Source organism: Pseudomonas sp. 37 R 15, assembly GCF_900004865.1.
Lineage (GTDB): Bacteria > Pseudomonadota > Gammaproteobacteria > Pseudomonadales > Pseudomonadaceae > Aquipseudomonas > Aquipseudomonas fluorescens_AM.
The window spans coordinates 129,106-186,776 of sequence record NZ_CVTV01000062.1 but is presented as its reverse complement, the minus strand read 5'-3'; the positions used below and the strand labels follow the sequence as shown (position 1 = coordinate 186,776).

General features: G+C 58.7%; 48 protein-coding genes and 2 pseudogenes (1 of these 50 running past the window's edge). 21 read left to right on the top strand and 29 right to left on the bottom strand.

Features of this window, described 5'->3' with window-relative positions; translation table 11 throughout:
- Together BFQ04_RS28085 and BFQ04_RS28080 are read right to left on the bottom strand one after the other, a co-directional pair.
- Positions 1-348: the 5' portion of a DUF1254 domain-containing protein gene (locus BFQ04_RS28085; RefSeq protein ID WP_065953578.1), read on the bottom strand. The gene continues 1,053 nt to the left of window position 1, outside the view; only the first 348 of its 1,401 coding nucleotides appear in the window; the start codon lies at positions 346-348; its stop codon lies beyond the left edge, outside the window.
- 110 nt (positions 349-458) lie between these two features.
- Entirely contained in the window at positions 459-818 is a 360-nt protein-coding gene (locus BFQ04_RS28080) for a response regulator (protein WP_065953577.1), read from the bottom strand.
- Positions 819-1,055: 237 nt separating this feature from the next.
- Here BFQ04_RS28080 and BFQ04_RS28075 point away from each other — a divergent pair, with 237 nt between their 5' ends.
- The 5 genes from BFQ04_RS28075 (at position 1,056) to BFQ04_RS28055 (ending at position 7,629) form a co-directional block, all read left to right on the top strand.
- Positions 1,056-4,559, top strand: a complete 3,504-nt coding sequence (locus tag BFQ04_RS28075) for a response regulator (protein ID WP_065953593.1) — start codon at positions 1,056-1,058, stop codon at positions 4,557-4,559.
- A complete protein-coding gene (locus BFQ04_RS28070; protein ID WP_175413325.1) occupies positions 4,560-5,390 on the top strand; it encodes a CheR family methyltransferase in 831 nt (276 codons plus the stop codon).
- On the top strand, positions 5,387-5,986 hold the full coding sequence (locus BFQ04_RS28065; RefSeq protein ID WP_065953576.1) for a chemotaxis protein CheB: 600 nt from the start codon (positions 5,387-5,389) through the stop codon (positions 5,984-5,986). Before BFQ04_RS28070 ends, BFQ04_RS28065 begins: the two co-directional genes overlap by 4 nt.
- Positions 5,980-7,173, top strand: a complete 1,194-nt coding sequence (locus tag BFQ04_RS28060) for a hybrid sensor histidine kinase/response regulator (RefSeq protein WP_065953575.1) — start codon at positions 5,980-5,982, stop codon at positions 7,171-7,173. The genes BFQ04_RS28065 and BFQ04_RS28060 overlap by 7 nt, the downstream gene beginning before the upstream one ends.
- A 78-nt stretch (positions 7,174-7,251) precedes the next feature.
- Positions 7,252-7,629 (top strand): response regulator, encoded by a 378-nt coding sequence (locus tag BFQ04_RS28055; protein ID WP_017528049.1) that lies wholly within the window; start codon positions 7,252-7,254, stop codon positions 7,627-7,629.
- Between the two features lie 28 nt (positions 7,630-7,657).
- On the opposite strand, the gene BFQ04_RS28050 is transcribed toward BFQ04_RS28055, so the two are convergent.
- The 3 genes from BFQ04_RS28050 to BFQ04_RS28040 all read right to left on the bottom strand — a co-directional run bounded on the left by BFQ04_RS28050 (position 7,658) and on the right by BFQ04_RS28040 (position 12,026).
- The gene (locus BFQ04_RS28050) at positions 7,658-9,328 is read right to left on the bottom strand and encodes a response regulator (RefSeq protein WP_065953574.1); all 1,671 of its coding nucleotides are present in this window, start codon (positions 9,326-9,328) and stop codon (positions 7,658-7,660) included.
- The gene (locus BFQ04_RS28045; protein WP_065953573.1) at positions 9,325-10,827 is read right to left on the bottom strand and encodes an ATPase domain-containing protein; all 1,503 of its coding nucleotides are present in this window, start codon (positions 10,825-10,827) and stop codon (positions 9,325-9,327) included. Before BFQ04_RS28045 ends, BFQ04_RS28050 begins: the two co-directional genes overlap by 4 nt.
- A 140-nt stretch (positions 10,828-10,967) precedes the next feature.
- Positions 10,968-12,026 carry a tetratricopeptide repeat protein gene (locus BFQ04_RS28040; RefSeq protein ID WP_065953572.1) on the bottom strand — a complete coding sequence of 353 codons (1,059 nt, stop codon included), beginning with the start codon at positions 12,024-12,026 and terminating at the stop codon, positions 10,968-10,970.
- A gap of 204 nt (positions 12,027-12,230) precedes the next feature.
- Between BFQ04_RS28040 and BFQ04_RS28035 the strand changes: the two genes are divergently transcribed.
- Genes BFQ04_RS28035 through BFQ04_RS28015 form a run of 5 tightly spaced genes read left to right on the top strand, consistent with a single transcriptional unit; the run spans position 12,231 to position 17,788 of the window.
- The gene (locus BFQ04_RS28035; protein WP_065953571.1) at positions 12,231-13,880 is read left to right on the top strand and encodes an AMP-binding protein; all 1,650 of its coding nucleotides are present in this window, start codon (positions 12,231-12,233) and stop codon (positions 13,878-13,880) included.
- A gap of 21 nt (positions 13,881-13,901) precedes the next feature.
- Positions 13,902-14,669, top strand: coding sequence for an SDR family NAD(P)-dependent oxidoreductase (locus tag BFQ04_RS28030; protein WP_065953570.1), 768 nt, complete (start codon positions 13,902-13,904; stop codon positions 14,667-14,669).
- Between the two features lie 12 nt (positions 14,670-14,681).
- Entirely contained in the window at positions 14,682-15,866 is a 1,185-nt protein-coding gene (locus BFQ04_RS28025) for an acetyl-CoA C-acyltransferase (RefSeq protein WP_065953569.1), read from the top strand.
- 9 nt (positions 15,867-15,875) lie between these two features.
- Complete coding sequence (locus BFQ04_RS28020) at positions 15,876-17,003, top strand: acyl-CoA dehydrogenase (protein ID WP_065953568.1); 1,128 nt, start codon at positions 15,876-15,878, stop codon at positions 17,001-17,003.
- 11 nt (positions 17,004-17,014) lie between these two features.
- Entirely contained in the window at positions 17,015-17,788 is a 774-nt protein-coding gene (locus BFQ04_RS28015) for an enoyl-CoA hydratase (RefSeq protein WP_065953567.1), read from the top strand.
- A gap of 333 nt (positions 17,789-18,121) precedes the next feature.
- Here the strand turns inward: BFQ04_RS28015 and BFQ04_RS28010 are convergent, their stop codons facing one another.
- The 15 genes from BFQ04_RS28010 to arnC form a co-directional block, all read right to left on the bottom strand.
- A complete protein-coding gene (locus BFQ04_RS28010; RefSeq protein WP_065953566.1) occupies positions 18,122-19,273 on the bottom strand; it encodes an acyl-CoA dehydrogenase family protein in 1,152 nt (383 codons plus the stop codon).
- A 3-nt stretch (positions 19,274-19,276) separates the two neighbouring features.
- Positions 19,277-20,380, bottom strand: a complete 1,104-nt coding sequence (locus BFQ04_RS28005; RefSeq protein ID WP_065953565.1) for an enoyl-CoA hydratase/isomerase family protein — start codon at positions 20,378-20,380, stop codon at positions 19,277-19,279.
- Positions 20,381-20,497: 117 nt separating this feature from the next.
- A complete protein-coding gene (locus BFQ04_RS28000; protein ID WP_256544626.1) occupies positions 20,498-21,313 on the bottom strand; it encodes an alpha/beta hydrolase in 816 nt (271 codons plus the stop codon).
- 46 nt (positions 21,314-21,359) lie between these two features.
- Positions 21,360-22,979, bottom strand: coding sequence for a cytochrome P450 (locus tag BFQ04_RS27995; RefSeq protein WP_065953564.1), 1,620 nt, complete (start codon positions 22,977-22,979; stop codon positions 21,360-21,362).
- Between the two features lies 1 nt (position 22,980).
- Positions 22,981-24,600, bottom strand: a complete 1,620-nt coding sequence (locus BFQ04_RS27990; protein ID WP_232790575.1) for an acyl-CoA dehydrogenase family protein — start codon at positions 24,598-24,600, stop codon at positions 22,981-22,983.
- Between the two features lie 267 nt (positions 24,601-24,867).
- Positions 24,868-25,575: an HPP family protein gene (locus BFQ04_RS27985; RefSeq protein WP_065953563.1), complete on the bottom strand. Its 708-nt coding sequence runs from the start codon at positions 25,573-25,575 to the stop codon at positions 24,868-24,870.
- A gap of 164 nt (positions 25,576-25,739) precedes the next feature.
- Positions 25,740-25,964, bottom strand: coding sequence for a hypothetical protein (locus tag BFQ04_RS29580; RefSeq protein ID WP_332871803.1), 225 nt, complete (start codon positions 25,962-25,964; stop codon positions 25,740-25,742).
- Between the two features lie 242 nt (positions 25,965-26,206).
- Positions 26,207-27,829 (bottom strand): ArnT family glycosyltransferase, encoded by a 1,623-nt coding sequence (locus tag BFQ04_RS27980; protein WP_065953562.1) that lies wholly within the window; start codon positions 27,827-27,829, stop codon positions 26,207-26,209.
- Positions 27,830-27,832: 3 nt separating this feature from the next.
- Positions 27,833-29,212, bottom strand: a complete 1,380-nt coding sequence (locus BFQ04_RS27975; RefSeq protein WP_065953561.1) for a UDP-glucose dehydrogenase family protein — start codon at positions 29,210-29,212, stop codon at positions 27,833-27,835.
- Positions 29,209-29,622, bottom strand: coding sequence for a 4-amino-4-deoxy-L-arabinose-phosphoundecaprenol flippase subunit ArnF (arnF, locus tag BFQ04_RS27970; protein ID WP_065953560.1), 414 nt, complete (start codon positions 29,620-29,622; stop codon positions 29,209-29,211). Before arnF ends, BFQ04_RS27975 begins: the two co-directional genes overlap by 4 nt.
- Positions 29,619-29,966 carry a 4-amino-4-deoxy-L-arabinose-phosphoundecaprenol flippase subunit ArnE gene (arnE, locus tag BFQ04_RS27965; RefSeq protein ID WP_065953559.1) on the bottom strand — a complete coding sequence of 116 codons (348 nt, stop codon included), beginning with the start codon at positions 29,964-29,966 and terminating at the stop codon, positions 29,619-29,621. The genes arnF and arnE overlap by 4 nt, the downstream gene beginning before the upstream one ends.
- Positions 29,963-31,618 (bottom strand): lipid IV(A) 4-amino-4-deoxy-L-arabinosyltransferase, encoded by a 1,656-nt coding sequence (arnT, locus tag BFQ04_RS27960; protein ID WP_065953558.1) that lies wholly within the window; start codon positions 31,616-31,618, stop codon positions 29,963-29,965. Before arnT ends, arnE begins: the two co-directional genes overlap by 4 nt.
- Positions 31,615-32,499 carry a 4-deoxy-4-formamido-L-arabinose-phosphoundecaprenol deformylase gene (gene arnD / locus BFQ04_RS27955; protein WP_065953557.1) on the bottom strand — a complete coding sequence of 295 codons (885 nt, stop codon included), beginning with the start codon at positions 32,497-32,499 and terminating at the stop codon, positions 31,615-31,617. The genes arnT and arnD overlap by 4 nt, the downstream gene beginning before the upstream one ends.
- Positions 32,499-34,490 (bottom strand): bifunctional UDP-4-amino-4-deoxy-L-arabinose formyltransferase/UDP-glucuronic acid oxidase ArnA, encoded by a 1,992-nt coding sequence (arnA, locus tag BFQ04_RS27950; RefSeq protein WP_065953556.1) that lies wholly within the window; start codon positions 34,488-34,490, stop codon positions 32,499-32,501. The genes arnD and arnA overlap by 1 nt, the downstream gene beginning before the upstream one ends.
- Positions 34,487-35,521: an undecaprenyl-phosphate 4-deoxy-4-formamido-L-arabinose transferase gene (gene arnC, locus BFQ04_RS27945; protein WP_065953555.1), complete on the bottom strand. Its 1,035-nt coding sequence runs from the start codon at positions 35,519-35,521 to the stop codon at positions 34,487-34,489. Before arnC ends, arnA begins: the two co-directional genes overlap by 4 nt.
- A 411-nt stretch (positions 35,522-35,932) precedes the next feature.
- Between arnC and BFQ04_RS27940 the strand changes: the two genes are divergently transcribed.
- The gene (locus tag BFQ04_RS27940) at positions 35,933-36,745 is read left to right on the top strand and encodes a M949_RS01915 family surface polysaccharide biosynthesis protein (RefSeq protein ID WP_065953554.1); all 813 of its coding nucleotides are present in this window, start codon (positions 35,933-35,935) and stop codon (positions 36,743-36,745) included.
- A 108-nt stretch (positions 36,746-36,853) separates the two neighbouring features.
- A complete protein-coding gene (xerC, locus tag BFQ04_RS27935; protein ID WP_065953553.1) occupies positions 36,854-37,768 on the top strand; it encodes a site-specific integrase in 915 nt (304 codons plus the stop codon).
- A 14-nt stretch (positions 37,769-37,782) separates the two neighbouring features.
- On the opposite strand, the gene BFQ04_RS27930 is transcribed toward xerC, so the two are convergent.
- Complete coding sequence (locus BFQ04_RS27930; protein WP_065953590.1) at positions 37,783-38,979, bottom strand: multidrug effflux MFS transporter; 1,197 nt, start codon at positions 38,977-38,979, stop codon at positions 37,783-37,785.
- Between the two features lie 137 nt (positions 38,980-39,116).
- Between BFQ04_RS27930 and BFQ04_RS30615 the strand changes: the two are divergent.
- The 3 genes and pseudogenes from BFQ04_RS30615 to BFQ04_RS27920 all read left to right on the top strand — a co-directional run.
- A pseudogene (locus BFQ04_RS30615) lies at positions 39,117-39,884 on the top strand (MCP four helix bundle domain-containing protein); the annotation flags it as partial.
- Positions 39,879-40,742, top strand: a complete 864-nt coding sequence (locus BFQ04_RS30610) for a methyl-accepting chemotaxis protein (protein ID WP_371914551.1) — start codon at positions 39,879-39,881, stop codon at positions 40,740-40,742. The pseudogene BFQ04_RS30615 and the gene BFQ04_RS30610, both read left to right, overlap by 6 nt.
- 78 nt (positions 40,743-40,820) lie before the next feature.
- Positions 40,821-41,435 (top strand): hypothetical protein, encoded by a 615-nt coding sequence (locus tag BFQ04_RS27920; RefSeq protein ID WP_139111977.1) that lies wholly within the window; start codon positions 40,821-40,823, stop codon positions 41,433-41,435.
- Between the two features lie 551 nt (positions 41,436-41,986).
- On the opposite strand, the gene BFQ04_RS27915 is transcribed toward BFQ04_RS27920, so the two are convergent.
- From BFQ04_RS27915 to BFQ04_RS27905, 3 genes are all read right to left on the bottom strand, one after another.
- On the bottom strand, positions 41,987-42,178 hold the full coding sequence (locus BFQ04_RS27915) for a hypothetical protein (protein ID WP_065953550.1): 192 nt from the start codon (positions 42,176-42,178) through the stop codon (positions 41,987-41,989).
- Positions 42,179-42,280: 102 nt separating this feature from the next.
- A complete protein-coding gene (locus BFQ04_RS27910) occupies positions 42,281-42,715 on the bottom strand; it encodes a hypothetical protein (protein ID WP_065953549.1) in 435 nt (144 codons plus the stop codon).
- Positions 42,716-42,989: 274 nt separating this feature from the next.
- Positions 42,990-44,150, bottom strand: a complete 1,161-nt coding sequence (locus tag BFQ04_RS27905) for an ATP-binding protein (protein ID WP_065953548.1) — start codon at positions 44,148-44,150, stop codon at positions 42,990-42,992.
- Between the two features lie 353 nt (positions 44,151-44,503).
- Between BFQ04_RS27905 and BFQ04_RS27900 the strand changes: the two genes are divergently transcribed.
- Complete coding sequence (locus BFQ04_RS27900; protein ID WP_175413324.1) at positions 44,504-45,796, top strand: tyrosine-type recombinase/integrase; 1,293 nt, start codon at positions 44,504-44,506, stop codon at positions 45,794-45,796.
- A gap of 252 nt (positions 45,797-46,048) precedes the next feature.
- Here the strand turns inward: BFQ04_RS27900 and BFQ04_RS27895 are convergent, their stop codons facing one another.
- Complete coding sequence (locus BFQ04_RS27895) at positions 46,049-46,492, bottom strand: MarR family winged helix-turn-helix transcriptional regulator (RefSeq protein ID WP_065953547.1); 444 nt, start codon at positions 46,490-46,492, stop codon at positions 46,049-46,051.
- A 293-nt stretch (positions 46,493-46,785) separates the two neighbouring features.
- On the opposite strand from BFQ04_RS27895, the gene BFQ04_RS27890 reads away from it, so the two are divergent.
- The 5 genes from BFQ04_RS27890 to BFQ04_RS27870 all read left to right on the top strand — a co-directional run bounded on the left by BFQ04_RS27890 (position 46,786) and on the right by BFQ04_RS27870 (position 52,544).
- Positions 46,786-47,406 carry a TetR/AcrR family transcriptional regulator gene (locus BFQ04_RS27890; protein WP_065953546.1) on the top strand — a complete coding sequence of 207 codons (621 nt, stop codon included), beginning with the start codon at positions 46,786-46,788 and terminating at the stop codon, positions 47,404-47,406.
- A gap of 95 nt (positions 47,407-47,501) precedes the next feature.
- Positions 47,502-49,010: an efflux transporter outer membrane subunit gene (locus tag BFQ04_RS27885; RefSeq protein WP_065953545.1), complete on the top strand. Its 1,509-nt coding sequence runs from the start codon at positions 47,502-47,504 to the stop codon at positions 49,008-49,010.
- Positions 49,007-50,197, top strand: a complete 1,191-nt coding sequence (locus tag BFQ04_RS27880) for an HlyD family secretion protein (protein WP_065953544.1) — start codon at positions 49,007-49,009, stop codon at positions 50,195-50,197. The genes BFQ04_RS27885 and BFQ04_RS27880 overlap by 4 nt, the downstream gene beginning before the upstream one ends.
- 11 nt (positions 50,198-50,208) lie before the next feature.
- Entirely contained in the window at positions 50,209-51,729 is a 1,521-nt protein-coding gene (locus BFQ04_RS27875) for an MFS transporter (protein ID WP_065953543.1), read from the top strand.
- Positions 51,730-51,890: 161 nt separating this feature from the next.
- Entirely contained in the window at positions 51,891-52,544 is a 654-nt protein-coding gene (locus BFQ04_RS27870; protein WP_065953542.1) for a hypothetical protein, read from the top strand.
- A gap of 51 nt (positions 52,545-52,595) precedes the next feature.
- Here BFQ04_RS27870 and BFQ04_RS27865 read toward each other — a convergent pair whose 3' ends face one another.
- From BFQ04_RS27865 to salA, 4 genes and pseudogenes are all read right to left on the bottom strand, one after another.
- Entirely contained in the window at positions 52,596-54,047 is a 1,452-nt protein-coding gene (locus tag BFQ04_RS27865) for an aldehyde dehydrogenase (RefSeq protein ID WP_065953541.1), read from the bottom strand.
- Between the two features lie 30 nt (positions 54,048-54,077).
- A pseudogene (locus BFQ04_RS27860) lies at positions 54,078-55,249 on the bottom strand (NAD(P)-dependent alcohol dehydrogenase).
- A 43-nt stretch (positions 55,250-55,292) separates the two neighbouring features.
- Positions 55,293-56,231, bottom strand: coding sequence for a catechol 1,2-dioxygenase (gene catA, locus BFQ04_RS27855; RefSeq protein ID WP_065953540.1), 939 nt, complete (start codon positions 56,229-56,231; stop codon positions 55,293-55,295).
- 71 nt (positions 56,232-56,302) lie between these two features.
- Positions 56,303-57,586, bottom strand: a complete 1,284-nt coding sequence (salA, locus tag BFQ04_RS27850; protein ID WP_065953539.1) for a salicylate 1-monooxygenase — start codon at positions 57,584-57,586, stop codon at positions 56,303-56,305.
- Positions 57,587-57,671 lie beyond the last annotated feature (85 nt).

The window sequence follows — 57,671 nt, the reverse complement described above, 5'->3', positions numbered from 1 at the left end:
GTCTTCGACCTTGGGCAGGGTCAGCACCAGGGGTTCCTTGCGCAGGTCCATCCAGACGAAGGAGTAGGGCGTGTCCGCGTTCGGGGTCGTGAACGCGGTGTCCTTGGGGGTGAAGACCTGCGCGCTATTGCCGATGCGATTGAACGGCGCCTTGAAATTGGCCCCGCCTTTGTCCACGGCCTGGGTGTAGAGCGTCTTGTACATCTCGACCACGGGGTAGCCATATAAGTAGGCTTGCCTGGCAATGGCCCGGGCTTCGGCAGGGGTGGCCGTGAAGTCGGCCCAGGCGCCGGTGCTCAGAAGTATCGAGAGGCTCGCCAACACCAGGCGCGCAGGTTGTCCAATCATGTTGTTGCGTCCTTCCAGGGTTCTTTTGACTGACGGGGAGATGCAGGCGCTGAGTTTCCTGTTTTCTTTCCCGGACGTCACGTTAAAACCTGCGAAAGGACGCTGGATGTTCAGGCCAGCATCGATTTGACTTTATCGCGCAACTGGTCGATCGAGAACGGCTTGCCAATCACCTGCATGCCTTCGGGCACATCGATGTTCTCGGCGTAGCCGCTGGCGAACAGGATGGGCAGGACAGGGCGCAGTTCGCGCACCTGGGTTGCCAGTTGCTTGCCGTCCATATCGGGCAGGCCTACGTCGGTCATCAGCAGGTCGATCACCTGGTCGGTGTTCTGCACGTGCGCCAGGGCCTCTGCGGCATCGGCAGCCTCAAGCACCGAGTACTCCAACTCCTCAAGCACATCGACGATCAGCATGCGCACGATAGCGTCGTCTTCAACAACAAGGATGGTGGAGGCGATTGCGGACATAGAAGGCTTTCCCAAAAAAAGACGAGTTTTCAACGCTGGCCATTCTGACCGGCCTGTACTTGAGTAAGCGCGGGCTATCCACAAGTTCCCAGGGCGTTAAAACAATGCAGTACAAAAGACCAGGCAGAATAGCCTGTTCCGCTGTAGGAATCTGTACAAAAGCGTCCCAGAAAAATGGTCTTGATCGTCAGTTTGGGGCAAACTTCCGGTTTTCCCGCACTTGGCCAAGGCATGCCCATGACTCCCGCGTCGTCAGTTGATGAAAAGAGCTTCCGCAAACTCCTGAGCCGTAACGTGGCCCTGCCACTAAGCGTGGGTGTGCTCAGCGCGGTGTTTTTCGTTGTGCTGATCACCTATTTGCTGTCGGTGATCCAGTGGGTGGAGCACACCGACCGGGTCATCAACAACCTCAATGAGTCGTCCAAACTGACGGTGGACCTGGAAACCGGTATGCGCGGCTTCCTGATTACCGGTGACGAGCATTTCCTCGACCCCTATGAAGTGGCCAAGCCAAGGATCATTGCCGACCTGCGCAATTTGCAGGAACTGGTTGCCGACAACCCGCAGCAGGTCGACCGCCTCAAGCGCCTGGAAGCGCTGCAAGTCGAATGGAACAACTACGCGCAGTCGATGATTGAACTGCAGCGCAGCAGTGGCGATTTCCGCGGTGCCGTCAAGGCCGGCCGGGGCAAGCGCCTGACCGACGAGATTCGCAAGGAATATGACGACGCGGTGGCGATGGAACAGCAGTTCCGTATTACCCGCAACGAAGAGGTCACCCGCACCACGGTGGTCAGCGTTACGCTGTACCTGGTGTTTGTACTCGGGCTAAGCGGTTTTCTCGCGTATATCGGTAGAAAGAATTTACTATCACTTTCAAATAGTTACAGCGCAAACCTCGCGTCACAACAGAAGATCGCCAAACGCCTGGAGCAGCAGGCCTGGCTGCGCAATGGCCAAACCGAACTGGCCGAACAGGTGCTTGGCCAACTGACCTTGAACCTGCTGGGCCGCAATATCCTGCAGTTTTTTGCCCAATACATGGGCTCAGCGGTTGCAGCGTTGTACGTGCGTGAAGAGCACGGCGGTCTGCGCCGGGTGGCCACGTACGGCTTTTCCCGCGAACAGTCGCAGCTGGAACAGGCGATCTACAGCGACGAAGGCATTGTCGGGCAGGCCGCCCAGCTCGATCGCCTGATTCGCCTGGACGACGTACCGGTGGACTACTTCAAGGTCAGCTCGGGGCTGGGCGAGGGCACCACCCGCAGCGTACTGGTAGTGCCGACCAGCGATGACGACCGCGTCAACGGTGTGATCGAACTGGGTTTCCTGCGCCCGCTGGAAGAGCGCGATATCGAACTGATGGAACTGATCGCCAGCAATATCGGTACGTCCATCGAAGCCGCACGTTATCGCCAGCGTTTGCAGGAAGTACTTGCCGAGACCCAGCAGCTCAATGAAGAGCTGCAAGTGCAGCAGGAAGAACTCAAGACCGCCAACGAAGAGCTGGAGGAACAGTCACGCATCCTCAAGGAGTCTCAGGCGCACCTGGAAACCCAGCAGGCGGAGCTTGAGCAGACCAACGAACAGTTGGCCGAACAGACCCAGACCCTGGCCGAACAGCGCGATGCCATGGACCGCAAGAATATAGAGCTCAACAGGGTCCAGCTGGAACTGGAAGACCGCGCCGATGAGCTGCAACGCTCCAGCAAGTACAAGTCCGAATTCCTTGCCAACATGTCCCACGAACTGCGCACGCCGCTCAACAGCTCGCTGATCCTGGCCAAGTTGCTGGCCGAGAACCCCCAGGACAACCTCAGTGCCGAACAGGTCAAATTTGCCGAGTCGATCTATTCGGCCGGCAATGACCTGCTCAATCTGATCAACGACATCCTGGATATTTCCAAGGTCGAAGCCGGCAAGTTGGAAGTACGTCCGGAAAATTCCAGCGTCGAGCGGCTGGTGGATGGCCTGCGCGGCATGTTCGAACCGCTGGCCAGGGATCGCAATCTGGGCTTCCAGATTGATGTGCAGGCAGGTTCACCGTCCCTGCTGTTCACCGACCGCCAGCGTCTGGAGCAGATTCTCAAGAACCTGTTGTCCAACGCCATCAAGTTCACTGAACAGGGTCAGGTCAGCCTGTCGGTGTCCCGCGCGCCGGGGGAGGGCATTGCCTTCACGGTGCGCGATTCAGGGATAGGTATCGCCCAGGATCAACAGGAAAGCATCTTCGAAGCCTTCCGCCAGGCCGATGGCACTACCAATCGCCGTTACGGCGGCACCGGCCTTGGCCTGTCCATTTCCCGCGACCTGGCGACCTTGTTGGGTGGCTACATCAGCGTGACCAGCGAACCGGGCAAGGGCAGCATTTTCACGCTGGTATTGCCGGAACAGTATGTCGAACGCGCCGAAGATGCCGCGCCGATCGAAGCCCCACGCCAAGCCGTGGCGGCCCCGGCGCCTGTGCCTTTGCCAGTCAAGGTAGCGTCGCTGCCGGTGGCCGAGGCCGAGCTGATCCCGCGCTTTGCCGATGACCGCGACAAAGCACCATTCAGCACCCGCTCCATCCTGGTGGTGGAAGATGAACCGAATTTCGCGCGCATCCTCTTCGACCTGGCCCACGAGCTGGGCTACAACTGCCTGGTCGCCCACGGTGCCGACGAAGGCTACAGCCTGGCCGAAGAATTCATCCCCGACGCGATCCTGCTGGACATGCGCCTGCCGGATCATTCCGGGCTGACGGTGCTGCAACGTCTCAAGGAGCACGCCAATACCCGGCACATCCCGGTGCATGTGATCTCCGTGGAAGACCGCGTCGAAGCCGCCATGCACATGGGTGCCATCGGTTACGCGGTCAAACCCACCACCCGTGAAGAGCTCAAGGACGTGTTCGCGCGCCTGGAAGCCAAGCTGACGCAAAAGGTCAAGCGGGTACTGCTGGTGGAAGACGACGACCTGCAACGTGACAGCATCGCCCGCCTGATCGGTGACGACGACATCGAAATCACCGATGTCGGCTACGCCCAGGCAGCGCTGGACCTGCTACGCACCCATGTCTACGACTGCATGATCATCGACCTGAAGCTTCCGGACATGCTCGGTAACGAGCTGCTCAAGCGCATGGCCACCGAGGATATCTGCTCGTTCCCGCCGGTGATCGTGTATACCGGGCGCAACCTGACACGCGACGAAGAAGCCGAGCTGCGCAAGTATTCGCGCTCGATCATCATCAAGGGCGCGCGTTCCCCGGAGCGCCTGCTCGATGAGGTCACACTCTTTCTGCACAAAGTCGAATCCCAGCTGTCCCATGACCGCCAGAAGATGCTCAAGACCGCGCGCAGCCGGGACAAGGTGTTCGAAGGGCGCAAAATCCTGCTGGTGGACGACGATGTGCGCAATATCTTTGCCCTGACCAGTGCCCTGGAGCATAAAGGCGCCGTGGTGGTGATCGGGCGCAATGGTCGTGAAGCCATCGACAAGCTCAATGAGGTCGATGATATCGACCTGGTACTGATGGATGTGATGATGCCGGAGATGGATGGCTACGAAGCAACGGCTCTGATCCGTCAGGACCCGCGCTGGAAAAAGCTGCCGATCATTGCCGTCACCGCCAAGGCCATGAAAGATGACCAGGAGCGTTGCCTGGCGGCGGGTTCCAACGATTACCTGGCCAAACCGATTGATCTGGACCGTCTGTTCTCGTTGATCCGCGTGTGGCTACCCAAGATGGAACGCATTTAAGTGGAGCGAAGTTTCTTGGACAAAAGCAGCGACATCGAGCTGCGCCTGTTGATCGAGGCGATTTACCTCAAGTACAGCTACGACTTTCGCGACTACTCCGGTGCGTCGGTCAAGCGGCGAGTGGCCCATGCCTTGCGCCAGTTCGACTGCGCGACCATTTCCGCGCTGCAGGAGCGCGTGCTGCACGACCCGGCCGCGTTCATGCAATTGCTGCAGTTCCTGACCATCCCGGTGAGCGAGATGTTTCGCGACCCGTCGCACTTTCTGGCGATTCGCCGGGAAGTCGTGCCGTTGCTCAAGACCTACCCGTCGATCAAGATCTGGATCGCCGGCTGCAGCACCGGCGAGGAGGTGTACTCCATGGCGATCCTGCTGCGCGAAGAGGGCTTGCTCGAACGCACCATCATCTACGCCACCGACATCAACCCGGCCTCGCTGGACAAAGCCAAGCAGGGCATCTTTTCCCTGGAGAACGTGCGCGCCTACACGGCTAACTATCAGCAGGCCGGTGGCCAGCGTTCATTTGCCGACTACTACACGGCGGCTTACGATAACGCGATCTTCGACAAGACCCTGCGCGAGAACGTCACGTTCGCCGATCATAGCTTGGCGACCGACAGTGTATTCTCAGAAACTCAGTTAATTTCATGTCGCAACGTACTGATTTATTTCAATAAAAAGTTGCAAGACAGGGCGTTTGGGTTGTTTCATGAGTCGCTGTGTCATCGCGGCTTCCTGGTATTGGGCAGCAAGGAAACCCTGGATTTTTCAGCCTACAGCAAGCAATTCGAACCCTTGGTCAAACAGGAACGGATCTACCGCAAATCATGAGCGATGCCGCCAGCACCCCGATTCCAGGGATTGAAGCCATTGTCGTCGGCGCCTCAGCCGGCGGCGTGGAGGCGTTGCTGAGTATTTTTGGCGAATTGCCGGACACATTCGGCCTGCCGATCATTGCCGTGCTGCACCTGCCGGATGAACGTCGCAGCCAGTTGGCCGACGTCTTCGCGCGACGCTTGCGCATTCCGGTGAAAGAAGCGCGCGATAAGGAGTCGATCGAGGCGGGCACCCTTTATTTCGCCGGTCCCGGCTATCATTTGTCGGTGGAAGAGGATCGCAGCTTGTCGATGAGTCAGGAGGAACGCGTGCACCATTCCCGGCCGGCCATCGATTTTCTCTTCGCCTCGGCCGCCGATGCCTACGGGCCAGGCCTGCTGGCGATCCTGCTGACCGGTGCCAACCAGGACGGCGCGCGCGGGTTGGCCTATGTCAAGCAATCGGGCGGCACCACCGTTGTACAAGACCCCGCCGAGGCCCGGATTGCCGTAATGCCCCTGGCGGCGCTGGCGCTGCACACACCTGACCATATTCTTTCCTTGAGCCGGATTGGCTCATTGCTGGCTTCCCTGGAACCTTCCCCATGTTAAGTACTGTCCAGGCCAAACTGCTGATCGTCGACGATCTGCCGGAAAACCTGCTGGCCCTCGAAGCGCTGATCAAGCGCGAAGACCGCCAGGTATTCAAGGCATTGAGTGCCGACGAAGCATTGTCACTGTTGCTGGAACATGAATTCGCCATGGCGATCCTCGACGTGCAGATGCCTGGCATGAACGGTTTCGAGCTGGCCGAACTGATGCGCGGCACCGAAAAGACCAAGAACATCCCGATTGTGTTCGTCAGCGCCGCCGGCCGCGAACTCAATTACGCCTTCAAGGGCTACGAAAGCGGCGCGGTGGACTTCCTGCACAAGCCGCTGGATATTCACGCGGTGAAGAGCAAGGTCAATGTATTCGTTGACCTGTACCGCCAGAGCAAGGCGATGAAGCTGCAGGTCGAAGCCCTGGAGCGCAGCCGCCGCGAGCAGGAACTGCTGCTCACGCGCCTGCAGGCCACCCAGGCCGAGCTGGAACAGGCGGTGCGCATGCGCGATGACTTCATGTCGATCGTCGCCCACGAAGTGCGAACGCCACTGAACGGGCTGATCCTGGAAACGCAGTTGCGCAAGATGCACCTGGCCCGGGACAACGCGGCGGCGTTCACCCTGGACAAGATGCACGCGATGGTCGACCGCGATGAGCGCCAGATCAAGAGCCTGATCCGCCTGATCGAGGACATGCTCGACGTGTCGCGTATCCGCACCGGCAAGCTATCGATACGCCCGGCGCGCTTCGACCTCGCGCAACTGGTACGCAACCTGGTGCACAACTTCGAGCCGCAGGTCGCTGCCGCCGAATCGTCGATGCACCTGGTGGCTGACGGGCCGGTCGAGGGCCATTGGGATGAGTTTCGTATCGAGCAGGTCGTTACCAACCTGTTGACCAATGCCTTGCGCTACGGCGCCAAGAGCCCGGTCGAAGTGCGCGTGTATGCAGAACATGGCGAGGCCTGTGTGGAAGTGCGCGACCATGGCATCGGCATCAGCGAGGAGAACCAGAAGCGCATTTTCCAGCAATTCGAGCGGGTTTCCGTCAGCCATGCGGCGGCCGGCCTGGGACTGGGGCTATTCATTTCCGAACAGATCGTCGCGGCCCATGGCGGCACCATCGAGGTTGAAAGCCAGATAGGCGAGGGCGCGTTGTTTCGGGTCTGTCTGCCACTTCAGGCAACGGCATGAAATCAATCGTCAGCTGGACGCAACCTCTACGTGACCCCATGGTCGTAACACCAGCTACTGACTGGACATAGGCTTCCCATGAGTGAAGATGCACAAGATGTCGTACTGATCGTCGAAGACGACGAATCCATTATGTTTGTGCTGGGTGAATACCTGGCCGGCCTGGGTTATCGGGTATTGAAGGCCGTCAATGGCAAAGAAGCCTTTGAAATTCTCGCGACCAAACCGCACCTGGATTTGATGGTCACGGATTACCGCCTGCCCGGCGGCATTTCCGGCGTACAGATCGCCGAGCCGGCGCTCAAGGTGAGGCCGGAATTGAAAGTAATCTTTATCAGTGGTTACCCGCAGGAAATTCTTGATTGCAACAGCCCGATTACGCGCAACGCGCCGATTCTGGCCAAGCCGTTTGATCTGGATACGCTGCAGGAGCACATACAGCGCTTGCTGGCCTGACGTCGCAGCGCGTAGATACGCTGGGTATCTACGCCTGGATCATTTCCCGAACCTTCGCCGTCAATAAATCAAAGGTGAACGGCTTGGTAATCAACTGCATCCCCGGGTCCAGAAAACCTCCCCGCACAGCCGCGTGTTCTGCGTATCCGGTGATGAACAGCACCTTGAGGTCCGGACGGATCTGCCGTCCGATTTCCGCCAATTGCCGGCCGTTCATGCCGGGCAGCCCGACATCACTGATCAGCAGGTCGATACGCTGCTCTGACTCGATGATCGGCACCGCAGTGGTGGCGTCACCGGCTTCGACAAAGGCATAGCCCAACTCTTTCAATACGGCGCTGACGAGTACCCGTACAGCCGGGTCATCTTCAACGATCAGCACCGTTTCACCGTCATTGGCGAATGGCAGCATGGCCGGGTTTACCACGGCGTCAGCGATGACCTCTCCCACAAAGCGGGGCAGGAACAAGCTGACGGTGGTGCCTATGCCGACTTCGCTGTGCAGGGTGACGTGGCCACGGGACTGCCGGGCAAACCCATAGATCATCGACAAGCCCAGGCCGGTGCCCTGGCCGATCGGCTTGGTGGTGAAGAACGGGTCGAACACCCGGCCCATGACGCTTTCCGGAATGCCGCAACCGGTGTCACTGACACTCAACTCCACGTAATCGCCAGGGCTCAAGGTGCCATAGGCGGCGGTAAATACGCTGTCGAGGTGGCGGTTGGTGGTTTCCACGGTCAGGTTGCCACCGCCGGGCATGGCATCACGTGCGTTGATCACAAGGTTGAGCAGGGCGCTTTCCAGTTGATTGGGGTCGGCCTCGGCGGTCCACAGGCTGTCGCTGAGGCGCATGTGCAGGCAGATGCTTTCATTGATACTGCGTTGCAGCAATTCGCCCATGGAGGTGACCAATTGGTTGATCTCCACGGGCTTTGGGTCCAGCGACTGCCTGCGCGAGAACGCCAGCAGGCGGTGGGTGAGGCCGGCGGCCCGGTTGGCCGAGGTGACGCCCAGGTCGATCAGGCCGTCCAGATCGTCCAGCTTGCCCCGCGCTACACGTCGTCGCAGCAATTCCAGGCTCCCGATGATCCCGGTCAGCATATTGTTGAAGTCATGGGCGATGCCGCCGGTCAACTGGCCGACGGCTTCCATTTTCTGCGACTGGCGCAAGGCTTCTTCATTGCTGCGCAATTGCGCGGTACGCTCTTCCACCTGCTGCTCAAGGGTTTCCAGGGTGCGTTGCAGGCGCAACTCACTGGCGCCCAGGTCGAGCAGGCGGTCACGTGCTTCGTATTGCCGCCGCCGCCCGCGCAGGGCGGTACTGACCAGGCTGATCAGGGTCACAGGATGGAACGGGCGCTCAAGGAAGGTCACGTTGCCCAGCAGCCCGCTCAGGTGCGATGAGCCATTTTGCTCGCTGCCGCCGTGATGGGTCATCAGCACAATGGGCAGGTCGGACCAGGCCGGTTGCCGGTGCAGGTACTCAAGCAAAGGTTCCATGTCCACGCCACGTAAAGCTTCGGCGGCGATAATGAGCACGCCGGCACCCTCGTTCAGCGCCTCGCACAAGTCGGTGAGATTGCTGGCGACCACACCCTGGTAGCCGGCTTCATTGAGCATCATCAGCGCCAATGAACTGTCGCGCCCCAAAGGCGCAAGAATAATGGCGCGTTCAAAGACCGGGGACAGGGACGTCACACTTGCTCTTCCTTGAGCAGAGGCGAGCCGGCGCCCATATAAATCGGAATGCCGCGCAGCACGCCCTGGAAATTGTCCAGAGGTTGGCCGACGGTCAGGCCATTACTGCTGATGCGGTATTCGCGAATCGTTGATTCGTGGGTACCGGTGCGTTTCTTGATGATGGAAATGGCCCGCCGGACCTTGCCCAGCGCTTCGAAGTAACGCAGCAGGATCACGGTATCGGCCAGGTAGGTGATGTCCACGGGCGTCTGCATATCGCCGACCAGGCCATGCTGGGCGACGGTCATGAACGTCGCGGCGCCCCGTCGGTTGAGGTAGAGAAGGAGTTCGTGCATATGCAGGATCAGTGCGTTCTCTTCCGGCATCGCCGCCTGGTAGCCGTTGATACTGTCAATCACCACGGTATTGATGCCGCCTTCGTCCACGCAGCGGCGTACCCGGTGTGAGAACTCACCGGGAGACAGCTCGGCCGCGTCGACCTGTTCGATCAGCAGGTTACCGGTGGCTTGCAGCGCCGCCAGGTCGATGCCCATGTTTTTCATGCGCTCGAACAGCAGGCCCATCTCTTCGTCAAAGATGAACAGCGCGGCTTTTTCGCCACGCGCTACCGCAGCAGCGGCGAAAACCATGGAAATCAGCGATTTACCGGTGCCGGCCGGGCCAAGGATCAGGCTGCTGGAGCCGGTCTCGACGCCGCCGCCCATCAAGGCATCGAGTTCGGCGATACCGCTGCTCATGGTCTGGCGCGTGTAGCCGCCGCGATGTTCGGCCGCCACCAGGCGCGGGAATACATGCACACCGTCGCCCATGATCGTGAAGTCATGAAAACCGCCACGGTACTTCTGGCCCCGGTACTTCACCACCCGTACTCGGCGACGTTCGGCACCGTAGCTGGGCGTCAGTTCTTCCAGGCGAATCACGCCGTGGGCCACGCTGTGCACGGTTTTGTCGAGGGACTCGGTGGTCAGGTCGTCGAGCAGCAGCACCGTGGCGTCATAGCGGACGAAGTAATGCTTGATCGCCAGGATCTGCCGGCGATAGCGCAGGGAGCTTTGCGCCAACAGGCGGATCTCGGACAGGCTGTCGACCACTACGCGAGTGGGCTTGACCCGTTCCACCACTTCGAAAATCTGCCGCGTGGCTTCGCCCAGCTCCAGATCCGAGGAGTACAGCAGGCTCTGCTGGTGCTCGGCGTTGAGCAGGCTTTCCGGCGGGGTCAATTCGAAGATGTGGATGTTGTCGTCCAGGTCCCAGCCATGAGACTTGGCACCCTGGCGCAGCTCACGTTCGGTTTCGGACAAGGTGATATACAGCGATTTTTCACCGTTTTTCGCGCCTGCCTGCAAGAAGTGCAGGGCCACGGTGGTTTTACCCGTGCCGGGCTCGCCCTCCAGGAGGAACAAATGGCTGCGCGATAGGCCCCCGGAAAGAATGTCATCCAGACCATCGATGCCGGTGGCTGCCTTTTCACTCAAAAGCGAATTTGATGTAGACAAGAAGTGCCCTCAGGTCACGTACGTGTTCAGGGCACGCCGTTGGGCGTGCCATATTCACTTGACCTTAGCGGCTTGTGGCGGTTCAACATTTTGAATCATTTGTAAGAAACCTGACGACTTTTACAAGTTTCAGCGCGTGGTCACAGCCCCTGCTGCAACGCCGGGTCATCCGGATTCTGCTGCTCCAGCTGTGCAAGCAGTATTTGCACGTTCTGCAACTGGCCGCTTTCTTTCCAATAATTGACCAGCAGCACCCGCGCCTTTCGATTCGCCGGGTGGCGCTGGACGATGTCTTCCAACTGCCGCTGGGCCGCCTCAAGCTCCTCCTGGTCGTGCAATGTGGTGGCGAGGTCGTAGCGGTAATCCTGATTGTCCGGCTCCAGCTCTACCGCTTTGGACAGGCCGAGCAGGGCATAGGGGCGTTCGCCATGGTGCAGCAGCCACATGCCCAAGGCATGTTGCAGATAGGCCGATTCCGGGTGCGCCGCCAATTGCTGCGCCAGCAGCTGGCGCGATTCGTCGGTCTTGCCCTGTTTATCCAACAGCTCGATCTGCGCCACCACCGCTTGCAGGTTGTCCGGTTGCAAGCGCATAGCCTGCTGCAGCGCATGTTGCGCATCCGGCAGCAGGGCGCTGTGGATATACAGGCGCGCCAATTGAATCCAGCCTTCGGCTGTTTCAGGTCGGGCCTTGAGGGTTTTGGCGAATTCATCGAGCACTTGCTGCAGCGGGCCGAAATACAGGCCCAGGGTATCCGGCGACAGGCCGAGCAGGGCGTTGGCGGCGGCAAAGCGCACTGCCTGTTCGGGATCCTCCAGCACCGGGCCGAGTAACAACGTGCGCTGGCCGGTCGGCACCAGGCCGACAATGCTGTGGATCGCCGCTTCACGCACCACTGGCGAGTCATCAGCCAGGTCTTTATCCGCCAGTTTCAGTGCCTGGGGGCTGGGGTAGTTGGGCAGCTCGGCATGCAGCGCAGCGCGCCGCTCAGGTGACAGGTCCGGCCGCCCCAGCTGTTGATACAACACCCGCGCCGCGCCCGGCTCACCGTTGCGCGCCTGCTTCAAGGCCTTGGAATAACCGTGGGCAATCGCCGGGGGCACGGCCACGGGCGTTGCGCGGGAGAAAAACCAGGTGATCAACACAATCGACAACAGGGCGCACAGGCCGATGATGGAGTAACGGCGTGACTTTGACATGCAGGCGTCCGAAGGCAGGGTACGGGTACAAAGTCTCAAGCTTCGGCCAGTGCAGGGCGAGTGTCAAACCGGATTGGCCAAACCAGTCAGCCATGTTGGCGGCTTTGACCATTGCTGGTGCCAGCGCTGCGGAGCGACTATTTGCAGGCGATTGACCTGGTTGAAAAGTGTCCTTAAAACAAAAACACACAAGGAACTGAAGCGATGCGTGATTACCTGGCCGCCACCACCGAATTCGATTATCAGCACACCGTCGACATGACCCTGGCCGGCAACCTGCAGGCGCTCAATGCCTGTGTGGAGTGCTGTGACCGTCACGCGCTGCCTGGGCGCATTGCGCTGTTCTGGGAAGGCAAGGACGGGCGCAGCGCCACGGTCACCTTTACCGACTTGCAGGACCAGGCCGCACGCTTTGCCAATTTCCTGCTGGGGCAGGGCATCAAGCGCGGTGACAAGGTCGCCGGCTTGTTGCCGCGCACGGCTGAACTGCTGGTGGTGGTGTTTGCCACCTGGCGTATCGGCGCGGTCTATCAACCTTTGTTCACGGCGTTCGGGCCCAAGGCCATCGAGCACCGCCTGAACAGTTCAGGTGCCGCCCTGGTGGTTACCGATGCGGTGAATCGGCCCAAGCTCGCGGACGTGGAGGGCTGCCCGACCATCGTGACGGTCACCGGGGCCAAAGGCGAAGGCCTGGTGCGCGGCGATTTCAGCTTCTGGGCCGAACTGCCCCATTACTCCAATGCCTGCGAGCCCGTGCTGCTGGGGGCGGACGAGCCCTTTTTGCTGATGTTCACCTCGGGCACCACCGGGCCGTCCAAAGCCCTGTCGGTGCCGCTCAAGGCGATTGTCGCATTCCAGGCCTATACCCGCGACGCGGTCGACCTGCGCCCCGAAGACGCATTCTGGAACGTGGCCGATCCGGGCTGGGCCTACGGCATCTATTTCGGCGTGACCGGGCCACTGTCCATGGGGCATCCGATTACCTTCTACGATGGCCCGTTCACCCTGGAAAGCACCTGCCGGGTCATCAACAAATACGGCATCACCAACCTGACCGGCTCGCCCACCGCGTACCGACTGTTGATTGCCGGCGGCGAGCAGTTTGCCCGTTCGATCAAGGGCCGGTTGCGCATCGTCAGCAGCGCCGGCGAGCCCTTGAACCCCGAGGTGATTCGCTGGTTCGCCGACAACCTCGGCGTGACCATTCACGACCACTACGGGCAAACCGAGCTGGGCATGGTGCTGTGCAATCACCATGGCCTGGCGCACCCGGTACATGTCGGCTCGGCGGGGTTCGCCTCGCCGGGGCATCGCATCGTGGTACTGGATGACAACCACCAGGAACTGACTGCCGGTCAGCCCGGCATTCTTGCCATCGACCGCGAGCAATCGCCGATGTGCTGGTTCGCCGGCTATGAGGGCGTGAAAACCAAAGCCTTCGTCGGCAAGTACTACCTCAGTGGCGATACCGTGGAGCTCAACCCGGACGGCAGCATCAGTTTTGTCGGGCGCAGCGATGACGTGATTACCACGTCCGGCTACCGCGTGGGGCCGTTCGACGTGGAAAGCGCGCTGGTCGAACACCCGGCTGTGATCGAAGCTGCCGTGGTCGGCAAACCTTGCCCCGAACGCACCGAGCTGGTGAAAGCCTTCGTGGTGATCAACGAGCAATACCGCGCCACCCCGGAACTTGCCGAAGAGTTACGCCTGCATGTGCGCAAGCGCCTGGCGGCCCATGCGTATCCGCGGGAAATCGAATTCGTCAGCGACTTGCCCAAGACTCCCAGCGGCAAGCTGCAACGCTTTATTTTGCGTAACCAGGAAATCGCCAAGGCCCAGGCGGCCGTGGCGTGATTCTTTCAAAAGGAAACTGTGATGCACATTGAAAACAAGGTATTCCTGGTCAGCGGCGGCGCTTCGGGCCTCGGTGCCGCCACCGCTGACATGCTCATTGCAGCGGGTGCCAAGGTCATGCTGGTGGACCTCAACGCCGATGCCGTTGCCGCCAAGGCCCGCCAGCTTGGCGACAACGCCCGCAGCAGCGTGGCGGACATCAGCCAGGAAGTGGCTGCCGAAGCCGCAGTACAAGCGACTGTTGCCGCCTTTGGTGGTTTGCACGGGCTGGTCAACTGCGCCGGTGTGGTGCGTGGCGAGAAGATTCTCGGCAAGGACGGCCCGCACGCCCTGGCCAGTTTCGCCCAGGTGATCAACGTCAACCTGATCGGCAGCTTCAACCTGTTACGCCTGGCCGCTGCGGCGATCGCTGAGACCGACGCGGATGCCGATGGCGAACGCGGTGTGATCATCAATACCGCCTCGGTGGCGGCGTTCGACGGGCAGATCGGCCAGGCTGCGTATGCCGCCTCCAAGGGCGCGATAGCCAGCCTCACCTTGCCGGCCGCGCGCGAACTGGCTCGTTTCGGTATTCGGGTGATGACCATCGCCCCCGGCATTTTCGAAACCCCGATGATGGCCGGCATGACCCCGCAAGTGCGCGACGCCCTGGCCGCCGGCGTGCCGTTCCCGCCACGCCTGGGCAAACCCGCCGAATATGCGGCGCTGGTGCGGCATATCATTGAAAACAGCATGCTCAACGGCGAGGTGATCCGTCTTGACGGCGCCTTGCGCATGGCAGCCAAGTAAGGAGGCATCTTCATGAACGACCCTATCGTTATCGTCAGCGCCGTGCGCACGCCCATGGGCGGGTTCCAGGGCGACCTCAAGGGCCTGACCGCACCGCAACTGGGCGCCGCCGCGATTCGTGCGGCGGTCGAGCGCGCCGGTATCGCCAACGACGCCGTCGATGAGGTGTTGTTTGGCTGTGTGCTGCCCGCGGGCCTCGGCCAGGCGCCGGCACGCCAGGCGGCGTTAGGCGCCGGGCTGGACAAATCCACCCGTTGCACCACGCTCAACAAGATGTGCGGTTCGGGCATGCAAGCGACGATTCTGGCTCACGATGCCTTGCGCGCCGGCAGCGTCGACGTGGTGATCGCCGGCGGCATGGAGAGCATGTCCAACGCGCCGTACCTGCTTGACCGCGCCCGCAGCGGCTATCGCATGGGGCACGGCAAGGTCCTCGACCACATGTTCCTCGATGGCCTGGAAGACGCCTATGACAAGGGCCGCCTGATGGGCACCTTTGCCGAAGACTGCGCCGAGCACAACGGTTTTACCCGGCAAGCCCAGGACGCCTTTGCGATTGCCTCCCTCACGCGTGCGCAGGAAGCCATTACCCACGGCAGTTTTGCCGCTGAAATCGTCCCGGTACAGGTCACCGTCGGCAAAGAGCAGAAAACCGTGTTGCACGACGAACAGCCGCCCAAGGCCAAGCTGGACAAGATCGCCAGCCTGAAACCGGCGTTCCGCGAAGGCGGCACTGTGACCGCAGCCAACTCCAGCTCGATTTCCGATGGCGCGGCGGCGCTGTTGCTGATGCGCGAATCCGAGGCCAGCAAGCGCGGCCTCAAACCCCTGGCGGTGATTCATGGGCATGCGGCGTTTGCCGATGAGCCGGGGCTGTTTCCGGTAGCGCCTGTAGGGGCGATCCGTAAGTTGCTGGGCAAAACCGGCTGGAGCCTGGAGGATGTCGACCTCTTCGAGATCAACGAAGCGTTCGCGGTGGTCAGCCTGGTCACCATGAGCAAACTGGAGATTCCCCACGACAAGGTCAACGTGCACGGCGGCGCCTGTGCCCTGGGCCATCCGATCGGCGCTTCGGGCGCGCGCATCCTGGTGACCCTGCTCTCGGCCCTGCGCCAGAAAGGCCTCAAGCGCGGCGTCGCGGCGATCTGCATCGGCGGTGGTGAAGCCACGGCCATGGCCGTTGAATGCCTGTATTAAGGACTGACCATGCTGCCTAATGACGAACAACTGCAAATCAGCGACGCGGCCAGGCAATTTGCCCAGGAGCGCTTGAAACCGTTCGCCGCCGAATGGGACCGCGATCATCGCTTTCCCAAGGAGGCCATCGGTGAGATGGCCGAGCTGGGCTTTTTCGGCATGTTGGTGCCGGAACAATGGGGGGGCTGCGACACCGGTTACCTGGCCTACGCCATGGCCCTGGAAGAAATCGCCGCCGGCGATGGCGCCTGCTCGACCATCATGAGCGTGCACAACTCGGTGGGTTGCGTGCCGATCCTCAAGTTCGGCAATGACCAGCAGAGAGAACAGTTCCTCAAGCCCCTGGCCAGCGGGGCGATGCTTGGCGCCTTTGCGCTGACCGAACCCCACGCCGGCTCCGACGCCAGCAGTCTTAAAACCCGCGCACGCCTCAATGGCGATCATTACGTGCTCAACGGCTGCAAACAATTCATCACCTCGGGGCAAAACGCCGGCGTGGTGATCGTGTTTGCGGTCACCGACCCGGCGGCGGGCAAGCGCGGCATCAGTGCGTTTATCGTGCCCACCGACGCGCCGGGCTATACGGTGGCGCGGGTCGAGGACAAGCTGGGGCAACACGCCTCGGATACTTGCCAGATCCTGTTTGAAGACGTGAAAGTACCGCTCGCCAACCGACTGGGCGAGGAGGGCGAGGGCTACAGGATCGCCCTGGCCAACCTTGAAGGCGGGCGCGTGGGCATTGCCGCGCAATCGGTGGGCATGGCCCGTGCGGCCTTCGAAGCGGCGCGTGATTACGCCCGTGAGCGTGAAAGCTTCGGCAAGGCCCTGATCGAACACCAGGCCGTCGCCTTTCGCCTGGCGGACATGGCCACGCAAATAGCCGTTGCCCGGCAGATGGTGCACTACGCGGCAGCCCTGCGCGACAGCGGCAAGCCGGCCCTGGTCGAGGCGTCCATGGCCAAGCTGTTCGCGTCCGAAATGGCCGAGAAAGTCTGCTCGGCCGCCTTGCAAACCCTGGGCGGTTACGGTTACCTGAACGACTTCCCGTTGGAGCGGATCTACCGCGACGTGCGGGTCTGCCAGATTTACGAAGGCACCAGCGATATCCAGCGCATGGTCATCTCACGCAATCTTTAAGGAGCCGATACATGAGTTACGAAACCATTTTGCTCGAAGTCCAGGGCCGCGTCGGGCTGATTACGCTCAATCGCCCGCAGGCGCTGAACGCCTTGAACGCGCAACTGGTCAGCGAGCTGAACCAGGCGCTGGATGGCCTGGAAGCCGACCCGCAGATCGGCTGCATCGTGCTGACCGGCTCGAAGAAAGCCTTCGCCGCCGGTGCCGACATCAAGGAAATGGCCGAGCTGACCTACCCGCAGATCTACCTGGACGACTTGTTCAGCGACAGCGATCGGGTGGCCAACCGCCGCAAGCCGATCATTGCCGCAGTCAACGGCTTTGCCCTCGGTGGCGGCTGCGAACTGGCCCTGATGTGCGACTTTATCCTGGCCGGTGACGGCGCCAGGTTCGGCCAGCCGGAGATCAACCTCGGCGTACTGCCTGGCATGGGCGGCACCCAGCGTCTTACGCGTGCGGTGGGCAAGGCCAAGGCCATGGAAATGTGCCTGACCGGGCGTTTCATCGACGCGGTGGAAGCAGAACGCTGCGGCATCGTTGCGCGCATCGTGCCCGCCGACGAGTTGCTGGACGAAGCCTTGAAAGTCGCCACCCTGATCGCCGGTAAATCCGTGCCGATCAGCATGATGGTCAAGGAAAGCGTAAACCGCGCGTTTGAAGTGAGCCTGTCCGAAGGCGTACGTTTCGAGCGCCGAGTATTCCATGCAGCGTTCGCGACCCAGGACCAGAAGGAGGGCATGGCAGCGTTCGTGGCCAAGCGCACGCCGACGTTCGAGGACAAATAACCCCGGCACTCCCCACACAGCAGATCCAAATGTGGGAGGGGGCTTGCCCCCGATGGCAGTGTGACAGTCAACCAAGCTATCGACTGACCCGCCGCCATCGGGGGCAAGCCCCCTCCCACAGTTTTTTCATTGTGTCAGTTAAAGCGGGTAGCTCTGCATGATCCGCCAGGCACTGAAGTCCAAGGACAAGTAACCCCGGCACTCATCACACAGCAGATCCAAATGTGGGAGGGGGCTTGCCCCCGATGACAGTGTGACAGTCAACCAAGCTATCGACTGACCCGCCACCATCGGGGGCAAGCCCCCTCCCACAGTTTTACTCCGGTGTGTCAGTTAGATTTGGTAGTGCTTCAGTTCCCTGGCAATCACCATCCGCTGAATCTCGCTGGTACCTTCGTAAATCTGCGTGATCCGCGCATCCCGGTAGTAGCGCTCCACCGGATAGTCCTCCAGGTACCCATACCCACCATGAATCTGCATCGCCTTGGAGCAGACCTTTTCGGCCATTTCCGAGGCGAACAGCTTGGCCTGGGACGCCTCAGACAGGCACGGCTTGCCGGCGCTGCGCAAGCGCGCGGCATGCAGGATCAGCAGACGTGCCGCATTCAGTTGGGTTTGCATATCGGCCAGCAGGTTGGCCACGCTTTGGTGTTCGATGATCGCTTTGTCGAACTGCACCCGATCCCGGGCATAGGCCAGCGCCGCTTCAAAGGCGGCACGCGCGATGCCCAAGGCCTGGGCGGCGATGCCAATACGCCCTCCCTCCAGGTTGGACAGGGCAATGGCCAGGCCTTTGCCGCGCTCGCCGAGGAGGTTGGCTTCGGGCACCGCGCATTGGTTGAAGGTGACGGCGCAGGTGTCCGACGCCCGAATGCCCATCTTGTGTTCAGTACGGTCGACCACAAATCCCGGGGTGTCAGTGGGCACCAGGAACGCCGAAATGCCTTTCTTGCCCAGATCGGGATCGGTCACGGCAAACACAATGGCCAGTTGGGCGCGCTTGCCGTTGCTGACGAACTGCTTGGCACCGTTGATCACCCACTGGCCGTCGCGCAGTTCCGCGCGGGTGCGCAGGTTGTGGGCTTCGGAGCCGGCCTGGGGCTCGGTCAGGCAGAAGCAGCCGATGGCCTGGCCGCTGGCGAGAGCGGCCAGCCAGGTGTGCTTCTGTGCTTCTGTGCCGTAGTTGAGGACCGGGCCGCAACCCACTGAATTATGGATACTCATCAAGGCGCCAGTGGCACCGTCACCCGCGGAGATTTCCTCCACGGCCAGGGCATAGGCGACGTAATCCACGTACGTCCCACCCCATTCCTCCGGGACCACCATACCGAGCAGGCCCAACTCGCCCATCTTGGCCACCAGCGCGTCGTCGATCCAGCCGGCCTTTTCCCAGGCCTGGGCATGGAGCGCGATTTCACCACGGGCAAAATCACGCGCCATGTCGCGGATCATCACTTGTTCTTCTGTGTATTCAAGATCTTGCATGGCTTATTTCTCAATCTGCGCGAAGTCGCGAAAGAAGCTTGCGACATGGCTGGCGTCCAGCTCATGCACCGTTGGCGGATTCCACTGCGGTTTTTTGTCCTTGTCGATGATCAGGGCGCGGACCCCTTCGATCAGGTCGCCACGGGCGAACCACTGGCGGTCCAGGTGCAGCTCCAGGGCAAAGCACTGTTCCAGCGGCAGGTGGCGCCCACGGCGCAACATCTGCAGGGTGACAGCCATGGCCAGGGGTGAGCGGGTTTGCATCAGGTCGGCGGTGGCCAGGCCCCAGTCGTGGCTGTCGGCGACGGTGACTTGCTGCAGTTGCTCGACAATGCTTGGCACATCCGGCAGGGCGAAGAAATGGTCGATCGCCGGGCGCAGGGCTGCCAGCGGCGGATCAGGCAATTGCTGCACGGCCAGTTGGGCGAGCACGCCTTGCAGGTCCTTGAGGGGCGAATCGTGCCATTGCAGGCTATCGAGCTTTTGCGCAAGCTCGGTCAGTCTGGCGCTGTCCAGGTACCAATCCGCCAGGCCGCAGTACAGGGCATCCGCCGCACGGATCTGCACGCCGGTGACGCCAAGGTAGATCCCCAGTTCCCCGGGGATGCGCGGCAGGAAATAGCTGCCACCCACATCCGGAAAATACCCGATGGCCACTTCCGGCATTGCCAGGCAGCTGCGTTCGGTCACCACGCGCAGGTCGGCGCCCTGCACCAGGCCCATGCCGCCGCCGAGTACAAAGCCGTCCATCAATGCCAGGACGGGTTTGGGGTACTGGTGGAGGGCCAGGTCGAGTGCGTATTCCTCAACGAAGAAGTCTTCATGCAGGGTGTCGCCACCCTTGAAGCTGTCGTACAGGGAACGGATATCGCCGCCGGCGCAGAAGGCCTTGTCGCCGGAGCCGCGCAGCACAACGGCGTAGACCAGCGGGTCAGCGGCCCAGGCCTGTAGCCGCGTTGTCATCCGCCGCACCATGTCCAGGGTGATGGCATTCAAACCGGCGGGGCGGTTGAGGGTGAGGTAACCGATATGGTTACGTACCTCACTCAGTACTTGCTGCTGCTGACTATCGGTGTGGCTTGCTTCGGGGGACACCTGAGCAGTCATCACTAACTCCCTGCTTTTATTGTTCTTTATCAAAATGTTCGGGGGCGAACCATCGCCTGATCGTACCAGCGCAAATTTGCCGCGTACAACCCGGAATCATGCAGGTCGTTGTTGCATTTATGCACGGTCGGTGATTGGGCGAGAGCCGGCGGTAAAATAGTCTGCAAGGGCCTGAGCACACTGGAGTATGGCCTTGCGCGCAGCGAGATGTTCACCAGGGTAGTTGATAAAACCGTGTCCCATGCCGGGATATTCCGTGTGCCGCACCTGCACCCCGGCGTTTTTCAACTGTCGTGCATAAGCCCGGCCCTCATCACGCAGTAAATCGCGGCCGGCGGTGACGATCAGCGCGTCGGGCAACCCCTGTAATGAAGCCTGGTGCGCGGGCGACAGCCAAGGATGGGCCAGGGACTGCCCTTCGCTCACGTACTGAGCGAGATACCAGTTGAGCATTTGAGCGGTCAGGCCAGGCCCGCTGGCGAACTCGACCCGTGAACGGTTGCGCGCCAGGCAATCGAGGACGGGGTAAAGCAGCATTTGAAAACCTATCGCAGGGCCGCGGCGTTCATGGACGATCTGGCAGATAACCGCTGCCAGGCCGCCGCCGGAACCGCCACCGGCGACGGCGATCCGGTGGCTGTCCAAGCCCAAGGCAGCGCCTTGAGTGGCAACCCATTCGGTGACGGCGTAGCAATCTTCCACGGCTGCAGGAAAGCGATGCTCCGGTGGCCGCGCGTAATCTACGGCCACCACCGCGCACCGGGCCCATTCGCACATGATCCGACAGAAGCTGTCATGGGTATCAAGATCGCCGGCAACCCAACCTCCACCATGAAAATACAGCAGCGCCGGGGCCGGTATGGGTGTTGACTGCCGTATATGCGTATAGGTACCGAGCGCTGCGGCCCCTCGACCGTGTGGTCCTGCACACACATCACCACAGCATCACGGACCGCGGCGCGTACGCCCTCGGGCGTCATCACTGGCCGGTCCATGCTTGCGCCTCTATTTCGATGAGGTAGTCGGGTGCGATCAATTGATTGACGCCCAATAACATCGTGGTCGGCGGACAATCACTAAAAAATTCCTGATGAGCCTTGGCGATTTGCGGCCACCAGGCCACGTCGGTGGTGTACATGCGTGTGGCGACCACAAGGGTTCTGTCGACCCCCAGTTGCTCGAGCGCGGCTTCGATGATTTCCAGGCATCGGCGCGTCTGGCGGTACACATCACCAGGCGCATAGGGATTACCTCGCTCATCGAACGCCACCGTGCCACTGGTGACGACCAGGTTCCCCGCACGTAGCGCTCGACAATAGCCACCATTTTTCTCCCACGGTGCTGCGGAAAAACACCGCGTGATGCTGCCGCTCGCCGGTTCCAGCGCTACATGGATATGACTTAACCCACGAAATTGCAAACTGTTGGTGCGCCAAGCTGGCGGTTGGCTGCGTATCAATCGCACGTTTGGAAAACGCTGCAATAGACGGCTGAAAACGACCTTTGCTTCGAGCTTGAACAGCAGTGTGCCCATACAAAAATGCGGGCCACGGCCAAACGCCAGGTGATCACGCTTTTGGCGATGGATATCGAAGCGGTCCGGGTCGCTGAAATGGCGAGGGTCACGGTTGGCCGCCGCTCGAATCAGGTAGACCAGGTCACCTTTGTGCATCGTCTGGCCATGCAGGGTGACATCCTCAGTCAACACGCGGTGGCTCAGCTGACCCGCCGGACAGATGCGCAGCGCTTCCTCAATGGCATTGGGTATCAGGCCAGGGTGGGTTTTGAGTTCTGCCAACGCTTCTGGGTTGGAGAGCAGGTAGAACATGATGATGCCCAACTGATCCGCGCTAGTCGTAGTCGCCGCGACCACTACAAAAGCCAGTTGAGCCAGCACATCGTCTTTGCTCATCAGGGCTTTGTCGCCTGCGGCAATCACCTGGCTAATCAGATCGTTGCCCGCAAGCGCAGACAGGCGGCGCTCATCTACAAGCAGGGAGAACTGCTCATACATTTGCTCCATCGCTTGCAAGGCTTCCCGTGGCCCAAATGCCGGATCGGTGCTACCCACCATGAACACGATGATTGCATCTGTCCAACGCCTGATCTTCAGCGCGTCTTGCGTGGCGATTCCGAAAATGTGAGCCAGGATCAGCGCCGGAATCTTATCGAACAATTCAGTCATCAATTCCGGTTGGGGGCTCAGTTGTGCCAGCAGGTCATCCACGATGCGTTCGATATCGCCCGCCAGTGCGTCAATGGCGCGTGGCGTGAACGCCTTACCCAGCACCTTGCGGCCAGCCTCGTGCACCTTCCCGTCCTGGGAATACATCCAGCGAGAAGCCTTCTCGATGAAAGGCTCTAAAGCAGCTTGCTCGTGGACGGGCACTTGAGCGTTTACAAGTGCGCGCATTCGATTGGATGAATAACGTCGGGTATCGCCCTGAGCACTGGCGACGTCGTCAAACCGGGTCATCAGCCAGGCGTTGTAATGTTGCGACCAGTAGAGCGGATGATGATGGCGTAGATAAGCAAACGCGTCGTAGGGATCACTAATGGTTCGAGGGTCGGAAAAGTCCGGTATTGACTGAAGAGCCATGTCATTGGTCCTCATAGAGTGGACGGGTGAACTGCTCGATGTAATCAGCGCGATCGATCAACGCACTGACCAGGATTTGCGGTGGTTCAAGCGCAATGGCCAACGCTTCAATCTGCTCAGGACTGACATCCAGGCCGGCTCTTTCTGGCTTGCGCATACCCCAGGGGTACAGCTTTGCAGCGAATTCGCCGATCAGATCCTCCACGGTCGCGGGTTCAGGCACTCCTAGCGCCTGAACTTCCTGAATCACCAAGCTCAACGCCCTGGCATAGACCAGGCCCACTGCCTGCTCATGGGTAAACCCGGCAGATTGACGACATTGCTCAAGGATCTTCGCTTCGACACGCTGGCCGATGTTGGCTGCTGACGTGTCGACAGACCGTGGCCGCGCCAACGCATCCTTGATGACCTGATAGGCCATGATCGAGCTGTCCCCGGCAAATGTGTTGGCAATCTCACAGTCCATGCGTTGCGTGACGATCTGGTTGTAATGATGAAAGCCTTGAGACCCGCACAGCTCACGAGACAGCGCAATCACCTCCAGCCCCTGCCACGCACCTACCGCCTTGCACACGGCTGCTAACACGTGAAGTTCCTTGCGCTTGTGCTCCTGCGCCCAATCCGCCTCGAAGCGCTTGCGCACCGCCTGCTCCAGGTAGGTGAGCGCAATCGCCTTGAGTTGTACGGCATACAGGCGTTGACGAAACAGAGGCTGGCTCATCAGTGCAACCTGGCCGACCTGTGACTGGATTAGACGGTGATGAGCGAATCGATAGCTCAAGTGGGCTGTCAGCCCGGCACTATGGCGAATACCGGCTATGAACAGCAGCCGCTCCTGCAGGAAGGTCTTCAGCGCACCAATAAAACGCTGCGATAAAGGTACGTCGCTGACGAAGACACCCTCGTCAGTGAATCGGGAGTGTCGTTGCAGCAGGGCCTCGAGGGGGAGTTTCATCCGGCAGAAGCGTATGGCCGCCACCTGGTTGGCATGAATGCCACCTTTGGGGTCGCATGCCATTATTTTCACGCCGTTGAGCAGGCAACCGTTTTCGCGTTCGCGGATAACCACTCGAAACCAATGATGACCTTGATCCTCATCGTCGACGATCAGGCGGGCGAGCACCATCACCACTTGCGCGGCGCGAAATGCATTGCCTATCCAGCACTTGCAGGCTTCGGGTGCAGGGGAATCGAGGACCAGAGAACCCTCTTCGCGGTTGTACGTTACCGTCGTGCGAATATTGCGCACGTCGGTCCCCACTGCCACTTCCGTGCAGCCGAACGCATACACCTTGTCCAGGCGCACCGCTTCGTCTCGATAGCGCTCTACCTGCGCGGCTGAACCGTGGTTGAACAATGCATCGACAGCAATCATGTGATCGACTATCGAGGAGTGGAGCGCGTAGTCGAAGGCGCCCAAATAGCCCATCAATTCACACAGTGAGGAAAACTCCGCCTGTCGTGATTGCCCCAGCCACAGCTCGTTATTAATCAGACCTGTACTAAAAATTGCATGCATGCGCTTGATCGTAAGGTCCATGTACGTCATCAGAGAAGCGTGGTGACGCTGGCGCGGCTCAAATAGGGGGGAACGCAGTAATTGTTGAAATACGGTGTTCAAGGCAAGCTCTCCTGTTTCGAATAAATGTTCGAAACACCCGAGCAGGAGGACTGGCAGGAAAACTACGACAAGGGCGCTAACTCCCGATGCGATGGGCGCCGCGCGATGCTACTGGTCCAAAGCCAGACCTTCCTTGTCTTCGCTACTGGTACAGCAATGGCCCAGACATCCAGGACTGCAGACAATTTCAAGTGTTGATTTGACTTTAGTCATGATGCGATTGATCGCAAGTGGCGCAATAAGCCACTCGTCGCGCCGCTGCTGATATCAAACCACGCGACTGGCCAGGACCTCGCCGATGCTGCGGCGTCGCGCGTGGCCTTCGGCGGAGTGAATCAATTCCTCCAGGGCCGTGGGCTCGACGTCAAAGAACTGCTCCATATCGGCCAACGCCAGCTTGAGGTCGGCCGCAGTGATGGCCGGGTCGGTCATGGGCGCACTGCCGATCACCACCGGCGCCGATTCGGCAGGTGCCTTGGGATAACGCGTGCGGGTGGCATTATTGTAGGCCAGCGCGCACGTCAGCAGCGCACCGGCACCGAGCATGACCGGTGCCAGCTCCTGCCAGCCGAGGGCGATGGAGGCAGGGTCGGCCAATACCAGCGTCATGGCCAGCCCCCCCGCCGGCGGGTGCAGGCAGCGTAGCCAGCAGATCAGCACAACGGTCATGCCCGCCGCCAGGCAAGCGCTGCCGAGGGTGCGTCCCAGCACCCGTGCCACGAGCAGCGCCACCACGCCCGCGCACAGATAACTGCCCATGATCGACCATGGTTGCGCCAATGCCCCCGACGACACGGCGAACAGCAACACCGCCGACGCGCCCAGTGGGCCAAGCAGATGCAGGGCGACTTCCATGCCAAACACCTGGGCACATACCCAGACACTGAGCAGCGTGCCCAAGGCCATGCCGATAGCGGCGCGACTCCATTCAGAGGGGCGGGTATTGATGGCGGCAGGTAACCAGCGAGCGAGCATTGAAAAAGGTCCTGAAACTGGGGGCGAAAAAAAGGCCTGCCTGGTTTCCCGGGAAAGCCTTGAACGTTCCAACGTGATTGGGGGAAGGAACGCGTGCAGTGTGCCAACTGCTTTGCATCGACGCCAATGCATATTAATGAGGGTTGAATGCAAAAAACATGTAGTCAAGAGGCTTCGCCAAACGGGGTTCGAGCGGCGCCCGCGGAGGAGGGCGTGCTGACCTTGCCCAGCACGAGGCTATCGAGTTCTTCGTTGAACAAGCGTTTGTGCAGGTTCTCCTGCATGCCTGGTTCGTCAGCCAGCGGCCCCTTCAACGCCACCAGTGCGTCGCGCAACCCCATCAGCCGATCCAGTCTCGGCGCCGCTACAGCCAGCGTATCCTCTCGCACGGCATTGCCTCCTTGTTGTTAGGCAGGTTCGCTACCAGAGCTGTTCCAGAGAGCCCCTGACGCAGGTGGTAAATAATTAATGCACTTGGCAAGCGAGTCTACAGTCGGGTTCCAGACCTCGGAAGGCGAAGTGCACCGGCCCTTACGCAAAGCTCTGTAGGTGCTTTCTCGGTAATTCTGGTGAAAAACGCCCACCGTTGTATAAGTGGGCGTTATTTCTTACGCGCTCGTTGAAAACACGCTCAGGGAGAGGTGTTTTTCTCCAGATGGAGCAACACATAAGGCGTCTTATCGAACGCGCCAGTGAGCGTCGGCGTGAGGGAACGCAGGCGTGGGTCAGTCAGGCCCTGGAAGTCCGCCTGGCTCATCACCAGCCAGGCCGGCGCCTGAACAGGCTGCAGTTCAGCGGGCAATTGGGTAAACAGCGGGACCTTGTCGCAATTGAAGTTGACCATGAACTTGATGGCTTTTGCATCTTTGCCCAATGCATGCAACACCAGCGGTGCCGGTTGCAGCAGGATCTGATCCTTGGCCGCCAGCGTGAACGTGCGGGTGTCGTAAAGGCTGCGCTCCAAGGGTTCGACCACTGAGATGTAAGTCGTCCAGACTGCCACCACCGCAGCGAACGCCGGACCAACCGCGCGCAGTCGCGCCTTGAACAATGCCAGCACCGCCAGCGCCTGAAGCACCGCCAGCAGGCCGAAAATCAGCCCGAGATCGGCCAGCAGTTCCGGGTAACGCCGTCGCGCTGCGATCAGGCCGACCGCCAACAGCGCGGGTAACAGCGTCCACACTACCAGCATCAAGCCGCGCAACCCGCTGAACAGACGGCCCTGGGCGACCTGGAACGGATACGCGGCAATGATTGCGGCCATCGGCAGCATCGGCAGGATATAACGCGCCTTTTTGGCCTGGGGCACCGACAAGCCAAGCATCACCAATGCACCGGCGGCCGCGCAGTACAGCACCAGCTTCAACGCAGGTTCGGCTGCTCGGCGGCCGCCGCTCATCACGGCCAGCAACACCAGAAGCGCCACCGGGTAGGCCAGGGCATAGTTGCCCAGGGAGCTGGTGAAGTAATACAGCACGCTGCCGGAGCCTTCGCTGCCATCCATGCGCCCGAGAAACTGCATGCGGATCACGTCGTGCATGAAGTCTTCGCCACCGCTGAGCTTGGCCAACAGCAGCAACAGGCCGATACACGCCGCCAGCAACGCCAGCGCCAATAGCCCGAAGCTGAACAACTGCCGCCATTGACGGTTGATCAGGTAATAGCTGCACAGCACTCCGGTAGGAATGACCAGGCCAATCGGCCCGCGAATCGCAAAACCGAGCATCAGCAGCGCAAACACCCAGTGCAGGCGCCTGGCCGCAGAGAAATGATCATGGGCATAACCCAGGTAAAACACTGCCAGCGTCACCGCCGCCAGCATCTGGTCCAGGGAGACGGCGCGGGTTTCGCTGATAAAGGTGCTGCTGAGCAGCAACATGGCGATGCTCAGCAGGCCCCAGCGCAGGGAGTAGGGCGCAGTGAGTCGATACACCAGCACCACGATGCACGCCGAGGCGACAGCGCTGGGCAGCCAGGCCGTGAGGCTGGTGACCTGGCCCGATGGCAGGGACAACAGCCAGGTCAGCAGGGTCGATGTGGCCAGGTAGTCCGCATACGGCTGGCCGTAGGTGGTGGGAAAGAAGCTCGGCCCATGGCGCAGCATCTCCTGGGCAAACACCACGAAGCGTGAATCGAACCCGATAATCGCCTGGTGCCAGTTGCCGGCGATGAACAGCAGCAGTGCCAAGAGCCCCAAACCCAGTGACTGTAAACGGATCGTTGGGCTGAGCTGGGGCGCAAGTGCTTTGTTCACCTATCAGCCTGCCTTGGCCTGTTGCACCCAGTTTTGCTGGGGGATCGGCAAGTCGCAGGAGTCACCACGGCCGATCGGGAAATACTTGAAGCCCTTGCGGGTGAGGCGCTCGCCGTCGTACAGGTTGCGACCGTCAAAGATCACCGGGGTTTTCAGGCGCTGGTGAATCAGGTCGAAGTCCGGTGCCTTGAATTGTTGCCACTCGGTGCAGACGATCAGCGCATCGGCGCCGCCCAGGGTGGACTCCGGCGTGCCCATCAGCATCAACCGCGGGTCATCGCCATAGATACGCTGGGTTTCCTGCATGGCTTCGGGGTCGAATGCGCGTACGTTGGCGCCGGCGTCCCAGAGGGCTTCCATCAGCACGCGGCTCGGCGCGTCGCGCATGTCGTCGGTATTGGGCTTGAAGGCCAGGCCCCACAAGGCGAAGGTCTTGCCGCGCAGGTCACCCTTGAAGAACGCGTTGATGCGCTCGAACAGCTTGCCTTTCTGACGCTGGTTGATCGCTTCCACGGCTTCGAGCAGGTCGCTGGAACAGTTGGCCTGCTTGGCGCTGTGGATCAGGGCGCGCATGTCTTTGGGAAAGCAGGAGCCGCCATAGCCGCAACCGGGATAAATGAAGTGGTAGCCGATGCGTGAGTCGGCACCGATGCCCAGGCGCACGGCTTCGATGTCGGCGCCCAGGTGTTCGGCCAGCTCGGCGATCTGGTTGATGAAGCTGATCTTGGTGGCGAGCATGCAGTTGGCGGCGTACTTGGTCAGTTCAGCGCTGCGCAGGTCCATGAAGATGATGCGGTCATGGTTGCGGTTGAACGGCGCATACAGGTCGCGCATCACCTCCCGTACTTCTTCGCGCTCGCAGCCGATGATGATGCGGTCCGGGCGGCGGCAGTCGGCCACGGCCGAACCTTCCTTGAGAAATTCCGGGTTGGAGACGATATCAAACTGCAGCTCACGGCCGGCGGCGCGCAGGTTCTTGCGCATGTGGTCGCGCAGGGTATCGCCGGTGCCCACTGGCACGGTGGACTTCTCCACCAGGATCACTGGCGCCACGCGATGGCGGGCGACCGCATCACCCACCGACAGCACGTATTTGAGATCGGCCGAACCGTCTTCATCCGACGGCGTGCCCACCGCAATGAACAACACTTCACCATGCTCGACCGCAAGTTTTTCATCGTAGGTGAAATGCAGGCGTCCGCTTTCCAGGTTTTCCTTGACCATGGCGGCCAGGCCGGGCTCGAAGATGGTCACGTGGCCCTTTTGCAGCGACTCGACTTTGCGCTGGTCAACGTCCATGCAAATAACATCGTGACCGACTTCGGCTAATACCGTGGCCTGTACCAGACCGACGTAACCACTACCAAATACGCTGATTTTCATGGGGTATTCCTGGGACTTGAGGTGCTAGCACGACGAGAGTTGATGACCAGTACGCCGAGGATGACCAAGGCCACCCCCAGGGTTTTCGAAAGCGAAAAGTGTTCGTTGAAGACCGGCAGGCACGCCGCCAGCAGGTACACCAGCGCGTAGCTGATGCTCAGCAGCGAATACGCACGCCCGAGGGGCAAGTGCTTCAGTGCGCCGAGCCAGCAGAGCATCGACAGCGCATAAGCGATGATCGCCAGGATCACCACGCCCAGGGCGCTGCCGTCGATGCTGCCGGTGCTCAAAGCGTTCGGCCATTCATCCGGCAACGGCAGCCGCGTCATGCTCCAGCGCATGCCCAGTTGGGCGGCACTGACCAGGCCGACGCTGCCCAGGGCCAGGGCGAAACCGCGTGTCCGGCTCATACCTGGCGCCCCAACAGCACAACGCCGGCGATGACCAGCGCCACGCCCAGCCAGTGGCGACCATCGATGGGCTCGGCAAAGACAAAGCGCGCCATCAGCGTGACCAGCACAAAGTTCAGGCTGAGCATCGGGTAGGCAATGCCCACTTCAAGGCGCTGCAGCACCAGCAGCCACACCAGCAAGCCGAGGCCCAGGCACACCAGCGCCGACCACAACCAGGGTGAGCGTAGCTTCGGCGCCCACGCGTCGGGCATGTCACGCCAGCTTTCCACGGCAAACTTCTGCGAGACCTGGCCCATGCAGGTGAGCAGGCACGCCGTGAGCAATAGAAGCAGGGTGATCATGGCGCGACCTGCGGGAAAATCAGAATCACGATGTTGCCTTGCGCATACCGCTGGCCGTCCGGGGGCAGCAGTGCGAGTTCTTCCTTTTCGCCCTGGCTGTTGACGCGCATCACCACGCCCACGGCACCGCTGCGGCGGGTTTGCGCCATCCAGGCCTGGATTTGATTGCGGTCAATCAGACGATGGGCGGTATCGGCGTAGGCCAGCCCGTATTTCACCTCGCCAGAGGTGTTGTACAGCGTGATGTCGGGCCGTTTCAGCCGCCAGGCCAGCGCTGCGGACGCACCCAGGTCGTTGCTCAACAGCGCAACGGAGGGCTTGAGCTCTTCGGCGTGATCAATGATGAACTGGTCCGGCGTCTTGTTATAAACCACCGAATGGGGCAGGGCGGCAGGCAACAAGACCACCAGCAAACCGCTGCCGATCAGCGGCGCGGCCCACAGTTTCAACGGGCGCGCCGCCTGCAGCAGGTTGGCCAGGATCCAGCCGACCACGCCGGTAAATACCAGCACCAGGCTGAGGGTTTCCTCACCGTGCTCGTACAGCGGCTTCTTCCATTGGAACCAGATCAGGGCCAACAGCACGAGCACACCGATCACCAGGTTCAGCCAACCGTTGATGCGCAATACGCGGCCCCGGCCCTGAGCGAGCTTGTCACTCAGGGTCGAACCCATCAGCAATGCCAAAGGCAACAGGCACGGCATGATGTAGGAGGGCAGCTTGCCCTTGGCCAGGCTGAAGAATGCCAGGGGCATCAGCAGCCACAGCAGCAGGAACGCGGTTTTCGGCAGGCGCTTGTCCGACCATGCCTGCTTGAGCGTGGACGGTAACAGGGCGACCCACGGCAACGTGAAGGCGATCAGCAACGGCAGGTAGTACCAGAACGGTTCGGCATGTTGGGCATCTTCACCGGCGAAGCGCTGGATATGCTCGTGCCAGAAGAAGAAGTGCCAGTAATCCGGCTCTTGCAGGTGCACCGCCAATGCCCAGGGCAAGCTGACCAGGATCGCAGCAGCCACCGCCACCGGCCCGAACTTGAACAACTCGACCGAACGTTTCTGCCAGAGCGCGTAGGGCAGGGCGATCAACACCGGCAGCAACCACGCCAGGAAACCCTTGGTCATGAATCCCATGCCGCAGGCCAGGCCCAGCAGGGCCCAGGCCCCCAGTCGAGCACGGCGGGTAGTGCTGTCGAAGCAGAACCACAAGGCAGCGCCTGTCAGGTTGACCCAGAACGTGAATTGAGGGTCCAGGTTGGCGTAGCCGCCCAGCATCGCCACACTGACGAAACTCATGTACAGCACGCTGCTGACCAGGCTTTTTTGCGGGTCGTTCCACAACCGGCGGGACACCAGATAAACCAGCAGAATGCTCAGCCCGGTGCTCAAGGCCGAGGCAAAACGCACACCGAACAGGTTCTGCCCGAAGATCGCCTGGCCCAGCGCGATCATCCAGTAGCCGGCGGCAGGTTTTTCGAAGTAGCGAATGCCCATGAAGTGCGGCGCTGCCCACTTGCCGGTCAGCAGCATTTCCTGGCTGATCTGCGCGTAGCGGGTTTCATCGGGAATCCACAGCCCGTGGGTCGCCAGCGGTAACAGGTAGAACACCCCGAACGCCAGCAGGAGCAGGGGTAATGCCCAGCGCCGGATCATGCTTGCTGCACTCCAAGCCAACCCTCGCGGCCGCTCAATGCGCCACGCACCAACTGTTGCTGGGGCAGGGTGGTCACATCCGCAGGCAACAGGTCGCCCAGGGGTTTGAAATCGATGCCGCGCGGCCCTGCCTGGGCGAGCAACTGTCGAAAATCATTGGCCATCAGAATCCCTTCTACTTCTGCGTGGATCGTATAGACGTTCAGCGTCGAGGCGCTGAACCGATCCAGGATGAAACCGTTGAAGTCTTTGGCAGCCACGACCGGCCCGACGACTTCGTCGAAGGTCGGCAGGTCCACCGGAATTTGTGGGGTGCCCGCACTGCCGTCGGCCAGGGTCGGTCGAAACAGGCTGGTGCCCCGGCAATCGCTGTTGTAGCGAAAATTGAAGGCTTGTTTGGCTTGCACCACGCGTTCATCGGCGCGCCAACCGGCGGCCGCTGAACAGTCGACGCGCTCCCCGAGGATGTCGCTCAGGGTATCCACGCCGCGCCGGATCTGCTCGACCAGCTGCGCGTCACTCCAGCGCCCGGTGTTGGCCTGCCAGCCGTGGTGATCCCACGCGTGCAGGCCGACTTCGTGCCCGGCGGCCTTGGCCTGGCGCATCAGATGCCCCAGGTCACGGCCAATCGGTTTGCCTGGCCAGGCGGTGCCGGCCAGCAAAATGTCCCAGCCATACAGGCCGGCGGCATTGGAACGGAGCATTTTCCACAGGAACTGCGGGCGGATCAGGCGCCACAAGTGGCGCCCCATGTTGTCCGGCCCGACGCTGAAGAAAAACGTCGCCTTGACCCCGGCTTCATCCAGGGACTCGAGCAACCGTGGCACACCTTCGCGGGTGCCACGGTAGGTGTCGACGTCGATGCGAAGGCCTGCCTGCATTACTTTTTATCCGCTATTTCAAGCATGGCTTCGCGCAGGAAGAAATCCAGCGTGTTGCCGATGGTTTCGCTCATCTCCACGGTCGGCTCCCAGTTCAGCAGGCGCTTGGCATTTTCGATGCTCGGCTTGCGATGGGCCACGTCCTGGTAACCGGTGCCGTAGAACGCCTTGCTCTCCACGTCGCGAAAGCCCGCGAACGGCGGGAAATTGTGGCGCAACGGGTGCGCTTCGAACTGACGCAGCAGCTCTTCGCCCAACTGGCGGATGCTGGCTTCGTTTTCCGGGTTACCGATGTTGATGATCTGGCCGTCGCAGACACCGTTTTCGTTATCGATGATGCGCGCCAGGGCTTCGATGCCGTCAGCGATGTCAGTGAAGCAACGCTTCTGCTCGCCGCCGTCGAACAGGCGGATCGGCGTGCCTTCCACCAGGTTCAGGATCAACTGGGTGATGGCACGGGAACTGCCGATACGCGCCGAATCCAGGCGGTCCAGGCGCGGGCCCATCCAGTTGAACGGACGGAACAGGGTGAATTTCAGGCCCTTGTCGCCGTAGGCCCAGATCACGCGGTCGAGCAGTTGCTTGGAGACCGAGTAGATCCAGCGTTGCTTGTTGACCGGGCCCACCACCAGGTAGGAGGTGTCTTCGTCGAAGTACTGGTCCTGGCACATGCCATAGACTTCGGAGGTCGATGGGAAGATCACGCGCTTGTTGTACTTGACGCAGTAACGCACCAGCTTGAGGTTTTCTTCGAAATCCAGTTCGAATACGCGCAGCGGGTTGCGGGTGTATTCGATTGGGGTGGCGATGGCCACCAGTGGCAGCACCACGTCGCATTTCTTGATGTGGTACTCGATCCACTCGGTGTGGATGCTGATATCGCCTTCTACATAGTGGAAGTTGGGGTGGCTGCGCAGGCGCTCGATGGCGTCGGAACCGATGTCCAGGCCGTAGACTTCGTAACGGTCGTCGCGCAGCAGGCGCTCGGACAGGTGGTTACCGATAAAACCGTTCACCCCCAGGATCAACACACGGGTACGGCGTGGCTTGCGGCCCGACTCGGCGCCGCGCAGCACCGAACCGTCCACCAGGCCCAGTTCATCGGCCAGGGAAGGGCCGGCCAGGTACAAGCCGTTGTCGTTGCGCTGGCCAAACTTGACCACCAGGGAGTCGTCGCCACAGGCGATGCGCAGCGGGTTGACGCTGATTACGCGGCCAGGCGCCAGGCCTTCATTGCCCTTGACCACGTCGGCCTGCCACACGATGAGCTTGTGCTCACCCACGGCGCAAAAGGCGCCAGGGTAAGGCTGGGTGACGGCTCGGACCAGGTTGAACAGTTGCTCGGCGGGCTTTTTCCAGTCGATCTTGCCATCGGCGGCGCTGCGGCGGCCGAAGCAGGTCGCCTGGCTTTCGTCCTGGGCGGTTTCGGTCAGTTTGCCCTGGGCCAGTTGCGGCAGAGCGTCGCGCAGCAGGTTGCTGGCGGCATCACGCAACTTGGCGTGCAGGCTCAGGCCGGTGTCGCTGCGCTCGATGCTGACTGTCTGTTGGGCCAGGATCGCACCGGCATCGGCACGCTTGACCATGCGGTGCAGGGTCACGCCGGTTTCGGTTTCACCGTTGACCAGCACCCAGTTGGCCGGGGCGCGGCCACGGTATTTGGGCAGCAGCGAACCATGCAGGTTGAACGCGCCGTGGCGGGCGGTGGCCAGCACGGGCTCGCTCAACAGGTTGCGGTAATAGAAAGAGAAGATGAAATCCGGGTTCAGCTTGGCGATGCGCTCGACCCACAGGGGGTGGTTGGCATCTTCCGGGGCGTGCACCGGGATACCGTTGCGGGCGCACAGCTGGGCGACGGAGCCGTAGAAATTGTTTTCCTTGGGGTCATCGGCATGGGTGAACACCGCAGCGATGTCGTAACCCGCAGCGAGCAAGGCTTCAATACCGGCGCAGCCAATATCGTGGTAGGCGAAGACAACGGCTTTTGAACTCATGACTGGACCTGATCGGAAGTAGAAGTAGAAGTATGGGAAGACACCAGGCCATCAACGACGACCACGGGAGCCGGTGCTGCCGGTTGGTTGCGCAGCACTTTCTCAATGAAGAAACGCGGGCGGGCGCGCACATCGCTGTACATGCGGCCCAGGTATTCACCCAGCAGGCCCATGCCGATGAACTGGCCACCGGTGAACACAAACAGCACGGCAAACAGCACGAACAGGCCATCGCCCGCCCAATCGGCACCGAAGGCCAGGCGCATGACGATCAGCGCAAAGGCAAACAGCACGCCCAGCGCCGCCAGGCTGAAACCGACGATGGACAGCAGGCGCAACGGCGTGGTGGTCATGCAGGTGAGCAGGTCGAACATCAGGCTGATCAGGCGCATGGCGCTGTATTTGGACTCGCCGTGTTCACGCTCTGCGTGGTGCACCAGGATTTCCGTGGTGTGACGGGCAAAGCCATTGGCCAGGATCGGAATGAAGGTGCTGCGCTCGCGGCAGGCAAGCATCGCGTCGACGATGGTGCGGCGGTAGGCGCGCAGCATGCAGCCGTAGTCAGTCATGGCCACGCCGGTGGAGCGCTGCACGGCCAGGTTGATCAGGCGCGATGGCCAGCGACGGAACGCGGAATCCTGGCGATTGTTACGCACCGTGGCGACCACGTCATAGCCCAGGGCGGCTTGTTCCACCAGGCGCGGGATTTCTTCCGGCGGGTTTTGCAGGTCGGCGTCGAGGGTAATCACCACTTCGCCGCGGCACTGTTCAAAACCGGCCATGATTGCCGCATGCTGGCCATAGTTGCGATTGAGGATCACTGCGACCACGTTGCTGCCTTCTTCGGCGGCGGCGTCTTCGAGCAACTGCGCCGAATCGTCACGGCTACCGTCATCCACCAGGATGATTTCGTATTCGTAGGCCAACTGTTTGCAGGCCGCCGTGGTGCGGCGCAGCAATTGGGGCAGGCTCTCTTGTTCGTTATAGACCGGGATAACGATCGATACGCAATGAATAGGGTAGGGTTTCAAAGATTCAAGACCTCGGCTGGAGCAACTTGGAGCGCGAAAACAGCAGCGATTATTGGGCAAAACTACAGCCCGCAGAGTACAAAACGGCGCTAAAGATAAAGCGGAATCAACAGCTTAGTCGATTAACCCCGGATTGCTCTGAAGTGTTGCCTACAAGGTTAAGCGCAAAAATGTTCAACGAATATGAAAGTCGGATGAAAAACTCGTTTATTTGACAGGTAGACAGCTAGGGTTCAGCTATGTGGCCAAGGTGTTAAACCCTGTGATTTTCAGGCAGATAGGAACAGGCCGGCGGGTATTTGGTTCACGTGGGATGCACCCGCGACGGCCTCTGTGTACCTATTCAACAATCTTCTCTGCATTGCCCTTCAAGTGCCGGTAAAGTAAGCCATCTCTTGCCAGGGTACTCGGATGAATAGCGTGCAGCTTTTACGCGGCCAGTTGCGGCCGGTGTTGATGGGATTGTGGGTGTGCATCGCCTGTGTCACGACCGTGCGGGCCGATGAAGGCGTGACCCTGGCGAACATTGATCAGGTCCCCGAGGGTGTCGAAGTGCGCGGCAAGCAGGTCGCCGCTTACACGTGGGACGATCGCCAGGGCAGGAACCTGCTGGTTCTGGCCGAACAGGTCAGCGAACGGGACGACGATGGCACCCAGTCGGCGTCTGTCTATGCGGCCCAGTACCTGCTGGCGGGCGAGCATCCCAAGCGCGTGTGGATGCTCTACGACGACGTACGCCAGTGCCAATTCGACGCCGCGCTGCACTTTGACACGGCGGCTACCCAGGTCACCGACCTGCTGGGTGACGGCAATACCCAGGCGACTGTTGGCTATTCGCGCACCTGTACCAGCGATGTCAGCCCAAATGAATTCAAGTTGATCATGCACGTCGGCAAGTCAGAGAAGTATCGCCTGCGCGGCGTTGACCGCTACGGCGCAGCCTGGTGGGACGAAGACGCCGGAGCTCTGCGCGGCATGCCGTTGCCGACCGATTGCAGCGTGGCCGCACAGCAGGCGTTGGTCAGCCAGTACAAGGAACAGGGCACCGAGCTGCCGCTGCCAGGCTGCTACGCCGACGAGAAGGATTTTGCCAAGGCGCCGGACAGTTACTTGACCTTCATGCGCCGTCACTGGTTTGCACTGATGCAGAAACAGGACGCCGATTGGAGCCAATCCCAGAGTCAACCTCAGCCATCCGCCGAAGAAGAAGATGTGGCGCCCTGATTTGATGGCAAGGGCGAGACTGCGCTAGACTCGGCCCTCGCCAATTCAATAAATATTACGATTAATCAATGGATTGCTCGTGATATTTAATCCAAAGGCTGATCTACCTTGACTGAGTCCATCCGCAACCCGCTGACCCTCTACCTCACCCGCCTTGCGCCCTCCAGCCAACTGACCATGCGTTACGTGCTGCAGGATGCCGCCGACCGTCTGGGCCTTGACGACGTCAACCTGGAAGACATTGACTGGCACCTGCTGCAGCCCGAACAGGTGATTGCGCTGGTCGCCGCGTTGCGTGAAGACGGCTATGCGCCGAACACTTCGTCACTGTATGTGAATGCCGTGCGCGGGGTGATGAATGAAGCGTGGCGGATGAGCCTGATCAGCCAGGAACATCTGTTGAAGATGCGTTCGGTCAAGGCCGCGTCCGGTACACGCCTGGGGCAGGGGCGTAACCTGCGCCGTACGTTGATCCGCGAAATGATGGAAGTCTGCGCCGCCGACCCACGCCCCCAGGGCCTGCGCGACGCCGCTGTCATCGGCATCCTGTACGGCTCGGGCATGCGCAAATCGGAGTCGGTCAACCTTGACCTGGCGCAGATCGATTTTGCCCAGCGCAGCTTGCGCGTGATCGGCAAGGGCAATAAAGAACTGGTCAAGTACGCGCCCGACTGGGCATTCGCCAAGCTGCAGGCCTGGCTGGAGTTCCGTCGCGGGCAACTCAAGGAAGGCGAAGAGGACGACACGTTCCTGTTCAACCGCATACGACGCGGCAGTCATATCACCCGGGAACGCATCACCAAGCACGCGATTTACTACATCGCTCGCCAGCGCGGGGACCAGGTAGGCGTGAAGATCATGCCCCATGACTTCCGCCGCTCGTTCATCACGCGGGTGATCGAGGAACATGACCTGTCGATTGCGCAAAAGCTGGCCCATCACACCAATATCCAGACCACCGCCAGCTATGACGTACGTGACGACAACGAGCGGCGGCGGGCGGTGGATCGGTTTGATCTGTAGGCGTTACGCGCTGTTCAGGCGCTCGCCAGGTGCGGCGGCAAGCGCCGCAGCGTCCACAACACCGTGAGCATGGCTGCCGCCGCGCACAGCGCGATGCCAACCAGCATCGGCGCGGGCGTATGGTCGGCAAACAGTCCCACCAGCGTCATGGCCACAGCGGCGGTGACCATCTGAATCGCGCCCAGCAGGGCCGATGCCGAACCTGCCACCGCGCCATGGTCTTCCAGGGACAACACCCCGGCGGCCGGTAATAACAGGCCGAGAAAACCGAAGCCGATAAACAGCAGCGTCATCATCAAGACCAGGTGATTGCCCCACAGCGTACTGGCCGCCAGCAGCGCCATCACGGTTGCCACGGCAATCACCGACCAGCGGATCAGCGGCGGCAGGCCAAAGCGGGCGCTCAGGCGTGCCGTCAGCTGGCTCATGGCGAAAAATGACGCCGCATTCACGGCAAAGCACAGGCTGAATTGCGTCGGTGTCAGGCCGAAGTATTCGATGTATACAAAGGGCGCGCTGCCGATAAACACAAAGAACGTGGCCAGGCCAAAGCCGCTTACCACCGACAACCCGGTGAACACCGGATCGCGGAGGAGGGCGCCGTAGCTGCCGAATGCGCTGCCCAGGGTCTTGCCCAAACGACGTTCCGCCGGATGGGTTTCCGGCAGTTGCACGATCGTCATCACCAGGCACAGCAGCGCCACCACCGCCAACGCGGCAAACACCTCGCGCCAGCTCCAGAACGAAATCACCAGGCTGCCGGCCAATGGCGCAAGGATCGGTGAAACGCTCATCACCAGCATCAACAAGGCCATCAGGCGCGCCGCTTCATGGCCGGTGTACAGGTCGCGGACAATCGCCCGTGGAATCACCATCCCCGCGCATGCCCCAAAGGCCTGCACCGCGCGAAAACCGATCAGCACTTCGATGGTGGGGGCCAACGCACAGCCGATACTGCCCACGGTAAAGATCACCAACCCCGCATAGATCGGCAACTTACGCCCAAATACATCGCTGATCGGGCCGTAGAACAGCTGGCACACCCCGATGATCATGAAGAACACGGTCAGGCTCATCTGCACGGCGGCCGGCGACGCGTTGAGACTGGCGCCAAGGGTTGGCAGCGCCGGCAGGTAGCTGTCGATGGCAAAGGGGCCGACGGCGGTGATCAAGCCCAACAGCAGGGCGAGGTGGGCGATGCTTCTAGGCATGGGCAAGTCCGGGCAAAAAACGCCCAGCTTAAGGGATTCGCGCAGATCCGCAAACTTGGGCTTCACTAACCGATACCAGTGCCGATAACGGTACTGATGACGCTCGAACGGTTGGTTTCCCAACCGGCGGTCCAGGTATGGGGATACAGATGACGATCAAACTACGCTTGATGCTGTTGATTGCGACCGGGCTGCTGACCGCCTTGATCATGAGCCTGGCCGGCTACCTGGGAAACTCCCGGATGGGCGCTGCCGTGCAGGACAATGAAGTCAGCATGACGGTGCTGCGCAACCATATGGAAGCCGACATGATGCACGACGCCCTGCGTGCCGATGTGTTGTCCGCCATGCTGGTGGGGCTGGGCAAAAGCACCAGCACGCCGGCCGAGGTCAGTGCCTCGCTCAAGGAGCATGCCGAGCACTTCCGGCAGATGCTGGCGGATAATTTCCAGCTGCCGCTGGACGCCACCATCAAGGCCAGCCTGGAAAAAATCAAACCCAGCCTGGAGACTTACGTCAGCGCCGGCGAGCGCATCGTCGCGCTGGCCCTGGCCAATCCCGAGGCGGCGCGTGGGGAGCTGGAAACCTTCAACGCAGCGTTCCGCCAGCTGGAGGAGCAGATGGCCGCGCTGAGTGAAGTGATCGAAAGCCATACGCTGCACACCAGCACCGGTACCCAGCAAGCGATCAGCAACGCCAACTGGATCCTGGCCGTGGTCCTGGGCGCCAGTCTTTTGCTGCTGCTGGCCCAGGGACGCTGGGTGATCATGAGCATCATGGGACCGCTGCGCACCGCCAGCCGCATTGCCGACAGTATCGCCCACGGCAACCTGAGCGAACCAATTGTCGAGCCGCGCAACCAGGACGAAGCCAGTACGCTGATTCGCAGCCTCGCCACCATGCAGCGCGATTTGCGCGGCATGATCGACGTGGTACGCAGCAATGCCCATGAGGTCAACGGTGTAAGCGAACGCCTGAGCCAGGGCTGTCATGAGGTGGCGGGCAGCAGCCAGCAGCAAAGCGAGGCCGCCAGCACCATGGCCGCCGCTGCCAGTGAAATGACCGCCAGCATCGAAGAAATCACCCGCCATGCCGGGCACGCGCTGGACATGGCCAACCAGGCTGAAACCCTGGCCAAGGACGGCGGCCGGATCATTCATCAAGTGGTCAGCGACATGGACGGCATCGCACGCTCGGCCCAGCAATCAGCCCAGGTGATCCGCACGCTGGACAAAGAATCCGAAGCAATCTTCAGCATTATCCAGGTGATCAAAGGCATCGCCGACCAGACCAACTTGCTGGCCCTGAACGCCGCCATCGAGGCCGCCCGCGCCGGTGAGCAGGGCCGCGGTTTTGCCGTGGTGGCCGATGAAGTGCGCAGCCTGGCAGGGCGCACCAGCGCATCCACCCAGGAAATCGCCAGCATGGTCGGGCGTATCCAGCAGAACACCCGTGAAGCGGTGACCAGCATGGAGGAGGGCGTTGCTCAAGTGGACAAGGGCATGGCCGTCACGGCCGACGTGGAACGCGCGATTCGCGAGATCCTCCAGGCCACGCTCAATACCACTGAGTTGGTCAACGATATTTCCCGCACCATCAGTGAACAGAGCCTGGCCAGTAACGAGATCGCCCATCAGGTGGAGATGATTGCAGGGATGTCGGAAAGCAACAGCCGTGTAATTGCGGGGACGGCGTCGACGACGGATGAACTGTCGAGTTTGGCAGGGAAGCTGTCGCAGTCGGTTGATCGGTTTAAGATGTAAGTTATTGATATAACTCAACTAAATAGTCATTTAGTTGAGTTATGCCTGAACCTTGGGATGAGAGAGGCGATAGTGGGCGTGGAAACGATAGTTGGAAGCATCAGGGATAAGTGGGTCTATTTTTCGGGGGTCAACGCTGAGCTGAATGTGTTTTGGCTAAAGTATCTGGCCGCATTTCTTGTTTGGGGCATCGTGACAGGGCTTATCTACTGGGGAATTCGCTCGGAGAAGAATTTCGGGGCCCTTAATATCGCGCGCAAGCATATGCTTTGCGGTGTGTTTATGGTGGTTTTTTCTGTGGCACCAGGCACGTACGTCTGGTACGCGTTTATCGATTTCAAGCACCACCAACAGCTTGAAGCCGCGAATACGGTGGCTGAGTCACTGGAAAGTTGGTCGCGTGCTTGTCAGCAGACCAATGTCCCATGCCCAGAGCCTCCCGACATCCCAAGTATGCTTGAGCCAATCTTCGACACGATGACGCAATCAATGAGTTTCCTTGCAGGCTTGATGGGACTTTTGGGCGGCGCGCTGGGCGTTAATCTGATTACCGACGGGCTCCTGCGGCGTGAAAAGCCGGTGCCGTGCGCAAGCCCATTCAGTGGAACGCGCATCCGCAAAACGATAACGCTGGAAGTAAACGGGAAAGTGCTGCAGCACGAAACCATCGTGGACTATCCGGACAAGCGTTAACCACAAAGGGCGACGTGCACGACGGCGAATTTCTCGCCTCAGAGAAATTCGGCCTGGCCGATCCCTGTGAAAAGCAACGGCGGAGATACCCACGGGCGGTATATGTGGGTACGCATAATGTATATTATGTTAAACCAGATGCTATGTCAGATATGTTCATAAGCCACGTAAGTCACTGATTCGACGAATCCGTATTTGACGTCTACTCTTGTCACCACTCCTTAAAAATGAGAAAACCTCCATTATTTTAATAAAACTTTAGGATCAAGCAGTTACGATCATAAGCAGTAGTTTTACGGTTGATTCGGAGCGTGGACACCCCTTCGTAAATAAGAAAGCGTTGAGCGGATTGTAAAAAGCTAGATATCGGTGAAAAAACGTAATCCGTCATCGCGCCCCCTCGCAGTAGAAGCATCAGCGCAAGACAGCATTGCACATGAAAAAATGATCCTTAAATTTGAGAAAATCCTTAAAAAGGATAATCCAGAGCTGAACTCGCTCTCCTTCCGACTAAGCATGAACTCGATATAATTTGCCAAAGGGAAATCAATTCAGTCGCGCTGCGGCTGATCGTTCAGCTTTGTGCGCTTACGGGAACTGCCAGCGAAAGCAGAGCCTTCCACCTTGCTAAAGGCGTCAATAGCGTTGCCGTTAAAAAAGCTATGATAATTTGGCGACTTTTGAATGCGCTCGAGTTTGGTCCGGGCGTCAGCCACAATACTGATATCGATTTTGTTGTGCATTCTCGACTCCTTATTGCCGTGCGGCACAGGCAAGAAAGGCAAAATTTGGCGAGCGCTGATAAACCTCCCATAGGTGCCTTACCTTCGAAGGCCAAACGACATTCACTTTTTTCGGTGGCGTACCGGTCGGGCAGGAAAATCAAAACTCAATCCTGCGAGTGGGCCGCACGGTTCTTGATCCGGATGACAATGAAGCAGGCTTTCTTGCAATCTGATATCCAGCTTATTCAGTGAAAGACCGACCTCGCTCTCCTCAACCTCAATCTCCGCGTCTGACTCACTGTCCCTGTATTCCGGCACCAAGGATTCAGGGTTAGTCAGATAAAGGGCGAGCAATTTATGGTGTGGGTAGCGGTTCTCAAAATGCCTGACCAACCCCTTGAAAATGCTTTCACCGGTGGGTGTGCCAGCCACTCGGCGAATCACATAGTCAGCGATAGCCAGACGCACCTCGATCTCGTTTGAATCGAGTGGAAGGTCCTCGTACCCATCTTCAAACCGGCTATAGGGGCGGTATCTAACGGGCTCATCAGTCATCGTTCAGACCTCCTGCGCGGGTTTAATTTGACAGGTCAAATGCCGCACACGAAATTCCGGTGTTGGCATTGAACTGATCGCTCATGCGAAATTTCGACGCTATCTTTAAAGTACTTCAACACCAGCACAAATGAAACCACCGGAATCTTGTGTACGGGTAGCGAAACCTAGGAAGAGAACGCACCGCGACATCTTTCAAGCTGAAGACTTCTGACATCCGATTAGCTTCGGTTTTGGTCGACCAACGAGTGAGGCATCACATGATTGATGAGGTTCACACCAGGACATCCAACAGTCCATCCTTGCGTAGAAGGTCAACTATCACCTGTTCTTCAACCGAATAGACACCACGAGAAGTTTTCCAAACCAGTTGTTTTTCCTGGAGCGCCATGAGCGCTAGCAGCACGTCTGCTACTTCAATTTTAGAAGCGCTTGTTTCTATGCCGGCGTTCTCTATCGCTTTGGAATACAACTCCATAGTCGAGGATTCGAAGGGCGCGAAACTCTCACCTTTCGCCCCCATCACACGTAGGACGGCAGACTGGACTGGAGTGAGGCCACGGATCCCCGCCTGAAAGTTCGCATTGAATGCTTCTGCCTGCGCTCGGACAAGCTCAGCAAAACGCACCAAAATCGCTTCAGGGCCGACAGTGATATCGAAACGCACATCCTTTACGGCTGCATTGAGAAGTTCAGGTCGATAACAGTTCTCTTGAAACAACTGAAATACATCTGAAGAATCGAGATCATGTGGAAGATCAAGCGCCTTGCAATACCAATCAATGAAGTCTCTATCCAGCATTGGGAGCTGCAGCACTGAGGCCCCAAAAAACGCCTCATCGCTGCTGTTGCGAAGCATGGCAAGCTTGTCTTGGTTTGATCCGATGCAAACGATGCGAAGACCATAATGCTTGGAGCTGTTGAGTTCGTCCCTAGCCGCCTTTAGCGCAAAGAGCGCTGCGACGCCTTCGTCTGTAGTGATCGCATGTTCAGTTTCGTCGATTATGAGCACAATGAGTTTTTTCGACTCATCGGACAGCGCTGCAAATGCCTTGGTCAGATCAATTTCTTCCCCGAGTCCAATTGTGTTCACGTTGAAATTCACGCGACCGACACTTATCGTTTCCAGCCTGGGAGCTATCACCAATTGCATCATGAGTTTCTCGTTACGTCCAAGAGCTTCTCGGACAGTCTCGCCGATGATAGTTCGCGGCCCTTTCGTCAGGTCTTTCCAAAGATCGGCATACAACACAATGGCTCCCGCCTCTTCTAAGGCAGGCCTCAAATCTTCGCGGGCGAAAGTGGACTTCCCGGTTCGGCGTGGCGCTGTCAGAAACACACCTGACGTAGCAGCACTGCCCACTGCCACTTGCATTATCAGCTTAGTGAGCCGTGCAGCCAGCGGCTGGCGACGATAAAAGTTTTTCCGCGACATTGAGGGCCTTTGAAGAAATCTATCGGGAATCAAAGAGTCGAAGCGCTAAATTGAGTGGATTTACTATTAGCGTCCAACCGGCTTAGACGGTAGCTGCTCTGTCAGCATTCAAGAATCATTATAGGTCTGGACACTGCGTTGGTAATCCTTGCCAACTGACCCTAGCTCTAAGGTTTGATTTGCAGGTCGGTAAGATCAGGCCCGCTGATGGAAATAGTCAATTGTTGTCATCCTAAATGCAAAAGGAAGGGTTTGGCATAGATGCAATATCCGATAACTGTCAGACCCGGATGTTGCATAACGGTAACGATACACGCAAGCTAGAGCCACTCCAGTAACGTATTGGCCATTGCATGTCACGTCTCCCGCAGCCGCTGTTCGACACCTTCGAGTGCTTCCACGAGCTCAATTTTCTCCAGCTCAGCAACGAACGTTCTACTGTCCAGGAATATCTCAAAAGTTTCGATGACAGCTGCCGGGCCATTGACAGCTATCTGGTTGTACGGAGTTTTTTGAAGTCCTACGCCGGCAACCAGTCAACCTTCAACTCCTTCAGAACTCACGTCGAACGTTTACTGCTTTGGACGTTGATTGTGGCTCGTAAACCACTCTTAGATTTGTGCCGCTCCGATGCAGAGCAATTCATGGAGTTCTGTCTTAAGCCGCCGGTGAGCTGGGTCGGCCCCATGATCAAATCTCGATTCAAACGCATCGGCGGTCGTAAGCGTCTTGAATCAGACGAATACGTGGTAAATCCCGATTGGCGACCATTCAGTACCACCGTATCTAAACGTGAGCGCAAGCTGGCGACTGAGACGATGAACGATCTTGTCACTGGCGCATACCACATGGCCCAAGGATCTGTAGCTCAGGTCTTTGCTGTCTGCGGCAGCTTCTTTCAGCATGCGATGGATGAGGGCCTCACGGAATCAAATCCGTTCCGTGCCATCAAGCAGAAATCAGTCTACAAGCAGCGGAACAAGTCGGGGGTTGCGTCTCGATCCTTAACGGAATTGCAATGGAGTTTCGTGCTTGATACCGCAGAACAGATGGCTGACGAAGATCCCGCCTACGAACGTACGCTATTTGTGCTGGCGACCCTCTTTGCTATGTACCTTCGAGTTTCCGACCTCGTCGGCCGTGAAAACTGGCGGCCAACAATGGGTGATTTGCGACGGGATACAACAGGCAACTGGTGGTTCCACGTCGTCGGTAAGGGCAACAAAGCTGCCAAGATCAGCGTAAGAGACGAATACATAAATTGCTATCTCGTGCGGTATCGCCAGTTCCTGAGGCTCTCTCCCCTGCCCTCACCACAGGAACAAACTCCACTGATAAGTACGCTTAAGGGTCGTGGTGGATTATCAGATCGGCATGTAAGGACACTGCTTCAAGTGGTGTTTGACAGGGCCTTGCAACGCATGAAGAGCGAAAATTGGACTGAGGATGAAATTGACCATCTCCGTTCTGCGTCGCTGCATTGGCTACGACATACGGCCGCGACGTTCGATGCGCCGCTTCGCGATATGAAGGATCTCCAAGCGGACTTGCGTCATAACAGTCTCAGCACCACGCAAAACACCTATTACAACAGTCTGGATGAACAGCGGGCCAGATCAGTTAAAGGGTTAAAAATGCGAAAGTAATTGTCTGAAAAATATAGCCTTAGCAGAGTCGCGATCAATTATAATCTTGGCGAATAAGTAAGGCCGTCCAGCATTTGCGATCGTTCATTGTCGCTAGACTCGGATTTTATAGTTGGCGATAGCTTCATACCTGCGTAGTGTACTCACGGATGGATATTTTCAGGGGCGGTTGTAGCAGATAGGCTTACTAGTACAGGGGTATTTAAGAGTTATTCTAATTCAATCTGGAAAGGAAGACGCTTAACGAATTTCTCACAGTAGATTTTTAACAAGCTTGGCAATAAGTACTCCTTGTAAACCCTCAAAAAGTGCAGTGATCTTCAATACCTCCGCACCAACACCATTTGATGCACTTTTCCATCGCTCAATAAGAGAGCCCAAGGCAACCTCATAACTCTCAAGGCCTTTATCAGATAACTGCAGCGTAACTAGGCGCCGATCTGGCTTCTCCCGTCGGCGCTGCACAAAGCCTGACTTTTCGAGTTTATCGATACTTCGTGCGATTTTGGATGAAATGACATTCAAATGCTGACTACATTGCTCCGTTGTCAGCGCAGTACCCTGCGCCAAGCTATCAAGAATTCGAAAGTCCAAGAGTGTCAGGTTTTGGCTGGCCGCGGCCTCCTCTATCCATTGCCCCATCGCTTTGTTTACGCTCTCAAGAATATTAAACGCGTCAATTAAATGCGTATGCACTCCTGCCTCCTAAGCACTGCAACTACAATAAAACTAAACGGCCACACATAGCTTGCTATTAACTAGCAGTAACCGCCGATTTATAAAAATGACAGAAAATGGCATATCGACAGCAATAATTCAGCCACTCTAACAGCCACAGGCTCAATGAGTTATTACAAAAAGCCATAGTCACTATTCATGTTCTGAATGCCTGATCCAAGCCTCTTTTGTTGACCAAAAATGTCTTTGGAATTATAAATACCCACAGTTTCTATTGGCGTTTTCACGCTTAGAATCAATCAGAGCACTGTATGAAATCCAAGCCCAACCACCTGAAATCCGCCAAGCTGCGTAGCAGATCCTCCATAGGGGCTGTTCGCAGTCCTCAGAGCACAGAGGCCATTCTTGAGGCTGCTGCAGCGATTCTCGAGGAGCGTGGGTATCGAGCATTCACAATGGATGCGTTGGTAGAACGGGCCGGTTCGAGCAAGCCTACGATCTACCGGTGGTGGAAAAACAAGGGCGCGTTGCTCAGGGATGTTTATGAACGTACCGCCCTGACCTTCGTGACGCAGCCGGACACTGGAGATTTGAATAAAGACTTGATCATTCACCTGCGCTCACTTTGGAGTTGGTGGCGGACCTCAAGTGCGGGCGAAACATTACGCAGCCTGATTGCCGAGATACAGCACGAACCGCAGGCTCTAGAGGAGTTCAGAAAAGAGTTTTTGCCACGTCGCGAGCGTACGTTAAGAAAGATTTTTGAACGCGCTGTAGAGTCGGGCGACATCGATGAAGGTCCAGCCGTCGAAAGCGCAGTCTCGCTACTTACCGGTATGTCGTGGCTTCATTTGGTAACGGCAAACCTCGATAACCTGGATGACATCGACCATTCGGTCTCCGTAATCGTTAAAGGGCTAAGAGCCCGTTAAGTCGCTTTTTTTTGTCCATAACGACACTGACAGTGTTTATTGAATCCTGCCCTATCTTTGGCCTGATTTCTATTTGCCGTAAGAGAACAAACGTAATGAACAGTTGTAAAAACGAGGCGTCAGCGCACCCACGTTATAGGCTTCCCCTTGCCGCTCGATTCTCGGTAGCAGCATTGGTCGTGCTGCTAAGCGGATGCTCCTTCAATGATTTAAAGCCAGTCTCAAGCCTGCAAGAACCCGGAAACGCTAGTGAAACCTTAGCCGACAGCGGGGCCACGCTATCGCCATCTGCTTGGCCAAATCAAACCTGGTGGAGCAGCTTCAACGACAAACAACTGGATAATCTAGTTGAGGAGGCGTTGGCACAAAGCCCGACGTTGCGCTCTGCTGCCGCTCGCGTGCGCCAAGCAAACGCGATGGAAGTAATTGAAGGCGCGTCGCTGTTGCCGCATATCGAAGCATCAGCGAGCACCACCCGTGAGAGATTTAGTTCAAATGGCACCACCCCTGCCCCGGTTAAAGGCACCTGGCAAAATGTCGATCAGGCAACGCTGAATGTCGGTTACGAATTGGATTTCTGGGGAAAGAACCGCGAAGCGGTTGAAGCCGCTGTTGGACGCAGAAAGGCGCTTGAAGTCGATAGTCGCGCGGCATCATTGATTTTGTCATCGGCCGTTGTACAGACCTATATCGCCCTGCAGGATACGTACGAGCAGTTGGACGTAGCCCAGGCTTTGTTGAACCAGCAAATCGATATCGAAAAACTCACTCAACAACGATTCACTGCTGAGTTGGGTAGTCAGATCGATATCAAGCAATCACAGGCATCGCTTCCCGCCAGTCGCGCCAATATCGCGGCCTTGAAGGAAATGATCGAGTTGAACCAGAACAAGCTTGCCTCTTTGTTGGGCCAAGGGCCTGATCGAGATCGCTCGATCACCCGCCCTCGCATGCTAGCCAGCAATCACGTGGTGATGCCCAGCAACATTCCAGCCGAACTGGTGGGACACCGCCCCGACGTTGTCGCTCAGCGCTGGCGTGTAGAGGCGTCGGGGCATGAGATTGAAGTCGCCAAAGCTCGGTTTTATCCCAATGTGAATCTGACAGCCTTCGTTGGTTTGCAAAGCCTTGCGTTCAGCACTTTCAACGATCACAGCAGCCGAATTCTGGGCGTGTCGCCCGCTATCAGTCTGCCCATCTTTGAGGGTGGGCGTTTGCGCGGCAATTTGAGTGCACAGAACGCGGCTTACGACCTCGCCGTTGAAAATTACAACCAGACCGTTGTCGATGCGCTTCGCGATATTGCCGATCAGTTGTCTTCGCTTCGTTGGCTGAAAGAGCGAATGGCGCAGCAAGTGGACGCGGTCAATACCGCGCAAGCCGCTTCCGATCTGGTCAACCTTCGTTACGGCGCAGGATTGGCAACCTATCTGCAAGTGCTGGCCACGGAGAATGCGACCCTGGCCCAGAAGCGCCAACTGGTGACGCTGGAGTCTCGCGCACTGTCGCTGCAAGCGAACCTGAGCCGAGCACTGGGCGGTGGCTATCGCCCGGAACTCCCTGTCACCTCCCCTGCAAATTCCACCGTAGTTGATAAATCATGACCTCCCCAACACCCTCTTCTTCTGACGCCTCCCGTCCATCCAAGTCATTTCGTCCGCAACTGCTGCTGATTGTCGCGATCGCGCTGCTCTTGGCCGTCCTGGCGAGCTGGTATTTTCTGGGGCTTGGCAGTGAGTCCACCGATGATGCCTACGTGGACGGTAATATCGTGCAGGTGACCTCACAGGTCGGCGGAACGGTGACCGTCATCAGCGCCGATAACACCGACCATATCGATGCCCACGCTCCGTTGGTCACGCTCAATGCAGTCGATGCCGAAATCCAGTATCAACGCACTCAATCGAACCTGGCCCGAACCGTGCGACAGGCGCGTACCCAGTATTACCAGGTGCAACAACTGGAAGCTGAGGTCAGTCAGCGGCAGAACGACGTGCGCAGGGCTCGGGATGACGTTCGCCGTCGCAGTCAACTCGCCGCAAGTGGCGCTGTGTCTCGGGAAGAAATCAGCCACGCCGAGGAAGTGCTCAAAAACGCCCTCGCCGGACTCGACGGCACGCGGCATGCCCTGGCAGTGCGTCTGGCCATGGTCGACAACACCACGCTAAGAACGCACCCCGACGTGCTGGTGGCCGCGGCCAATTTGCGTGATGCGTTTATTTCCCTGCATCGCACGCAGATCAACTCGCCGGTCAGTGGCTTGATCACCAAGCGCAGTGTGCAGGTCGGCCAGCGTATCAGTCCGGGCGTTGCTCTGATGTCTGTCGTTCCGATCGATCAGGTGTGGGTGAACGCCAACTTCAAGGAGTCGCAGATTGAGGACTTGCGGATCGGCCAACCTGTGGAACTGCACGCCGATGCCTATGCACGCAAGGTGATGTTTCACGGAACCATCGTAGGACTGGATGCCGGGACTGGCAGCGCTTTTTCGTTGATGCCGGCACAGAACGCTACGGGCAACTGGATCAAAGTCACTCAGCGCGTGCCGGTCCGTATCGCTCTACGTCCTGACGAAATCGCCGCAAATCCATTGCGCTTGGGGCTCTCAATGCGTGTGTCGGTTGATACCACCGATACCAGCGGCGAGCGACTCAATAAAAAGACACCTGCGCAACCTGCTTACAGCACCGATATTTTTGAGAACGAACTCAAGGATGCAAATGACATCGTCGAACAAATAATCAGCGCCAACGAAGACCGCGGCCCCTCCTCCCAACTGTTGAAACCTTGACGAGTCAGCTCATGTATCGGAAAAACGCCGCTTTGCTGGTCGCCGTCGGCCTTTTATGCGCGCTCGAATATCTTCAGGCCGGCATGATTGCTTTCGCCTCAGCGCCTATTCGCGGCGAAATAGACGCCAGCCCTGAAGAGTTCACGTTGGTTGCCGCGCTTTATGCGTGTATCGCAGTCGTGGTTATTTCAAAGCAGCGCTGGTTGGTTGAGCGACTCGGCTGGCGCAATTTCATGTTGGGCTCGATCAGCATTTATGTGGTGGGCGCCTTTGTGTGCGGCGTCAGCGATGATCTGACTTCGTTCACCGTTGGCCGCGTGATCATGGCGTTGGGAGGGGCGTCCTTCATGACGTCCGCTCGCTTGATGGTCAATCTTCTACCTCCCGGACCAGGGAGATTCGTAGGCGTCAAAGTATTTGCCACGGGGCTCGCCAGTGGCACGGCTGCGGCCCCTTTTCTGTCATCGCTGGTGGTGGTCGAAGATACCTGGCACGCCATCTTCTGGCTGCTGATCGCGGGGGCCGTGGTAGCGGGTTTTCTATGTACAAGGTTCTTGCCTGACACGGCAATCGAAGAGGATGAACGCTCGCCGTCCAGTCCAGGAAATATCTTGCTGCTGTCTGTCAGCACCTTCTTCCTGCTGTATGTGCTGCAGCGTTCCTACTACGACTTTTATAACGAGACAGTGATTCTGCTGGCATTCGCTTTGCTGGCGGCTTTGGGTGTTTACATCTTCTTCCATGCCGAGCATGCCAAGCATACACCGTTTCTCAAAGTCAGAGACCTGATGCAGTCGCGCTACATCCTCGGCGTTTCTTTGTTCTGCTTCACGTACATCGTTCTGGGCAGTAATAACTACATTTTGCCGTACTTCCTGCAAACCGCCCTCGGCTACTCGTGGGACACGATCGGGACGTTCCAGGCGTTTGGTCTCGCCGGTGCATTGTTGACGTGGATCGTAATGGCCTTTGTCATACCGAAGCATCCGGGGCCGAAAAAGTTCTTTGTGGCCGGGTTTGCGGCGCTTATCAGCTTTGGTCTGCTTTTGTCATCGCTCACCCCTGATGCAAACATGTGGGCGAACATATTGCCCGCGCTGATACTCAATGGCTGCTTTGTGATGTTGGTGCTTGCGACCGCCGCCATGCAGACATTTCGCGACGTGACGCATCACGACACTTTGTTTGCCCATGCCTATCAGATTAAAAGCATGCTCGGACAGATCGCCATGGCGCTCGGCACAACTGTTGCCACCTTGTTTCTGCAATGGCGCACGACGCTGCAATACAGCAACCTCAACGGGCACTTCAATTCATCTGATCCGATTTACCAGGCCAACACGCAGTTGCTGGCACAGTCGCTCACGCCCGCTATGGGCGCTGGTCCTGCCAATCAATTATCGGTGATGGCGCTGGGTCAAAACCTGCATCAGCAGGCAACTCTGGTCGCGTGCATGGAGTATTTCTGGGTGATTATCGTGATCGCCAGCATCGCGCTGGGTGTTTCCGTGATTCAGAAAACCTTCAAGTGATACAGGCTCTGCGGTGCTCAATGTGTCGGCATCGCGGGCAGCTCTTAATGCTGTTAAATCGAATATATCGATAATCTTCATCCATAAATGCCATACATACAGGACGTCGATTTGTCGTCAAATACCTTTCCATTTCAAATACATAACCCTTTGGAGCTGTTTTGCACCCTATTCTTCATGAGTTGAAACTGGCCTCTTTCTCATTGTTGCTGAGATTCGGATTTGTTTTCTTTTCACTGGCGATGCTCTGGCTGGACATCGCCGTTTTTCACACTCAGATTCTCGAGATATCGTTCACCGAAATCAGCCAGGAGTTGATGCTGTTCATTATCGCCGTACTGTTCTGGACGCTGCCGACGAGCAAAGGTCATGCGGGATTCAAATCACTGGCCGGCGGTTTCTTTGCCTGCCTGTTGATGCGAGAGCTGGATGGCTTGTTCGACCCCATCAGTCATAGCGCCTGGTGCGTGCCGTTCCTGGCCATCGCGACCGTCTGCGTAACGGTGGCCTTGGGCAAAGCCAACCGCCAACAGACATTGGCCGACCTCGCTGCGTTCACGCAATCCCGCGCATTTGGCGCATTCGCTACAGGCTTTGGCGTGCTGCTGTTTTCACGCGTTTTCGGCATGGGGAGCTTTTGGCATCTTGTGTTGGGCGAAGGTTACGAGCGCTTGGCCAAGACGACGGTCGAGGAAGGAGTAGAGTTGTTGGCCTATTCAATGTGGCTGGCGACGACCATCGAGTATCGCCTGTCAGCCACCTTGGCGCCGGCGTTTGTAGCGCCGAAAAAATTTGCGGAGGCCGCAGGGCATTAATCCATACTCTGGGTAGACCGGCTCCTCAGAGCCGGTTCCCGTATCTGGATATCAGAATGGATAAGGCTGGTCGGAAGGTTCGACCGTGACCCATTTCACTTCAGTGAATTCCTCTATCACCGCGCTGCCGTCGAATCGACCGTAGCCACTGTTCTTCATACCACCGTAAGGGGCTTGAGGCTCGTTTTGCACCGTTGCCCCGTTGATGTGTACGCAACCGGCATCCAGTCGGCCAGCCAGATCAAGGGCCAGGCTGACATTGCGACTGAAGATGGCTGACGACAGACCGAACGCCGTATCGTTAGCGACTGCCAATGCCTGCTCCGCGCCTTTGACCCGAACCACGGTGGTGACGGGCCCAAAGGTTTCTTCATCGTAGATATCCATTTTCGATGACACTCGATCCACCAGCGTCGGCGCCATCTGCGCCTCCTCTGCCAGACCTCCCACCACAATCGTGGCCCCCTTCCCTACGGCGTCATCCAGCAACTGATTGATGCGCTGTACCGAGCCTTGGGAAATCATCGGGCCGATTACGCTGGCAGGATTAAGCACCGGGCTCCCCTGTTCGAGGTCTCGAATACGTTGAGCAAACTTTGCCACGAAAGCATCAGCGACAGACTCATCGACCACGAAGCGCTCGGTCGACATACAGATTTGCCCTTGGTACAGAAATGCGCCAAACACGGCAGCGTTGACCGCGCCTTCGAGGTCGGCGTCCTCTAACACAATAAACGGTGCCTTCCCGCCCAGTTCGAGCAGACAGCGCTTGAGGTACTTCGCGCTGGTCTGGGCAATCATCCGGCCGACGTTGGTCGACCCGGTGAAATTGACCCGGCGTACCGTATCGTGAGCGATCAGCACTTCAGTTACAGCGCCGGCATCTTCTGGCGCCGAAATAATAAAGTTCACCACGCCAGCCGGGAACCCCGCGTCATAGAACGCCTGGGCCAGCAGCTCATGAGTGCGCGGGCTGTTTTCTGAACCTTTGAAAATAACCGTGTTACCGCAGGCCAACGGGTAGGCAATGGACCGGGTGCCAAGAATGACCGGACCGTTCCACGGTGCAATGCTCAACACCGTGCCGGCGGGTTGACGCAAGGTGACTGACAACGTGCCGGGCTTGTCGGTGGCGAGGGTTTCACCCTTGATTTGGGTGGTCAGCGATGCCGCTTCACGAAGCAGATTGGCCGAAGCCCCAACGTTGAACTGCGACCAGAGTCGAGAGGCGCCGATTTCTTCAGCCATGACACTGCAGAAAAGCTCCATCTTGCTTTCCAACGCATCAGCCGCCGCCAGCAGTAGCCGACGACGTTCGGTCGGGCCCACTTTCGACCATGTTTTAAATGCTTGCTGGGACGATGCAGCGACGCGTCGCGCATCTTCCACACTGCACGCCGCGCCGGTGCTGACAACGTTGCCACTGACAGGATCGATGCGCTGGTAGGTTTTACCGTCCGAGGCGGCTTGCGCGATATTGTCGATTACGAGTTGAACAGTCATCTTGAAATCCTTTGATGAGTTTGAAAAAAATCAGGCTCGGTCGGCAGCTGCCGGCATACGAAGTATCGGTTTGATGGTGATACCGCTTTCGCTATCGGCCATCGCTTCGTTGACCTGCTCAAAGGTGTAGAACCGGCACAACTTGTCAAAGGGGAAACGCCCTTGCAGGTGCAGATCGACAAGCGTGGGAATAAACGCGTTGGCGACCACGTCACCCTGCACGATGCCCATGATGCGTTTGCCCGGGATCATCACGTCGTTGATGTTGAAAGCGACTTCGGTGCCCATCTTGGTCGCGCCGACGATGCCACAGGTGCCCAGCGTCGTGAGTGCGTCGATGGCCTGACGTAGAGCTTCCGCGCGTCCGGAGCATTCCAGGCTGTAATTCGCCCCGCCTCCAGTGATCTCGCGAATGCGCTCCACCGGGTCTTCTTCCCGGCTGTTGATGACGTGTGTGGCGCCGACCTCAAGCGCCAGTTCCAAGCGACTCGGCGTAACGTCCACGGCGATAATGGTCGTCGCGCCGGCAACCCGGGCGGCCATCACCGCTGCCAGACCGACTGCGCCGGCACCGAATGCAACGAAGCTGCTACCCGCTTCAACTCGTAGGGCCTTGAGCACAGAACCAGCGCCTGTCTGTATGCCGCACCCCAAAGGGCCAAGCAGTTCCAGCGGTGCTTTTTTCGATACTTTGACCACGTTGCGTTCGTTAGCAATCACGTAAGTCGAAAAGGACGACTGGCCGAAGAAGTGATCGTGTATCGGGGCCGCGTTGTCGCAACTGCAGGTGGAGGTGCTGCCGTCGAGGCGACCGCCACCGAAATTCAGTGGGTGCATATGGGAGCAATGCGCCGGATGTCCGGTCTCGCATGGCAGACAAAGGCCGCAGGACATGTAGGTCATGACAACGTGATCGCCAGGAACGATGGTTGTCACAGCATTGCCTACGGCCTCAACAATCCCAGCACCTTCGTGGCCCAGAACGATGGGCAGCGGTGTCGGAAAAAGTTGGTCGCGTACGACCATATCGGTGTGGCAAACACCCGTCGCAACGTGTGGCAAACACCCGTCGCAACGATGCGTACACGAACTTCATCGGGACGCGGAACGGCCAACTCGGCACGTTCAAACTGAAGTTTGCCGCCTGCCTCACGCAAGACGGCGACTTTGACTTCGATAGGCATGAGCGCGGTGTGGGACATGAACTTATCCTCTTGAATAATGAATGGGTTATCCGGCAGCGACCTACGCGTCTTGCAGAGCACGCTGGCGATTGCTGCGTTGTTGCGCCTGATCGCTGGCAGCGTGACGCAACTGGAAATCAAAGGTCATTTGTGCAAAACGCCCCGACACTTCGTGAGCGATGGATTGGTTTTCGTCATCAACGAAATGCACCTCGCCAATCAAGCCATCCCGGGTGGCATAGGCGAAGTCGTCCCAGAGATACTTATCGTTGGAAAGGTTGATCTGGGTGGTCAAATGCTCATAACCCGGAGCCGAGACGAAGAAATGAATATGCGCCGGGCGCTGGCCATGCCGGCCCAGATGGTTGAGGCACTCTTGAGTCGGGCCTTGAGGGTTACAGCCATAACCTGACGGCACGATGCTTTTGACGCGATAACGCCCTTGCGTGTCGGTCACGATGCGCCGACGCAGATTGAACGGCGATTGGCTTTTGTCGAAGTGGGAGTAGTTGCCTTTACTGTCAGCTTGCCAAAGATCAACCAGCGCACCTGCAATGGGTTGTCCTAATGTGTCCAGAACCTGACCGTCTAGAAACATCGGTGTGGTGATAGCGTCTTCGCTACCATCGTCCATCCGCGCAAATCCCTGACACAGCGGTGCGCCAGCCACATACAGGGGGCCCTCGATCGTGCGCGGTGTTCCGCCGCTGCGCCCTGCTTCCGCCTCTTTGGCATCGTTGAGAAGATCAAGGAAATGCTCGATCCCCAACCCTGCCACCAAGAGCCCAGCCTCATTGTTTTTACCCAGTCGATTGATGTACTCGACCCCCGCCCAAAACTCATCTTCGCTGATCGCAAGCTCTTCAATGAGTCGCGCAGTTTCCTGCAGAATTCGCAGCACAATCTGTTTGCTGCGCGGGTCTCCAGCCTCTTTTTTCATCCCGGCTGCGTCTTGAAAAAATTCGCGGATTTCAGCGGTTTGGGAAATGCTGACGGTCATGATGATTCACCTTTTGTTCTTGGACGCGGACGACGCCAGTCGCAACGGACTGGCGAGCGGCCGGCAGGGAGTCAGACGGCTTGTGCCCATCCGAGCCGGGTGTGCGCCTCAGCCAGGTCGGCTTGCATGTCGTGGTTCCACAACCAGTCAAAGCGACTGGCCAGCGTTGTCGAGAGCAGTGGCTCCTGGTCCGCTACCATGGCGTCGCGGAACTCGTAAAGTTCGCCCGCTTCCCAGGATGTGCGTTGAACACGGCAAGCACGCGGACGGCGTATGGCGTCATACACCTCAAGCACCTGCTTCGCGTCACGTTGCAAAACCCGCGGATCGGCCAGCAGGCGTGCCAGTAACCAGGCATCTTCCAGCCCCTGCCCGGCTCCGGCGCCTTGATGCGGCAGCATCGCGTGCGCCGCGTCGCCGATCAGCCCGACACGGCCGTGGACGTAACCCGACAATTCGTCCAGTTCGTGCAGTGCCCAAAGGGTGGGATTGGGAATGCATTCAAGCAATACGCGAACGGCATCTCCCCATTCGCTGAAGGCTTCGAGCATCTCGGCCTGGGTGGTGTTTTTCACCCAGGGTTTGTCGGCGGGCCATACCGGGTTGGCGTCAGTCCGATCCGAAACAAATGCCACGACGTTGATCAGTCGGCCCTGTTTGACCGGGAAAGTCAGGATGTGGGCATCGAGGCCCAAATACATTTGCGGAACGTTGATCAAATGCTCATCGACGCCCGCCGCACGATAGGCATCGCGCAGTTGCGAGCTGTCGATCATTCCGCGGTAGGCGCAGGTGCCACTGAAGCGCGGGGCGACCAAAGGCTGGCCCAAGCCCTGAAGTACGTAATCACGAATGGAGGATTTGATTCCATCTGCTGCAATCAAGAGATCGCACTGATGGTGCGTACCGTCGGTGAATTGAACACTGACGCGATCACCCGTCTCATCTACGCTGACTGCGCGTTTACCGAAAACGGCGATGCCCTCTGGCAATTGACTGGCCAGCGCATCGAGAAAGTCTGCGCGGTGTACTGAAGACTGACCGACACCTTCAGCAATGCTTGCACCGAGGTAGCCGGCATCGACACCCCGACGCCATTCAAACCAGATGTCCTGCCAGGGCTGAGCAGTCCGGTCGGCGATTTGCTCGTAGGGCTTGCCGATGCCGAGACCTTCGATGGCCCTTACCGCGTTCGCGCCAAATGAAACACCTGCACCGACTTCGCCGAATGCCGGTGCAGCTTCAAACAGTTGAACGTCCAGATGTTGATGACGGCACAGATCCAGTGCGAGGGCGACACCTGCGATACCACCGCCAACGATAGCGACTTGCAAGACAGATTTAGGGCTATTCATGGGGAAACCTTTATGTTGTTTTTGGAATAGCTCGATCATGACTATTCACAAAACATTGATAAATGGCCTCACTCCCATACTACCT

Excerpts from the sequence above, each read along its gene's own strand:
- arnE (WP_065953559.1), bottom strand. The coding sequence starts at position 29,966 with ATGATCACCCTGCTTCTATTGCTCACGGCGTGCCTGCTCACCTGCATG.
- arnT (WP_065953558.1), bottom strand. The coding sequence starts at position 31,618 with ATGATCCGGCGCTGGGCATTACCCCTGCTCCTGCTGGCGTTCGGGGTG.
- BFQ04_RS28040 (WP_065953572.1), bottom strand. The coding sequence starts at position 12,026 with ATGTCAAAGTCACGCCGTTACTCCATCATCGGCCTGTGCGCCCTGTTG.
- BFQ04_RS27885 (WP_065953545.1), top strand. The coding sequence starts at position 47,502 with ATGAACAGTTGTAAAAACGAGGCGTCAGCGCACCCACGTTATAGGCTT.
- BFQ04_RS27890 (WP_065953546.1), top strand. The coding sequence starts at position 46,786 with ATGAAATCCAAGCCCAACCACCTGAAATCCGCCAAGCTGCGTAGCAGA.
- BFQ04_RS28080 (WP_065953577.1), bottom strand. The coding sequence starts at position 818 with ATGTCCGCAATCGCCTCCACCATCCTTGTTGTTGAAGACGACGCTATC.
- arnD (WP_065953557.1), bottom strand. The coding sequence starts at position 32,499 with ATGCAGGCAGGCCTTCGCATCGACGTCGACACCTACCGTGGCACCCGC.
- BFQ04_RS28055 (WP_017528049.1), top strand. The coding sequence starts at position 7,252 with ATGAGTGAAGATGCACAAGATGTCGTACTGATCGTCGAAGACGACGAA.
- BFQ04_RS28060 (WP_065953575.1), top strand. The coding sequence starts at position 5,980 with ATGTTAAGTACTGTCCAGGCCAAACTGCTGATCGTCGACGATCTGCCG.
- BFQ04_RS27985 (WP_065953563.1), bottom strand. The coding sequence starts at position 25,575 with ATGCTCGCTCGCTGGTTACCTGCCGCCATCAATACCCGCCCCTCTGAA.
- BFQ04_RS27975 (WP_065953561.1), bottom strand. The coding sequence starts at position 29,212 with ATGAAAATCAGCGTATTTGGTAGTGGTTACGTCGGTCTGGTACAGGCC.
- BFQ04_RS27930 (WP_065953590.1), bottom strand. The coding sequence starts at position 38,979 with ATGCCTAGAAGCATCGCCCACCTCGCCCTGCTGTTGGGCTTGATCACC.
- BFQ04_RS28075 (WP_065953593.1), top strand. The coding sequence starts at position 1,056 with ATGACTCCCGCGTCGTCAGTTGATGAAAAGAGCTTCCGCAAACTCCTG.
- BFQ04_RS27865 (WP_065953541.1), bottom strand. The coding sequence starts at position 54,047 with ATGACTGTTCAACTCGTAATCGACAATATCGCGCAAGCCGCCTCGGAC.
- BFQ04_RS27910 (WP_065953549.1), bottom strand. The coding sequence starts at position 42,715 with ATGACTGATGAGCCCGTTAGATACCGCCCCTATAGCCGGTTTGAAGAT.
- arnF (WP_065953560.1), bottom strand. The coding sequence starts at position 29,622 with ATGAGCCGGACACGCGGTTTCGCCCTGGCCCTGGGCAGCGTCGGCCTG.
- BFQ04_RS27940 (WP_065953554.1), top strand. The coding sequence starts at position 35,933 with ATGAATAGCGTGCAGCTTTTACGCGGCCAGTTGCGGCCGGTGTTGATG.
- arnA (WP_065953556.1), bottom strand. The coding sequence starts at position 34,490 with ATGAGTTCAAAAGCCGTTGTCTTCGCCTACCACGATATTGGCTGCGCC.
- BFQ04_RS28035 (WP_065953571.1), top strand. The coding sequence starts at position 12,231 with ATGCGTGATTACCTGGCCGCCACCACCGAATTCGATTATCAGCACACC.
- BFQ04_RS27875 (WP_065953543.1), top strand. The coding sequence starts at position 50,209 with ATGTATCGGAAAAACGCCGCTTTGCTGGTCGCCGTCGGCCTTTTATGC.
- BFQ04_RS28015 (WP_065953567.1), top strand. The coding sequence starts at position 17,015 with ATGAGTTACGAAACCATTTTGCTCGAAGTCCAGGGCCGCGTCGGGCTG.
- BFQ04_RS28065 (WP_065953576.1), top strand. The coding sequence starts at position 5,387 with ATGAGCGATGCCGCCAGCACCCCGATTCCAGGGATTGAAGCCATTGTC.
- BFQ04_RS28005 (WP_065953565.1), bottom strand. The coding sequence starts at position 20,380 with ATGACTGCTCAGGTGTCCCCCGAAGCAAGCCACACCGATAGTCAGCAG.
- BFQ04_RS27915 (WP_065953550.1), bottom strand. The coding sequence starts at position 42,178 with ATGCACAACAAAATCGATATCAGTATTGTGGCTGACGCCCGGACCAAA.
- BFQ04_RS28030 (WP_065953570.1), top strand. The coding sequence starts at position 13,902 with ATGCACATTGAAAACAAGGTATTCCTGGTCAGCGGCGGCGCTTCGGGC.
- catA (WP_065953540.1), bottom strand. The coding sequence starts at position 56,231 with ATGACCGTCAGCATTTCCCAAACCGCTGAAATCCGCGAATTTTTTCAA.
- BFQ04_RS28025 (WP_065953569.1), top strand. The coding sequence starts at position 14,682 with ATGAACGACCCTATCGTTATCGTCAGCGCCGTGCGCACGCCCATGGGC.
- BFQ04_RS27880 (WP_065953544.1), top strand. The coding sequence starts at position 49,007 with ATGACCTCCCCAACACCCTCTTCTTCTGACGCCTCCCGTCCATCCAAG.
- BFQ04_RS27905 (WP_065953548.1), bottom strand. The coding sequence starts at position 44,150 with ATGTCGCGGAAAAACTTTTATCGTCGCCAGCCGCTGGCTGCACGGCTC.
- BFQ04_RS28020 (WP_065953568.1), top strand. The coding sequence starts at position 15,876 with ATGCTGCCTAATGACGAACAACTGCAAATCAGCGACGCGGCCAGGCAA.
- BFQ04_RS28010 (WP_065953566.1), bottom strand. The coding sequence starts at position 19,273 with ATGCAAGATCTTGAATACACAGAAGAACAAGTGATGATCCGCGACATG.
- salA (WP_065953539.1), bottom strand. The coding sequence starts at position 57,586 with ATGAATAGCCCTAAATCTGTCTTGCAAGTCGCTATCGTTGGCGGTGGT.
- BFQ04_RS27995 (WP_065953564.1), bottom strand. The coding sequence starts at position 22,979 with ATGGCTCTTCAGTCAATACCGGACTTTTCCGACCCTCGAACCATTAGT.
- BFQ04_RS27900 (WP_175413324.1), top strand. The coding sequence starts at position 44,504 with ATGTCACGTCTCCCGCAGCCGCTGTTCGACACCTTCGAGTGCTTCCAC.
- BFQ04_RS30610 (WP_371914551.1), top strand. The coding sequence starts at position 39,879 with ATGCAGCGCGATTTGCGCGGCATGATCGACGTGGTACGCAGCAATGCC.